Source organism: Pseudonocardia xishanensis (genome assembly GCF_039541715.1).
GTDB classification, from domain to species: domain Bacteria; phylum Actinomycetota; class Actinomycetes; order Mycobacteriales; family Pseudonocardiaceae; genus Pseudonocardia; species Pseudonocardia xishanensis.
The window spans coordinates 1-55110 of the sequence record NZ_BAABGT010000086.1 but is presented as its reverse complement, the minus strand read 5'-3'; the positions used below and the strand labels follow the sequence as shown (position 1 = coordinate 55110).

At 68.9% G+C, this 55110-nt stretch carries 61 protein-coding genes and 1 pseudogene; 40 read left to right on the top strand and 22 right to left on the bottom strand.

Going from position 1 to position 55110, the window contains the following annotated elements; genetic code table 11:
• Positions 1-14: 14 nt before the first annotated feature.
• The 4 genes and pseudogenes from ABD993_RS27105 to ABD993_RS27090 all read right to left on the bottom strand — a co-directional run.
• Positions 15-269, bottom strand: a pseudogene (locus ABD993_RS27105) (transglycosylase family protein); the annotation flags it as partial.
• Positions 270-2027: 1758 nt separating this feature from the next.
• A complete protein-coding gene (locus tag ABD993_RS27100; RefSeq protein WP_345424424.1) occupies positions 2028-2687 on the bottom strand; it encodes a glycoside hydrolase family 16 protein in 660 nt (219 codons plus the stop codon).
• 637 nt (positions 2688-3324) lie between these two features.
• Complete coding sequence (locus ABD993_RS27095; protein WP_345424421.1) at positions 3325-4515, bottom strand: MinD/ParA family ATP-binding protein; 1191 nt, start codon at positions 4513-4515, stop codon at positions 3325-3327.
• A 212-nt stretch (positions 4516-4727) separates the two neighbouring features.
• A complete protein-coding gene (locus ABD993_RS27090) occupies positions 4728-5219 on the bottom strand; it encodes a hypothetical protein (RefSeq protein ID WP_345424418.1) in 492 nt (163 codons plus the stop codon).
• A gap of 763 nt (positions 5220-5982) precedes the next feature.
• Here ABD993_RS27090 and ABD993_RS27085 point away from each other — a divergent pair.
• Complete coding sequence (locus ABD993_RS27085; RefSeq protein ID WP_345424416.1) at positions 5983-6471, top strand: hypothetical protein; 489 nt, start codon at positions 5983-5985, stop codon at positions 6469-6471.
• A 59-nt stretch (positions 6472-6530) separates the two neighbouring features.
• On the opposite strand, the gene ABD993_RS27080 is transcribed toward ABD993_RS27085, so the two are convergent.
• Genes ABD993_RS27080 through ABD993_RS27070 form a run of 3 tightly spaced genes read right to left on the bottom strand, consistent with a single transcriptional unit; the run spans position 6531 to position 8657 of the window.
• A complete protein-coding gene (locus ABD993_RS27080; RefSeq protein WP_345424413.1) occupies positions 6531-6950 on the bottom strand; it encodes a hypothetical protein in 420 nt (139 codons plus the stop codon).
• Entirely contained in the window at positions 6947-7597 is a 651-nt protein-coding gene (locus ABD993_RS27075) for a hypothetical protein (protein WP_345424411.1), read from the bottom strand. Before ABD993_RS27075 ends, ABD993_RS27080 begins: the two co-directional genes overlap by 4 nt.
• A 22-nt stretch (positions 7598-7619) precedes the next feature.
• On the bottom strand, positions 7620-8657 hold the full coding sequence (locus tag ABD993_RS27070; RefSeq protein WP_345424408.1) for a C40 family peptidase: 1038 nt from the start codon (positions 8655-8657) through the stop codon (positions 7620-7622).
• Positions 8658-8739: 82 nt separating this feature from the next.
• On the opposite strand from ABD993_RS27070, the gene ABD993_RS27065 reads away from it, so the two are divergent.
• The 4 genes from ABD993_RS27065 (at position 8740) to dnaB (ending at position 13214) form a co-directional block, all read left to right on the top strand.
• Positions 8740-9627: a bifunctional DNA primase/polymerase gene (locus ABD993_RS27065; RefSeq protein WP_345424405.1), complete on the top strand. Its 888-nt coding sequence runs from the start codon at positions 8740-8742 to the stop codon at positions 9625-9627.
• Between the two features lie 131 nt (positions 9628-9758).
• Positions 9759-10040, top strand: coding sequence for a hypothetical protein (locus ABD993_RS27060; protein WP_345424403.1), 282 nt, complete (start codon positions 9759-9761; stop codon positions 10038-10040).
• A gap of 277 nt (positions 10041-10317) precedes the next feature.
• A complete protein-coding gene (locus tag ABD993_RS27055; RefSeq protein ID WP_345424400.1) occupies positions 10318-11835 on the top strand; it encodes a helix-turn-helix domain-containing protein in 1518 nt (505 codons plus the stop codon).
• Positions 11832-13214: a replicative DNA helicase gene (gene dnaB / locus ABD993_RS27050; RefSeq protein ID WP_345424397.1), complete on the top strand. Its 1383-nt coding sequence runs from the start codon at positions 11832-11834 to the stop codon at positions 13212-13214. The genes ABD993_RS27055 and dnaB overlap by 4 nt, the downstream gene beginning before the upstream one ends.
• A 26-nt stretch (positions 13215-13240) precedes the next feature.
• Here dnaB and ABD993_RS27045 read toward each other — a convergent pair whose 3' ends face one another.
• The 3 genes from ABD993_RS27045 to ABD993_RS27035 all read right to left on the bottom strand — a co-directional run bounded on the left by ABD993_RS27045 (position 13241) and on the right by ABD993_RS27035 (position 16481).
• Positions 13241-13531 (bottom strand): hypothetical protein, encoded by a 291-nt coding sequence (locus ABD993_RS27045; RefSeq protein ID WP_345424394.1) that lies wholly within the window; start codon positions 13529-13531, stop codon positions 13241-13243.
• A 1280-nt stretch (positions 13532-14811) separates the two neighbouring features.
• On the bottom strand, positions 14812-16167 hold the full coding sequence (locus ABD993_RS27040; RefSeq protein WP_345424391.1) for a hypothetical protein: 1356 nt from the start codon (positions 16165-16167) through the stop codon (positions 14812-14814).
• A complete protein-coding gene (locus ABD993_RS27035) occupies positions 16164-16481 on the bottom strand; it encodes a hypothetical protein (protein ID WP_237189986.1) in 318 nt (105 codons plus the stop codon). The genes ABD993_RS27040 and ABD993_RS27035 overlap by 4 nt, the downstream gene beginning before the upstream one ends.
• A gap of 223 nt (positions 16482-16704) precedes the next feature.
• On the opposite strand from ABD993_RS27035, the gene ABD993_RS27030 reads away from it, so the two are divergent.
• The 4 genes from ABD993_RS27030 to ABD993_RS27015 all read left to right on the top strand — a co-directional run bounded on the left by ABD993_RS27030 (position 16705) and on the right by ABD993_RS27015 (position 19581).
• Entirely contained in the window at positions 16705-17031 is a 327-nt protein-coding gene (locus ABD993_RS27030) for a type II toxin-antitoxin system prevent-host-death family antitoxin (protein ID WP_345424387.1), read from the top strand.
• Positions 17028-17789 carry a Fic/DOC family protein gene (locus tag ABD993_RS27025; protein ID WP_345424384.1) on the top strand — a complete coding sequence of 254 codons (762 nt, stop codon included), beginning with the start codon at positions 17028-17030 and terminating at the stop codon, positions 17787-17789. Before ABD993_RS27030 ends, ABD993_RS27025 begins: the two co-directional genes overlap by 4 nt.
• A gap of 245 nt (positions 17790-18034) precedes the next feature.
• Positions 18035-18862, top strand: coding sequence for a hypothetical protein (locus tag ABD993_RS27020; RefSeq protein ID WP_345424381.1), 828 nt, complete (start codon positions 18035-18037; stop codon positions 18860-18862).
• A 113-nt stretch (positions 18863-18975) separates the two neighbouring features.
• Positions 18976-19581 carry an 8-oxoguanine DNA glycosylase OGG fold protein gene (locus ABD993_RS27015; protein ID WP_345424378.1) on the top strand — a complete coding sequence of 202 codons (606 nt, stop codon included), beginning with the start codon at positions 18976-18978 and terminating at the stop codon, positions 19579-19581.
• Positions 19582-19606: 25 nt separating this feature from the next.
• On the opposite strand, the gene ABD993_RS27010 is transcribed toward ABD993_RS27015, so the two are convergent.
• The 5 genes from ABD993_RS27010 to ABD993_RS26990 form a co-directional block, all read right to left on the bottom strand.
• Positions 19607-19825, bottom strand: coding sequence for a hypothetical protein (locus tag ABD993_RS27010; RefSeq protein WP_345424375.1), 219 nt, complete (start codon positions 19823-19825; stop codon positions 19607-19609).
• A 103-nt stretch (positions 19826-19928) separates the two neighbouring features.
• On the bottom strand, positions 19929-20147 hold the full coding sequence (locus tag ABD993_RS27005) for an FDXHR family putative zinc-binding protein (RefSeq protein ID WP_345424372.1): 219 nt from the start codon (positions 20145-20147) through the stop codon (positions 19929-19931).
• 46 nt (positions 20148-20193) lie between these two features.
• Positions 20194-21273 carry a hypothetical protein gene (locus ABD993_RS27000; protein ID WP_345424370.1) on the bottom strand — a complete coding sequence of 360 codons (1080 nt, stop codon included), beginning with the start codon at positions 21271-21273 and terminating at the stop codon, positions 20194-20196.
• Positions 21274-21443: 170 nt separating this feature from the next.
• Positions 21444-22493: a coiled-coil domain-containing protein gene (locus ABD993_RS26995; RefSeq protein WP_345424367.1), complete on the bottom strand. Its 1050-nt coding sequence runs from the start codon at positions 22491-22493 to the stop codon at positions 21444-21446.
• A gap of 47 nt (positions 22494-22540) precedes the next feature.
• A complete protein-coding gene (locus ABD993_RS26990; RefSeq protein ID WP_345424364.1) occupies positions 22541-22969 on the bottom strand; it encodes a hypothetical protein in 429 nt (142 codons plus the stop codon).
• Positions 22970-23398: 429 nt separating this feature from the next.
• Between ABD993_RS26990 and ABD993_RS26985 the strand changes: the two genes are divergently transcribed.
• Complete coding sequence (locus tag ABD993_RS26985; protein ID WP_237189997.1) at positions 23399-23578, top strand: hypothetical protein; 180 nt, start codon at positions 23399-23401, stop codon at positions 23576-23578.
• Positions 23579-23785: 207 nt separating this feature from the next.
• Here ABD993_RS26985 and ABD993_RS26980 read toward each other — a convergent pair whose 3' ends face one another.
• Together ABD993_RS26980 and ABD993_RS26975 are read right to left on the bottom strand one after the other, a co-directional pair.
• Complete coding sequence (locus ABD993_RS26980; protein WP_345424362.1) at positions 23786-24898, bottom strand: ParB/RepB/Spo0J family partition protein; 1113 nt, start codon at positions 24896-24898, stop codon at positions 23786-23788.
• 3 nt (positions 24899-24901) lie between these two features.
• Positions 24902-25834, bottom strand: a complete 933-nt coding sequence (locus ABD993_RS26975) for a ParA family protein (protein WP_345424361.1) — start codon at positions 25832-25834, stop codon at positions 24902-24904.
• Positions 25835-26375: 541 nt separating this feature from the next.
• Between ABD993_RS26975 and ABD993_RS26970 the strand changes: the two genes are divergently transcribed.
• Positions 26376-26642, top strand: coding sequence for a hypothetical protein (locus ABD993_RS26970; RefSeq protein ID WP_237190000.1), 267 nt, complete (start codon positions 26376-26378; stop codon positions 26640-26642).
• 134 nt (positions 26643-26776) lie between these two features.
• Here ABD993_RS26970 and ABD993_RS26965 read toward each other — a convergent pair whose 3' ends face one another.
• Entirely contained in the window at positions 26777-27028 is a 252-nt protein-coding gene (locus ABD993_RS26965; RefSeq protein WP_345424358.1) for a hypothetical protein, read from the bottom strand.
• A 94-nt stretch (positions 27029-27122) separates the two neighbouring features.
• Entirely contained in the window at positions 27123-27821 is a 699-nt protein-coding gene (locus ABD993_RS26960; RefSeq protein WP_345424356.1) for a hypothetical protein, read from the bottom strand.
• Between the two features lie 1127 nt (positions 27822-28948).
• On the opposite strand from ABD993_RS26960, the gene ABD993_RS26955 reads away from it, so the two are divergent.
• The 4 genes from ABD993_RS26955 (at position 28949) to ABD993_RS26940 (ending at position 31039) form a co-directional block, all read left to right on the top strand.
• A complete protein-coding gene (locus ABD993_RS26955) occupies positions 28949-29305 on the top strand; it encodes a hypothetical protein (RefSeq protein WP_345424353.1) in 357 nt (118 codons plus the stop codon).
• A complete protein-coding gene (locus ABD993_RS26950; protein WP_237190003.1) occupies positions 29302-29874 on the top strand; it encodes a DUF6879 family protein in 573 nt (190 codons plus the stop codon). The genes ABD993_RS26955 and ABD993_RS26950 overlap by 4 nt, the downstream gene beginning before the upstream one ends.
• Positions 29867-30736, top strand: coding sequence for a helix-turn-helix domain-containing protein (locus ABD993_RS26945; protein ID WP_237190004.1), 870 nt, complete (start codon positions 29867-29869; stop codon positions 30734-30736). The genes ABD993_RS26950 and ABD993_RS26945 overlap by 8 nt, the downstream gene beginning before the upstream one ends.
• Positions 30737-30802: 66 nt before the next feature.
• The gene (locus tag ABD993_RS26940) at positions 30803-31039 is read left to right on the top strand and encodes a hypothetical protein (RefSeq protein ID WP_237190005.1); all 237 of its coding nucleotides are present in this window, start codon (positions 30803-30805) and stop codon (positions 31037-31039) included.
• 9 nt (positions 31040-31048) lie between these two features.
• Here the strand turns inward: ABD993_RS26940 and ABD993_RS26935 are convergent, their stop codons facing one another.
• Positions 31049-31960 carry an ATP-dependent DNA ligase gene (locus ABD993_RS26935; protein WP_345424347.1) on the bottom strand — a complete coding sequence of 304 codons (912 nt, stop codon included), beginning with the start codon at positions 31958-31960 and terminating at the stop codon, positions 31049-31051.
• Positions 31961-32127: 167 nt separating this feature from the next.
• On the opposite strand from ABD993_RS26935, the gene ABD993_RS26930 reads away from it, so the two are divergent.
• From ABD993_RS26930 to ABD993_RS26850, 17 genes are all read left to right on the top strand, one after another.
• A complete protein-coding gene (locus ABD993_RS26930; protein WP_237190007.1) occupies positions 32128-32568 on the top strand; it encodes a hypothetical protein in 441 nt (146 codons plus the stop codon).
• Positions 32569-33067: 499 nt separating this feature from the next.
• Positions 33068-33367 (top strand): WhiB family transcriptional regulator, encoded by a 300-nt coding sequence (locus ABD993_RS26925; protein ID WP_425569156.1) that lies wholly within the window; start codon positions 33068-33070, stop codon positions 33365-33367.
• Complete coding sequence (locus ABD993_RS26920) at positions 33364-34440, top strand: hypothetical protein (protein WP_345424344.1); 1077 nt, start codon at positions 33364-33366, stop codon at positions 34438-34440. Before ABD993_RS26925 ends, ABD993_RS26920 begins: the two co-directional genes overlap by 4 nt.
• Before the next feature lie 134 nt (positions 34441-34574).
• Entirely contained in the window at positions 34575-34778 is a 204-nt protein-coding gene (locus tag ABD993_RS26915; RefSeq protein WP_237190009.1) for a hypothetical protein, read from the top strand.
• A gap of 89 nt (positions 34779-34867) precedes the next feature.
• Positions 34868-35080, top strand: a complete 213-nt coding sequence (locus ABD993_RS26910; RefSeq protein ID WP_237190010.1) for a hypothetical protein — start codon at positions 34868-34870, stop codon at positions 35078-35080.
• Entirely contained in the window at positions 35077-35535 is a 459-nt protein-coding gene (locus tag ABD993_RS26905; protein WP_345424338.1) for a hypothetical protein, read from the top strand. The genes ABD993_RS26910 and ABD993_RS26905 overlap by 4 nt, the downstream gene beginning before the upstream one ends.
• Positions 35536-35545: 10 nt before the next feature.
• Positions 35546-35995 carry a hypothetical protein gene (locus ABD993_RS26900; RefSeq protein WP_237190014.1) on the top strand — a complete coding sequence of 150 codons (450 nt, stop codon included), beginning with the start codon at positions 35546-35548 and terminating at the stop codon, positions 35993-35995.
• A gap of 7 nt (positions 35996-36002) precedes the next feature.
• On the top strand, positions 36003-37079 hold the full coding sequence (locus ABD993_RS26895; RefSeq protein WP_345424335.1) for a hypothetical protein: 1077 nt from the start codon (positions 36003-36005) through the stop codon (positions 37077-37079).
• 127 nt (positions 37080-37206) lie between these two features.
• On the top strand, positions 37207-39381 hold the full coding sequence (locus ABD993_RS26890) for a hypothetical protein (RefSeq protein ID WP_345424332.1): 2175 nt from the start codon (positions 37207-37209) through the stop codon (positions 39379-39381).
• 206 nt (positions 39382-39587) lie between these two features.
• Positions 39588-39857, top strand: a complete 270-nt coding sequence (locus ABD993_RS26885; RefSeq protein WP_345424483.1) for a WhiB family transcriptional regulator — start codon at positions 39588-39590, stop codon at positions 39855-39857.
• Entirely contained in the window at positions 39854-40312 is a 459-nt protein-coding gene (locus tag ABD993_RS26880; RefSeq protein WP_345424329.1) for an SsgA family sporulation/cell division regulator, read from the top strand. The genes ABD993_RS26885 and ABD993_RS26880 overlap by 4 nt, the downstream gene beginning before the upstream one ends.
• Positions 40309-40566: a hypothetical protein gene (locus tag ABD993_RS26875; RefSeq protein ID WP_345424326.1), complete on the top strand. Its 258-nt coding sequence runs from the start codon at positions 40309-40311 to the stop codon at positions 40564-40566. The genes ABD993_RS26880 and ABD993_RS26875 overlap by 4 nt, the downstream gene beginning before the upstream one ends.
• A 23-nt stretch (positions 40567-40589) precedes the next feature.
• Positions 40590-40826, top strand: coding sequence for a hypothetical protein (locus ABD993_RS26870; protein ID WP_345424323.1), 237 nt, complete (start codon positions 40590-40592; stop codon positions 40824-40826).
• Positions 40827-40987: 161 nt separating this feature from the next.
• Entirely contained in the window at positions 40988-41149 is a 162-nt protein-coding gene (locus ABD993_RS26865; RefSeq protein ID WP_237190020.1) for a hypothetical protein, read from the top strand.
• 183 nt (positions 41150-41332) lie between these two features.
• Positions 41333-41821: a hypothetical protein gene (locus ABD993_RS26860; protein WP_345424320.1), complete on the top strand. Its 489-nt coding sequence runs from the start codon at positions 41333-41335 to the stop codon at positions 41819-41821.
• Between the two features lie 31 nt (positions 41822-41852).
• Entirely contained in the window at positions 41853-42374 is a 522-nt protein-coding gene (locus ABD993_RS26855) for a hypothetical protein (RefSeq protein WP_345424317.1), read from the top strand.
• Positions 42375-42548: 174 nt separating this feature from the next.
• Entirely contained in the window at positions 42549-44342 is a 1794-nt protein-coding gene (locus tag ABD993_RS26850) for a DNA cytosine methyltransferase (RefSeq protein WP_345424314.1), read from the top strand.
• A gap of 407 nt (positions 44343-44749) precedes the next feature.
• Here ABD993_RS26850 and ABD993_RS26845 read toward each other — a convergent pair whose 3' ends face one another.
• A complete protein-coding gene (locus tag ABD993_RS26845; protein WP_345424311.1) occupies positions 44750-45103 on the bottom strand; it encodes a hypothetical protein in 354 nt (117 codons plus the stop codon).
• Between the two features lie 252 nt (positions 45104-45355).
• Here ABD993_RS26845 and ABD993_RS26840 point away from each other — a divergent pair, with 252 nt between their 5' ends.
• The 8 genes from ABD993_RS26840 to ABD993_RS26805 all read left to right on the top strand — a co-directional run bounded on the left by ABD993_RS26840 (position 45356) and on the right by ABD993_RS26805 (position 54211).
• Positions 45356-45793 (top strand): hypothetical protein, encoded by a 438-nt coding sequence (locus ABD993_RS26840; protein ID WP_345424308.1) that lies wholly within the window; start codon positions 45356-45358, stop codon positions 45791-45793.
• Positions 45790-47322, top strand: a complete 1533-nt coding sequence (locus tag ABD993_RS26835; protein ID WP_345424305.1) for a relaxase/mobilization nuclease domain-containing protein — start codon at positions 45790-45792, stop codon at positions 47320-47322. Before ABD993_RS26840 ends, ABD993_RS26835 begins: the two co-directional genes overlap by 4 nt.
• On the top strand, positions 47319-49322 hold the full coding sequence (locus ABD993_RS26830; protein WP_345424302.1) for a hypothetical protein: 2004 nt from the start codon (positions 47319-47321) through the stop codon (positions 49320-49322). The genes ABD993_RS26835 and ABD993_RS26830 overlap by 4 nt, the downstream gene beginning before the upstream one ends.
• A complete protein-coding gene (locus ABD993_RS26825) occupies positions 49319-49564 on the top strand; it encodes a hypothetical protein (protein WP_345424300.1) in 246 nt (81 codons plus the stop codon). The genes ABD993_RS26830 and ABD993_RS26825 overlap by 4 nt, the downstream gene beginning before the upstream one ends.
• Positions 49561-50829 carry a DnaB-like helicase N-terminal domain-containing protein gene (locus ABD993_RS26820; RefSeq protein WP_345424297.1) on the top strand — a complete coding sequence of 423 codons (1269 nt, stop codon included), beginning with the start codon at positions 49561-49563 and terminating at the stop codon, positions 50827-50829. The genes ABD993_RS26825 and ABD993_RS26820 overlap by 4 nt, the downstream gene beginning before the upstream one ends.
• Positions 50830-50848: 19 nt before the next feature.
• A complete protein-coding gene (locus tag ABD993_RS26815) occupies positions 50849-51739 on the top strand; it encodes a pentapeptide repeat-containing protein (RefSeq protein ID WP_345424294.1) in 891 nt (296 codons plus the stop codon).
• 1648 nt (positions 51740-53387) lie between these two features.
• Positions 53388-53612 (top strand): hypothetical protein, encoded by a 225-nt coding sequence (locus tag ABD993_RS26810; protein WP_237190031.1) that lies wholly within the window; start codon positions 53388-53390, stop codon positions 53610-53612.
• A gap of 74 nt (positions 53613-53686) precedes the next feature.
• On the top strand, positions 53687-54211 hold the full coding sequence (locus ABD993_RS26805) for a hypothetical protein (protein ID WP_345424285.1): 525 nt from the start codon (positions 53687-53689) through the stop codon (positions 54209-54211).
• Positions 54212-54279: 68 nt separating this feature from the next.
• Here the strand turns inward: ABD993_RS26805 and ABD993_RS26800 are convergent, their stop codons facing one another.
• Entirely contained in the window at positions 54280-55008 is a 729-nt protein-coding gene (locus ABD993_RS26800; protein ID WP_345424282.1) for a hypothetical protein, read from the bottom strand.
• Between the last annotated feature and the right edge of the window lie 102 nt (positions 55009-55110).

The window sequence follows — 55110 nt, the reverse complement described above, 5'->3', positions numbered from 1 at the left end:
CGAAGGGCCGTGACTCAGCTCAGGCCTAGCTTCCTGCTGCAGGCGGGCCAGGCTCCGTAGCCACCGCGGTCGTCGCGAAGCTTCTCGGCGACGGCGATCTGCTGCTCACGCGAGGCTTCTGCAGCGGACGGAGCGTAGGCGTCGCCTCCGTACGCTTTCCACGTCGACGAATCGAATTGCAGGCCGCCGCTGTATCCGTTTCCACTATTGATGGCCCAATTCCCGCTACTCTCGCACTCCGCCAATTGTTCCCAGACCGCGCCGTCGGTTGTCGCAGCCGGAGCCTGGTCGGTAGGGGCCGTCTCGTTATCGCGACCGGGCGTCGTCGGAGGGACACCGTCGCTCTCCCGCTCGCTGCTGTCCTGGGGGGAGGCGTCGGCGGATGGAGAGCTCTCGGGATCCGTCTCAGAGGACGTGGGCTCGGCCTCCCTACCGCCGGTGGACGCGGATGAAGGGCTCGCCGCGGCGCTCTGAGCCTCGCCAGATCCGCCCCCGCCACCTTCGCCAGTTCTCGAAGACGAGCCGCTGTCGCTTGAGGGGTCGTTCTGCGGCTTGGAGACACCCTCGCCGGGGCTCGAACTGGTGGCGGATCCTGTCGAGCCGCTGCTCCCGGAGCCCCCGTCACGGTCTGCTGCGCCTCCGGGCTCGGAACCGGCGAACCCGGCTGAACCGAGGGCTTGGGATAGCTGCTGTGCGACCGGATCGTCGGGTGCGGCCGCGAGCTCATTGGCCAGCTGGCCGATCTCGAAGTCGAGATCGCCACTTGCCCCCCCGGCGCCCGCCGAGCTAACAGGGCCTGTGGAACGGCCTGGCGAGAGCGACCTCGGAGCGGACGACGTTCCCGAGCTGGCCGCGCCCGCTCCGCTCGTAGACGACGCCGGGGCAGAGTCGGCGCTGCTCGGCTCGGCGCTGCTCGGCTCGGCGCTCTCATCGAGCCCGCGCCCGCGCAGCCGCTGAGCGAGTGCCTGCGCGTCGGGGTCGTCCACCTGGGCGCTCAGCTCGTCGGTCAACGCTTGCAGATCCTTGCTCCACGCTTCGGCCGAGTCCGAGTCTGAGGTCCTCCCGCCCCCGGACGCGGAGTCATCGCCTTCCTCCTGACTCGCAGTCCCGTCCGTCGCTTCACCCGATGCCGAGGAGGCGGAGGGCGACGTCCCCACAGAGGAACCGGCTGCGGTTGCCTCGGACGAGGACTCGCCAACTGGGGCTCTGTCGTCCGAGAGGTCTGCTGACGTGCCGCCGTTCGACGAACCACCGCGGTCCTCAGACTGCGAGGCTTCGTCATCCTCTAGCGACCCCCGAGCGCCCTGTACAGGTCCCTGGCCGCATACCTGGACGGGCCCATCTCCACTCTGAGACGCCGCGGCTTCAGTTGCGCCCGCGAGGACGGCGCTCATCGCGCTCATGGGTGTGGCCCCTGCCTGAGTGCCCGAGACGGGCGCCGTAGCCGCCATGGCGGGCAGCGAGGCGTTCGAAACTGCAGCGTGGGACGGGGAGTCTCGCTCGACTGCGGCTTGTGCGGCCGACGGGCCGCGAAGGTCAGCGGGGGTTGGGGAGAACCCGGCGCTTGCGAGGACGACCGCTGCTTCCTGCGCGACTGGAGACTGCTGCGCCAGCAGCGAGTCGGCGACGTCGTGTGCCTGCTGACGCCAGCCCGATGCGACGGCAGGCGTGACTCCCATGCCGCGGAGTTGCTCGGCGAGCGCAGCAGCCCGAGGGTCGTCCGAAGAGATCAGGGTCGTCAGCAGCGCCCGCGTCTGCGCGACGAGCTCTTGCGCCTGCTCGAGCACCTGGGGATCGAGTGACCCGTCATTGCCTGTCGGGTCAGCGGTCTGAACGCCGGATCCGCTCTTCGTGGTCTGGGTGCAGGTTGCACCGTCAGTGAGATTGGGTTCGGCCCAGGCAGCGCCAGCTGCGGGCCCGGCTGTCAGAGCAGCGGCGATGAGCAGGACCGTGCCTGCTCTCCGGGGGGTTGACATGAAGTCATCTCCTGACGACGTGAGTCCGAGGGAAGGCGAGGGGCGCGGCTGTCAGTCGCCCGAGCCGGAGCGATCACCGGACTGGTCGCCTTCGCCACCGTCCTGACCGTCGTCAGCGTTGCCGCCGGAGCGGCCACCACCGTCGGTGTCCTGTCCTGCCCTGGATCCGTTCTGGCTGCTATCAGCACCCCCGACGCCAACGCCAACGTCGACGCTGACTCCGGTTCCGCCCGTGTCGTCGAGGGCGTACTGGCGGACCCAGTCGACGTGCATCTGGGTCTCTTGACCGGGGTTGCCAAAGTTGTCGAGCTGGATGGTCAGGTGCTGCGGGCCGGGCGGGAGGATGGAGGTGTCGGTGGTGCTCCACCACTCCTCGCCATCGACGAAGTAGGTCGCGCCCTGCGGGGTCCACTCCACGGCAAAGGCGTGCCACTGGGTGGCGTCGATGTCGACCGACGCGTGTTCCTGCTGGTTGTCCGCGCCGTAGTGGAAGAAGCCCTCGACGGTCTGGCGGGTCGGGTCGGAGATCTCCATGAAGTCGGTCTCGCCGCCCTCGGGCCAGTTCTCCGCATCCGGCCAGAGCAGGAACAGCGAGTGCAGGTCGGGGTCGCCGGGTGGGGACTGCGCGCAGCCCTCCCAGCGTCCGTACATCTGGCCGGGGTTCCAGGCCATGCCGCCGCTCTGACCATCCGGGGTCCCGGTGATGGTCAAGATCCCGTCAGCGGTGGTGATCGCGGCGGGCGTGCGGGTCCCGTTGCCGGCGTGTCCGGCGCCGTCGTAGATGCCCCAGCCGTCGACGCCGCCCTCGAAGTCGTCCTCCCGGTTCGGTGTTCCCCAACCCAGGGTGTCGGCAGCTGTGGTCGGGCAGTTTCCGTTCGCACCGGCGCCGGTCGCGCCTGTCCCCCCACCCGCCCTGGCCCCACCAGAACCCGGCCGGGGCGAGCCACCGCCGCCCGCCCCGGCCGAGCCCCCCGCTCCGGTCTCCCCGGATCCGGAGCTCCCCGAGCCGCTGCCGGTGGATCCACCGCCTGAACCCACCGACGAGCCCGAAGACCCTGTTCCCTGCCGACCCGAGCTCCCGTCGCCGGATCCACCGCCGCCGGCTCCGGCAGCTGTGCCATCGGTGCAGGAAGAGGGAAGGAAGTCCGCGGCACCCACGCCAGCGTCCTCAAGGATGTTGCGTAGCTCGACCGCGCGAGCCGTCGCCTCGAGACGGACCTCTTGGTAGAGGACCCTCGCGGTCAACCTCCAGCTGCATGAGGCGTCGTCGATCGGGGCGTCCGCGGGAAGCAGAGTGCTCCCCACGGCCAGCGCCGACGCGACCGCCATCAGACCCACGCCCATTCCGTCAGCCGAGCTCTCGGCCGTGAGTCAGGTCGTTGATGTCCTTGAACTGACTCGCGACCAGGCCGGCGAGATGAAGGGCGGCGTCTCGCGTACGCGGGCGGAGCTCGTCGAGGTGGATCTGCTGGCCCTTCGCCAGGTGCGGGTCGGGCGGGATCTCGACGACGTCGCGGCAGCGACTCTTGAAGTGCTGTCGCAGCGCGCCGAGGTTGATGTCCCGAGATACGCGGTCGCACGAGAGGACCACGATCGCGCGCTCGACGAGATCGCGATGCCCGTTGCGCTCTAGCCAGTCCAAGGTCCGGCTGGCCAGGCTGGCGCCGTCCGCAGTGGGCGCACCCGTGACGATGATGCTGTGGGTCTCTGCGAGGGCACCCTGCATGGCCGAGTGGACCAGCCCGGTCCCGGTGTCGGTGATGATGACCTCGCAGAAGCGGCGCAGCACGCCGATCACCCGGTGGTACTCCGCGGCGGTGAACGCCTCGCTCAGCAGCGGATCCTGCTCCGACGCCAGCACCTGCAGCCTGCCCGCTCGCTCGGTCACACGAGCCAGATCAGTCGAGTACTCGATCCGGTCCGCGTTGGCCAACAGGTCTCGGACATTGCGGATCGGCTGGACCCCGAGCAGCCGCTCGGCGAGGGTGCCTGCATCGGGGTTGGCATCGAGGGCGATGACGTGGTCACCGCGGTACTCGGCGAGCGCGAGACCGAGCAGTGCAGCCGTGGTCGTCTTCCCGATCCCGCCCTTCATCGAGGTCACGGTCACTACATGGCGTCCGGGGAGCAGCGTCCGGATCTGGCTGACCCGCTCGAGGTACTGCTCCTCGGCCCTGGAGGGGCCGGGGTTCCATCGCCCGGCCGTCAACGCGTAGACCGCGGCTCGCCAGCCCGTTGCGGGGCGAGCGCTACGGCGGGTCACGATCGAGTCGAACGAGAGGCTCGTTGCGGGCGTCTCGACGTGGGTGTGGTCGACCTGTAGGGCCGGGGTCTGCGGCGGCGAGGCCTGGTCGAGGTCGAGGTCGTGCCGGGGCTCCTCGTGCGGCCGACCCGCAGGCGGACGCCAGGGCTCGGCGGTAGGAGGAGCCTGCTCCTGCTGCTTCGGCTCGGTCATCGTGGCCGGCTCCTCGGCGCGACGGGGGCCCGGGCTGGGGACGTGTCCTGCGGCCTGCGGGGCGATCTCCTTCATCCAGGGCATGTCTCGGGGGTCCAGGCTCGGCCAGTCCAGCGAGGTCGAGAGATCCGTGTCGTCGAACGTGGCGCTGTCGGTGCGTTTCGCGGGTGGCGAGGCAACGTCAGTCGCGGCGGGGGAAGGACGCCGAGGCGGGCTCGACGCTGGGGGGGCGCTGCTCGGCTGGTCGTCCCACCCGCGCTGAAGCGGGCGGGGTGTCGGCTTGTCCTGCGGCTCGCTCAAAGGTCCACCTCGGCTTCGTCGTAGTCGGTGTCGGAGATCGGGGCGAGGTCGACGACGAGCTCGCCTGAGTCGTGGCGGCGGATCGGGATGGCCAGGCGCATCCAGACCGAGGGGCCCGATCGCCATCCCGGGGCCTCCGGGGCCGGTGCAGACGAACAACGTGCGCCAGCAGGCAGCTCGCTCGGGACCTCGGCGCTTGCTTCCTCGTCCAGGCGTTCGTAGGGCGTCACCCGCACACGTACATCGACCGACAGCCAGTGCCCCTCGCGCACGGTCTCGCCTGCGGCGGCGAAGTCTGCACGCTGTCGGCCGGATCCCGACCAGCCCAGGGTTGAGTCGACGTGGCCGGGCAGGTAGTGGCGCAGTGCCTCTGATCTGCGGCTGGGCAGGGTCTCGTCCCAGGAGAGATAGTCCAGGGCGAAGCACTCGGCGAGCTGCGCGGCCTCATCCGGATCGATGGGGCGGAGCGCACGAAGAGGCCGATCCACGGTGGTGCGCCTGCGCCCGTTTCGAGGGCTGTCGGACGGCCGACTCGCGGTCAGGATCGGTCCTGCCGGGGTGGCATCTCGCATGACGAGCTGGGTCGACCTCTTGGACGTCGCCTGAACCGCCGCGGAGTCTGGGACCCAAAGGTCATCCCCGCTGGCCGACGAAGCTTCAAGGTCGACCCACTGCCCCCGGGGAAGCAGCGTGGGCTGCTGAACTCCGTAGCCGCTGACATCGTGGGTCAGCAGCCGCTGTTGATCGGCCTCTCTGTACAGACTCTGTGGTGCCGTATCCGTACCCTCGGGGTGAAGTCCGGGTGTCTCGATCGCTGTCGCCCGGGTCCGTACATCGGGACTGGCCGTCGGCGTCTGCGCAGCGATAGATGCGGACTGCGGAGCGTCGTGGGAATCCTGCCACCACGGAGGCGGCGCACCGTGGTTCTCCTCTGTGGTGCCGTTGGAGCCTCTACCCTCACTACGTCGCCGCATGGGAACCCCCTGTGCCTGAGGGGCCAATGCTGGTGAAGCACGTTGCGACCGGATCGCGGCGGACTCCGGGAGGGGGCGCGTGGCCACCGCGGCGATGCGAAATCGGGAGTCCAGCCCGCGGCATCCGATCCTCCTTCGGGGCGTAGTGGACGGCTGGGTCGTGATCAAGCGAGTACGACTGTACCGATAGACACCGAAAGAAGCTATACAGGAGGGCGGGCGGGACGTGCTCAGTGCCGATCGCTGAGTAGGGTGCTTCCGCGGGGAAGGGCAAACGATGACGGCGACAACCGAGACGGCAGGTGACCTGGTGGCCACGCGCGAGAGCGAGGCGAGCGCGCAGCGACGTCGGGCCGACAGGCGGGGGAACATCCCCGAGCGCCTGAACTACCTGTTCGACTCAGTCCACGCCGCGGGGGACAAGCCGTACAGCGCGGCCGAGGTCGCCCGCTGGATCAGCGAGCACGGTGGCTCGATCTCCTCGGTCTACATCCTCAAGATCCGCAACGGAGAGCGCCTCGAGCCCAACCAGCGCTTCCTCCGCGACATCGCTCGCTTCTTCTGCGTGCCCCCGACCTTCTTCATCGAAGACGACCCGGCGGAGATCGACGGGGAAGCACTCAACGCCCAGATCCTGCTCCGCGACGACCTCGTGCAGTCGATGATGCGACGTGCCGCCCGGCTGTCCCGAGGTCAGCAGGAAGCGCTCAGCGGCATCATCGACAGCCTGCTACGGGCAGAGGGCAAGGAACCCGGCGACAGCTGATCGCTGGTTGAAGGCCGGTAGAACTGGCCCCTCCCAGCGGTCACGGGCCGGAAGCAGCGTCAGCGGGAACAAGCTGGCGTGGGCTCCTGGCCGTGGCGGAGGCGCCACCACCAAGTCGGCGTGGGCCGGCGCATCGGCGCGACGACCGTGACGTCCGCCCACCAGTCGTCGCTGAAGGCCTTTCTGCGCCGAGACCTCCACTCGGTGGCGATCAGGCGAAGCTCTACCAGGTCGTGGGCGATGGCGAGCTCCCCCAAGGCATCGTCGAGCCAGTGCAGTAGGTCCTCACGCTCGTCGGTCTCGTCGAGCCCGAGCGCATGCTCCTGATGAAGAACCGCGGCATCAGAGCGCAGACGCCACCGCAGTTCGGTCTGGTCAGCGAGCGGAGCATCCGGCCGCCCTCTTGCTGCCCGGTTTCGCCGACAACGTGCACGGATGGCGACCGACGTCGGTGGTTCATCCCTCCACATCCGGGTCATCGGTACTCCTCTCCTACGTCGCCTCCGCAGATCTGCTGGTGAGGTGAGCGAGCTCCCCACATTCCCGAGAGCCTGCGCGACAAGCGGCGGTAGCACTCCTCGGTGTCCGGCCTGAGTTCGACTACGGCGCAGCCGGCTACCGCCGCCTGCAGCTCCTCGAAGAGCGCGGCGGTGTCGTCGGTCCACGCGAGGTCGAGCAGACCGTGCAACCTGGCGAAGGCGGCGATGAGATCAGCAGTAGTCGACGGCCGGGCCCAGGACACGGAGGCGATCTCCGCAAGCAGGCTCTCGACCCGTGGCGCCCCGCGGAGGTGGGCCAGCCCGAGAGCCTGCACGAGGTGCCCGAGGAGCTGAAGGTCGGATGTCAGCACCTTGACGAAGACGACGGGCGGGAGTGCTCTACCGCGGTAGTCGAGGAGCCGCGGCCCTGGAGTCGTCGTCTGAGTCGGGACCAGCACGCCGGCGATGCGATTGAGTGCTCCAAGCCCCGAGCCGTCTACGAGAAATGGAGACAGAGGTACCTGGGCATCCGTCGGATCCGTCCCCTCGAGGGCGAGGAGGACCTCGACGAGGTCGCTGAGCGCTGCGATGAATCCGTCGCCGATCAAGGGAACAGCGACTACGCGGTTCTCCACGCTGCCGATCACAGGTGATCCTTTCGTCGTGACGTCAGGGGGTCGGAACCCCGGCGCGCACAGCACCGATGAACTCGCGCTTCCAGAAGGGGGCGTTCCAGATGTCATCGGCGACCTTCACGACGTCGCCGGTCTCGGGGGCGTGCACCATCCGGCCTTCCCCCAGGTAGAGCCCGACGTGGTGGATCCCGTTGGGACGGCCGTTGGAGCTGAACAGCACCATGTCGCCGGGCTGGATCTGCGCGGGATCGGTGATGGCGGGCTGGAACGCAGCCCAGATGGCCTGGGTCTGATGCGGAACGCCAACACCGATCCCTGCGAATGCGTAGACCATCAACCCGGAGCAGTCGAAGCCACCCATCGTCGGGCCGTCAGCATTGCCGCCGGCCCAGACATACGGCTGTCCCTGCTGGCCCATCGCGCGGTCGATCACGATCTGGGCCTGAGGGTTGGGTGCCAGCACGCCGCTTCCGGGCGTTCCGGTGCAGACCACTCCCGAGGCGGCCCCGACGACGGCGTTAGCCGGCTCTTCCCACTGCGCGTACGCATCAGGAAGCGCGCTGACCTGCACGGACTGCGCAGCCTCGGTGAGCGGCATCGATTCCCATCCCGGGGTGGTCAGCAGTCGCTCGTAGAAGAGGCGAGCCGAGGTCCGCGGGTCCATACGCTCCTGAACCGTCCCCCAGGAAGCCCGCTGCTGGAACAGCCCCACAGAGTCGTGATCATTGCCGACCCGCTCATGAGGAACGGTCATCGACTCCGGAACGGTGGAGTTGGCGTAGATGGACAGGCTGGCCTCCTGCATCGAGGTGGCCACGGCGATCACTTGCGCTCGCGGTGGGGCTCCCATCTCGGCTCCGGTAGCGACGATCGCCGCGGCGTTCGCGAGCTGTGGCGCGGCGAAGCCGGCGATACCCGTGGCGGGATCCCCACCGCGAGGCGCGCAGATGATGCCGGGCATACCGGGCGCGGCGTTCGCCTCCTCGGCGCTTCCGACAAGCACAAGCAGCATCACGAGTGCAGCGCCGAACGCAACGAAGCCACCCCCGACTGCCAGCCCTGCTCTCTGCACGGCCGCAGTATAGATTGATGTTAGGTCAATCCGTACACTGCTGTAGCGGTAACCGTTGGCACGAGCGTACTGAGGAGGTCAGGTGGCAGGTCTCCGTAGTGAGCTGCGCCTGCTGCGGCACGCCCTGGCCGCGAGCGCTCGCTACCCCGTCTTCCCGATCAGGCCACGAGGGAAGACGCCCGCATTCGAGGGATGGCAGGAGAGGGCAACCCAGGATGAGCGTCTGATCAGATCCTGGTTCGAGGCTCGTCCGTACAACATCGGCGTCGTCACGGGCAGGCCGGATCTGTTCGTCGTCGATCTGGACTCGGTCCGAGGCGACGCCGCACCTCCTGGGGATGAGTCAGTGTCCGGGGGGTGGGAAGTCTTAGCGCGGCTGGCGCGCCGCTCTGGACACAGGTTCCCTGGCGAGACACATACTGTTGGTACACCTACGGGGGGGCTGCATCTGTACTTCACGCTTCCCCAAGGGCTGGTTCTGCCGAACAGCAGCGGCCGGTTGGGCTTCAAGATCGACACTCGCGGTCGAGGCGGCTACATCGTCGGGGCGGGCTCGGCACGTCCGGAAGGGCTCTACCGCGTCATCCGACGAGGCCCCGCGGCCGTGCTACCGGACTGGATGGTCGATGCCCTGACGCCACGTCCACTCCCGGAGCCTGCGCCTATACCGACGGGCTTGAGCCCCACTCGGATCGCAGGCTACGTCGCGACGCCGCTGCGGGAGGAATGTGAAGCCGTCGCCGCGGCGGCGCCCGGACAGCGCCACCACGCCCTGCTTCGCGCCGCCCGCATCCTCGGGGAGTTCGTCGGCGCGCAGATGCTCGACCGTGAGACAGCCAGAGTCGCGCTGCTCGCCGCCTGTCGCGCTCACATCGGAGTCGACGGCTTCACCGCACACGAAGCCGAGCGGGCGATCAGCGACGGAATCGCCTATGGCTCAAGACGTCCCCGCACACCAGGAGGTCGATGATGGACACCCCGAGCACGCCCTGCGGAACCGCGGACGCCGCCCGCCGCAGCGACCAGCCTGTAGAAGAAACACCTTCGCGACCACGGCGCGTCGCCCCCGTTGTAGCTGTAACAGGTGCCAAGATCCCGCCCATGTCCGCGAGACGGCCGTACAAGAGCAGGCCCGGGAGGTACAAGGGCGAGCGCAAGCTCGTCGGCGCCCGGGTGTGGACGGAGATCGTCGAGCAGGTGGACGAGCAGCTAGGGGTCGTGGAACGCACCCAGAACGACTGGCTGGCTGCCGCCATCCTCGTTGCGCTCGACAACCCCGACGAGGTGAGACGCGCGCTCGCGCGCATCGATGAGCGCGACCCACGTCCGCGGGCAGCCAAGCAGCTCAGCCTCGCCGAGGAGGTCCTCGACCGCACCGCTTAACGCCCACACGCAGCACAACTGCAAATCTGGGCTGAGTGCAGCAAGACCCCTAGAAACGTTAGGGCCCGTCCCTCCGGCCAAGAGGAACGGGCCCACGTAACGGGGGCGCGGAGTTAGCCGCTCCGGCACCCAGCCCCTCCCCGAAGGGAGGCGCACACGCTTGCCTGCGCGCTCCGATAGTAGCGCGCGCCCGGAAAATCGCACAGCTCTCATCGCCGGTGCGTCACGTCGCATCGCCGATTGCTTCCGCCCCCAACACGCCTCGGCCTCGCCGAGCGTGCTGGCACACACCTCTGACTGCCTCTGGGCCGTCGACGTGCTGGTGCCACGAGCACCACAGATGTGTGTGAGCTGCGGGCGACGTTCCGGTATCGCGCGCAACACCCCCTTGCGTTCCATCGTGTGTGGCCCCTGCTGGTTCGCCAGCGGTGCCGCGGCAGAGCCGAGCGAGCTCGTCGGTCAGGCTCATCCGCCACTGACCGTCCTGCCGCGGACCGCCTACGAGTGGGCCAAGGCTGTGATGGCGTCCGAGTGGTTCACGAAGCGCCGCAGCGACTGCGCCCAGCGTCTGCGGTTGCTTCTGCGCGCCCTCGCCCTGCATGCGGACTGGGAGGACCACAGCAGCTGGCCGACCTGGGAACGGCTCATGCAGGCCACCGGCTGGAGTCGGAGCACGATGAGCAGCTGGCTCGCGGAGCTGCTGCGCCTCGGGTGGATGGTGCGCCTCGAGCGGGGCACCACACCGCAGTTCCGCCCCATGGCCCTGCAGCACCTCGAAGGCAACCGAGCGGCGGTCTACCAGCTCCGGGTCCCCGTCAGCGACGCTGATGACGCGACCGGTGACGATGCTTCAGATGGCCTAACCCGGACCCCAACCACCTCCAGAAACTCTTCTATCTCTAGAGAACATGTACTTCCTACGCGCGCGAGCGGAATTTTCCACAGCTCGTCGACAAATCCGCAGCTCAAGAGCACAGATGTCGGCCCTAACGGGCCGCGCCACGAGAAGAAAAAGCCGGGCCACTTCGATCTTCGGGTGCCGGGAAGCCCTGCTCAGATGCTGGCCGCGGCAGCTGAGCTCAAGCGTGCCGACCGCGCACTGTGGAGGCTGAGTCCGCGCGCCGTTCGGGCCCTGTTCCGGCCCTGGTGGCGAGCAGGGTGGGCCAACAGCGACGTTCTGCACGCCTTGAACCATTCCCCGGCCATCGGCGGGAGCCGACGAGCCGATCGCTGCCCTGCGGCGCAGCTACGTCGCCCTGAGGGCTGGGTCAAGCACCGGATGTCGCACTGGCTCGACTCCGGCACCCCGTTGACCGCTCCGCGCCTGGTCGGGGCCCTCACCGAGGCAGTCACCGCCCGCCACGGCAATGCCGCGGCCGCGCGACTGCCCTACGGCGCTACCACCCTGCGGCCCCAAGACCTCCAGGTCAGCAAGCAGGAACACGCCGCCGCCGCCGAGTCGATCGCCCGCCGCTGGGCGCGGGAGTTCCACGAGCGCCGCAACGAGCGCTGCCCCGACTCCGAGCTCGCCAGCCCGCAGACACGTCGAGCCGCGGTCACGGGCTGGAAGACCCTCGCGGCCGACCAGGCCGCCACCCCTGCCCCAGAGCCGACGCAGACCACTCACCCCGAGCAGCCAAACGCCCCCCGGCCCGCCCAGCCCTCACCGACGACCGAGCCGAGCACGACGTCGACGGTGGACTCGGGTTCGGCTCATGACCGCGCCATCGAGCGGGCCCGCCTCGAGGGCCGGGCCGCCCGCCCCCGCCGCAACCGCAGGAGGAACCGCTGGTGACCGCCGAACCCATCCGCCGGCACGAGGCCGCGCCGACTGCCGCCGTCGACTCGCCGTTCGACCGCCAGCCCCCGCAGAACCTCACGGCGGAGCAGTCGGTGCTCGGCGGCATGCTGCTCAGCAAGGACGCGATCGCGGACGTGGTGGAGGTGCTGCGGCCGGACGACTTCTACCGTCCCGCGCACCAGACCGTCTACGACTGCATCCTGGACCTCTACGGGCGCGGGGAGCCCGCGGACGCGGTCACCGTGTCCGCGGAGCTGCAGCGACGCGGTGAGCTGATCCGGCTCGGCGGTGCCCCGTACCTGCACACGCTGATCGCCACGGTGCCCACGGCGGCGAACGCGGCGTACTACGCGGAGATCGTGGCGGAGAAGGCCACGCTGCGGCGGCTGGTGGAGGCGGGCACCCGCATCGTCCAGCTCGGCTACCACGGTGCCGAGGGCGCGGAGGTCGAGGAGGTCGTCGACCGGGCGCAGGCGGCGATCTACGAGGTCACCGAGCGCTCCACCAGCGAGGACTACATCGTCCTCGAGGAGCTGCTGCAGCCCACGATGGACGAGATCGACGCGATCCAGTCCCGCGGCGGCGTCTCGCACGGCGTGCCCACCGGCTTCGTCGACCTCGACGCGGCGACGAACGGGCTGCACCCGGGCCAGATGGTCGTCGTCGCGGCCCGACCCGGTCTGGGCAAGTCCACGCTCGGGCTGGACTTCGCGCGCTCCTGCTCGATCAAGCACGGCATGACCAGCGCGGTGTTCTCGCTGGAGATGAGTAAGACCGAGATCGTGATGCGCCTGCTCTCGGCGGAGGCCCAGATCAAGCTCGCGGACATGCGCGCGGGCCGGATGAGCGACCAGGACTGGACGCGGATGGCGCGGCGGATGTCGGAGATCTCCGAGGCGCCGCTGTTCATCGACGACTCGCCGAACCTCACGCTGATGGAGATCCGGGCCAAGGCGCGCCGGCTCAAGCAGCGCAACAGCCTGAACCTGATCATCCTGGACTACCTGCAGCTGATGACGTCCGGCCGCAAGGTCGAGTCCCGCCAGCAGGAGGTCTCGGAGTTCTCCCGGCAGATCAAGCTGCTGGCCAAGGAGCTCGAGGTGCCCGTGGTGGCGATCTCGCAGCTGAACCGTGGTCCCGAGCAGCGCACGGACAAGCGGCCGATGATCTCCGACCTGCGTGAGTCCGGCTCCATCGAGCAGGACGCGGACATGGTGATCCTGCTCCACCGGCCGGACGCGTTCGAGCGGGACGACCCGCGCGCGGGCGAGGCGGACCTGATCCTGGCCAAGAACCGTAACGGCCCCACCGCGAACATCGTGCTCGCCCACCAGTTGCACTACAGCCGCTTCGCCGACCTCGCCCACGGCTAGGAGTAGATGGTGTGCGCCCGTCTTTGTCAGCAGGTCGGCAGACCGAGACCACCGCGGCTCGCCCCTGATGTCCACACCTCCGAGACGTAGCCCTCCGACCCGCTTGAGTCGTAGGCGAAGTACCATCTCAAGCTCTCGAACAGACCGGGATTCTGGTCATCGACGGGATCGGCGTCGTTGCCGTTCGTCGTGCGCTCTCCTGTCACCTGACACGTCGCTGTGAGCATGCCCCCGCTGCCGATTTCCGTGCCGTCGATCTTGCAACAGAAATTACGTGGTTCTGACGACAGATAGGCGGGCTTCGGGTCTTCTCGCATCTCCGCTCCATTAGTGACCAGGTTTGAAATCCTGATCGGTGCGGTAAGCGGCGGGTTTGTAGTCCTGGGCGGCAGTGTAGTGGGCGGCGGAGTCTCACGGGTTGTCGGCGGAACCGGCGGTGGCGTCGCATCCGTGGGGGGCGTGCCCGTGTCGCGCGGAACTATAGTCGGAAAGCGACTGATGATCTCGCTCGAACACCTGTCCGTTTGAATCTGCTCCGAAGGCGGGAGGAATGCTGAATACAAGTAGCCTGACCCCCCTGGGTAGTTCCCTCCTTCTACCTCGGTCACGTAGAACCATCGAGGTGAGGAGCCGTACGGCTGTGTCCCGTCTACTTCCGGAGCTTTCGTGTCTTCCCAGCACCGCATGGTGACTCTGCTCCCGGGAGGAAGCCGGTCAAGCTCCGAACACGACATGGTGGTTGTGCCTTGCGGTGGATACCCCGCGCAGTAGCGCAGCGCCACCGGTTCATCGGCGCTGACGCGACTGAGCGAGGTGCTAGCTGCCACCTCACCGACTGAGCCTGTGGCCGGTGGCGTCGTCGTGCAGGCAGAGAGCACAAGGAGGGACAGTCCCGCGAGTAGGGGTAGCGCTCGGCTCCATGGAGGGGTCAGCACGACGGGACCCGCGGGTCGACCGTTGTGCTGCCAGGAGGATCTAGAGGATCACCATTAGTGAAGGTGTCCGAGACCGCATAGAGGCCACTCCAAGGGGCTGAGTCTCCAATCAGATACAGGGCTGAGACCGAAGTCATGCCTGTTCCATTGGGTACCTGGCAGACCACCTTGACAGTGGTTCCGTACGGAATCCGCGGGATGGGTGTATCTGCGGGGCGCCCCTGCGGATCCTTGAAGACGACGGTTCCGCTTCTGTTGGCCGACGTCTGATCGATCCAAGAGTTGCTTCTGACTGAAGTCGTAGTCGGAGGCACGGGCTGCGCTGTGGCAGTCGTCGTTACAGGGGGAACAGGTGTGTCGCCGCCCTTACCTATCAGTGCTACGGCGATTCCTGCCACCGCTGTCACTACAACACCAAGGAAGACCAGAATTGGGCCGAGCCGTCCTCCGCCTGAGCCAGCGCCCCCCGACAAGTGCAACCTCCACGCTTGCTAATCGCCGGTAAGGGCGTTCGTCGACCTGGGAGACCGACGATACTTCACGTGAAGGGCGCTCAAGGTAACAGTTTTGTCGCGCAATGGGCCATTCGGCCTAGTTGTCGGGGAGATTTATTCGTCTTGTCGACATGAAATGTGCTGTGTCCGGGGACAGACGGCCTTTGGTTACCGGCGCAGCGTATGCCGATGTGCTGAGAGGGAGACCGAGGAGATCGGCGGGTCTCGATGGAGTACTTGGCCAGCTGCGTTCTTGGGTGCAGGGCTCGCCTTCGCGACCGCCTGATCGAGAATCGCATCGCTCGTGCCGCGCAGCGCGTTGCCTGCGCGTCGCCAGAGATGTGGTGCGTGCGAGTCGTCCCCAGCGTGAAGTCGAGCGAGCTCTCGCTCGGCAGCGATGTGCGCCAGCTCTGCCACCTTCTCAGCGACCCAGGCTCTGAGCGGTGCAATGAGCGTCTCGGAACTGGGGCGCCAGTCCTTGATGGCGTTGCCTGCCAACGACATCGTTGTCATCAGCACGCCAACCGTGGTCGTGAGTTGAGCGCGAGTGCCGGACGAGATGCCGGCGATGGTCAAGCCCACGCCCGCCGCGGCCCCGGTGACGAACAGCGCTGTGCTCGAGCTGGCCAGACGTCGACCACGCACCTCGGCTGCCCGTGCACGAGCGCGCTCAGCGGCGGCATGGGCTCGCCGCTCTCGCACGATCGCTGAACCTGCGCGCATGGCCCGCGCGATGTCGGAGTCGAAGGGGCGCTGGCCGGTGGCTCCGGCCGTACCCGAACGCAGCAGGTCGAGGCCGGCGCTGGCCGCCATCCGTCTCGACGTGGCCTCCTGCAGGTTCTGGGCAAGATCCCGCATGGTCTTCTCGTCGATCGAGCGGGCGGCCGCGCTCGGGCCTGGGCGGATCCCGACGGTGAACCCACCAGGCTTGGCGAGCTGGCGGCTGGCGTCGACCCGCAGCAGCATCGCGGCCACCTCCTCAGGGCGGCCAGGACGGAAGTCGTTCCCGCAACGTGCTCGGGCATCGCGCAGGTACCGATGCAGAGACCATGTCTCGCCCATGCCGCCGGAGAGATCCATCTCGGCCTCGATCGCCTCAAGGGTGATGTCCGCGCGCCGGCCCCGCCGGGCGGCGAGCTTGCTCAGGCCGTGGAAGATCTCCCACTCGGGCACCGGGCGCCCGCGATCGCGGCCGACCTGCCGCAGCCTCTCCCACTCGGGCGGGCCACCGGTCAGTGCGCGCCGCACCGACGCGCTCCAGCGCCCGGGCGCGACATCGGGAGTGCCACGGCCGATCAGCTCGCGTAGCCCTCGGCTGGCTCGTCCGGTGATCCCGGGGCGTTCCCCGGCGACGGCTGCCTCGGCCATCTCGAACTCGGCCAGGACCGAGCGGCCGCTACGGCGACCGTCGGCCAGGTCCTCCAGCAGGCCGAGCATCAGCTCGGCGCGCAGCTTGCGGGCCAACACGCTCAGCGCGACCTCGACGACGTCGAGGTCGGCCCCGGCGCCCAGGTCGGCGGTCATCGCCTGCGGCTCCACCAGCGGCGACGGCTCATCCGGGTCTGGTCGTATGGCCAGGCCGGATCGTCGGCGTGGGAGGCCTGCGCCGTGGCCTCCCGTCGGCGTGCACCCTCCTCGACCGCCTCCGCGGAACGGGCCAGGGTGAAGAAGAGAGCCGTGAGCTCGACCTGATCCGCATCGCCGGCGACCAGATAGCCGCGCTCCACCTCGCCCTCGCCCTGCGGGATCACCCACCACATGCGGTCCCACCAGACAGGGCCGATGTCGAACTCTGCCAGCAGCGGCTGAGCATCGCCGGCGGCGATGAGCTCGTCCATGTCCGCCACCGCGACACGAACCTGCTCGGCACCGCCGGACGGGCCCGGCTCGGCGACTCGTCGGCTAAGGATGAGAGCCATGATCAGTCGTTCTCTCCCCCGCTAAAGGATCAAGACCAGTATGCGCGTCGAGCGCACGCTCCACGGTGACAAGCAGATGAAGGACAGGCCTGTTAACCACGGGAAAAGCCGAATGTGTACACGTTCGTGATAGCATGGGTGGGTGCTGACACCGGAGATCCTGAGCGTGCGTGAGCTGCGTGCCGGGCTCGCCGGTGTACTCAAGCAGGTCCAGCAGCCGGGTGCCGAACCCGTGTTCGTGGGTCCCCATCGCAAGGCGGAGGCGGTCGTGATGTCGGTATCGCAGTACGAGCAGCTCCAGCAGGCCGCGGCGGTGCGCCGCGAGGCCGTCGCAGAGGCGCTGGCATCGGTCCGCGCGGAGGGTCTCGAGCCCAGCGACGAGGGTCTGAAGATGTTCGAGGCGATCGCCGAGGGCCGCATGACCCCCGAAGAGGCCCGCGAGCAGACCCTGGCGCGCTACCGCAGGTGAGCTCGCTCGACCCCTACACCGACCCCGCCAGCGGGGTCCTGCGCAACAAGCTCGGGCTCACCGACCCCGACGAGCTCGACCGGGCGGAGGCCGACCTGACCGGTTTCCGGCTCATCGAGCTGCGCCAGCATGACCTGCCCGGCGACTACGACCTCTCCCACCTGCAGGCCTTCCACCGTTTCATCTTCTCCGACGTCTACCCCTGGGCCGGTCAGCTGCGCACCGTGGCGATCGCCAAGGACGACCTGTTCTGCCTGCCCCAGCACATCGAGGGCTTCGCCGCCGACGTCTTCGGCAAGCTCGCCCGCCGCGACGACTACCTGCGCGGGCTCGAACGGCCTGAGTTCCTCGACAAGCTCACCGAGCTCCTGGGCCACATTAACGCTCTCCACGGTTTCAGAGACGGTAACGGCCGAACCCAGCGATCTTTCCTTGCTCAGCTAGCCCGCGACGCTGGCTACGCGCTGCGCTGGGAGTCGATGGACCCCGAACAGAACATCCTCGCCTCCCAGGCTGCACACCGCGGCGACGACCGGCCACTGCGACACATGCTCGAGGACCTCGTGGTGGTCTCACCGCCCGCGGAGGCAGGTTCGGCCGATCCGGCGCGTGAGCACCCAGCTCAGACCGCTGGCGCGTCCTTCAACCCACCGAAGGGCCGCCGACCAGCGGGGACGGCGGAACAACGGCCTGGCGGAGGCGTCGCCTTCCCCCCACCGCGACGCTCACCGGAACAGGGCAGAGGACCCCGCCGGTAGCGATACCGTGAGGGGTGTCGTCTGCGCCCGCAGCGTCCGAGCAGGTGCTTGATCGCGTCCCACGATCTGGCGCTGGGCCCGCACGAACCGCGAGCGTCAGCCGGTTCGGCGGTCCGAGCTCCGGAGCGACCCCGGGAGCAGGGTGTCGTCGTCAGGACTGAGGAGAACGAGATCGATTGCGCTGTTCGGCGTAACCATGCCCTCGTCACCGGCGATGACCAGGCGTCGGACCAGGAACTGGGGGCGTGGTGGGCGAGGAAATCGGCGAGAACGGGGAGGCGAAGCCGGGGGATGCGCCCGAGGACCTCGCCGCCTACGCGGCGGCGCTCGACCTGCTGGGCGAGGCACTCGAAGAGATCCTCGACGCTATCCCCCTCGAGGAGGCGGAGGAGGACGAATCCTCCGCGCTGGGTCGGCTGTTCGACGATCTCGGCGCGACCGTCGACGGCATCCGGATCTTCACCGAGCGGATCGCACCACGCTTCGTGAAGCCTCCGGAGCCGTTGTTCGGCACCGCACCCGATGCCGAGGTCGCGCAACGGTTGGCCGCTCTGCAGCGCCTGGGGGATCTGCTTCCCGCTCGGTCGCGGGCCTCCTGTGGTGCTGAGCGCCGCGAGTGGGACCGCCACGCTCAGCTGAGGCCGGTGCCTGTGTGGTGGCGCACCGTGTGGGCCGATCTGCTTCCACCACCGCTCCCCCGGACCTGGGAGGACAAGGCGGACCGCGCGCACCGGCTCTACCTCGTGGCGTGGGGTGACGGGTGGGTGAAGTACGGCCATGGGACCGACGCCCGGATCCGCGAGCATCTGGTCGACGAACGTTCCCGAGTGCTGCAGGTCGTCCAGGCCCGCCACGCCGACGTCGTGGCGGCCGAGCGCGCCCTGCGGTCCCGGCTGGTCACCGAGCCTCGACCCAGCCCGGAGCAGCTCGACTTGATGCCTCGCTCGTTCGTACGCGGCACCGAGGTCGTCTCCGCGGCGGCCGTCCGCGGTGTGGACCTGATGGACATGCTCGCCGACGCCGTCGACGTCACCGAGGACTACCCGCCGCGGGTCCGGCCGGTGGCGTCGTGAACGCCGCGGCGCACTCGTCGAGCTCGCAGGCCCCGCTATGCCGCGTCGATGAGACTCTTCCCCGACGGCAGGGTGTGGGGCTGCCCGGGGAACCGGGGCCGATCACGGTGCCGGTGGAGCGTTACCTTCGACGTCTTCCCGCCGGTTCGTGGCCCGCCGGGCTGCCCGGCAGCGGCCCGCTGTGGCGTGCTGATGTGTTCGCGGTGGCGGCGAGTTGGCGTCGAGGAAGCGCGAGTGCCCGCGACCTCACTGTCGCGGCGCTGCTGTGGGGGTTCGGGCCCACCGCCTACGGGCCCCATCGCACAGAGCGGATCCTGGCCGCCGATCCGGACGGCACGCGGCTGGCCCGCGGCCTGGAGCCGCTGCGGGCCGACGAACTCACCAAAGAGACGCTGCAAGCGGCGTACGTGTCGTTTCGGCGCGGACAGAGCGCCTACGTCCGTGGCCTGGGCCCGGCGTTCTTCACGAAGCTGATCTACTTCGCCGGCTACCGCCGCGGCCGCGGCGGGGTCCAGCCGCTCATCCTGGACAAGGTCGTCGCCGGTCGGCTCCCGGTCTCAGCGGGCCCGGCCCGGCGCTCCTCGTGGGGATGGCGCTCCGCCGACTGGATCGCCTATCTCCAGTGGGCCGCGTCGACGGCGCAGGATCCGCGGTTCGACGGCGAGCCCGAGCGCGTCGAGATGGCGCTCTTCGCAGGCACCGCGCGGCTCGGACAGTGACCTGCAGCCTGGGATGCGGACAGGCTCAGCCCTCGTCGATGAACCATTTGTCGCGTTCGCTTGCCGATGGTGCCGGGTAGGTCTTCGCGAGTGTGGCGATGTGGTCGCGGCCATTGCTGTTCAGCTCGTTACGGAAGACGCCCATGGCCAAGCGGATGACCTCGCCTGGCTCGATATCGAACGCCTTCGAGGCGGCGGCGATGAAGGCGGCCTCGTCCTCAGGGATCTGCGCGGTGAAGTCCACGAACGAACGCTAGCGAAAGTGCCCGATTCTGGGGACCCGGCCGACTTCGAGCTTGCCGAGCCCGCGCAGCGGAGGGTTCTGTCCGCTCACCGCCCGGGGCTGTTCAGGCGGACTCGAGTAGCCGGACCCAGATGCCGTTCTTCGTCTGCACGAGATCGAGGTCGTGTCCGTTGAGGCAGGTTCCGGAGCGGCGGTGTGTGTCGAACAGGGCTGCGTCGTCGAAGGTGTGACAGCAGGTCCGGCAGTGGGCGCGGTCCATGCCCGCCCAGCGTGCGCCGCAGCGCACGCAGTGCTGCTGCAGCATCTCGGGCCGGTCGCGCATGGAGCGAAGCCTACGGCGACCAGGAACACCACGACGCATCAGCGAACTACGCGGCTTCGTTGATCTCGTCTGGACTCTCGTGCAGCTGCCTGAGAAGCGACGTGGCCAATGCGCATGCGATGACGGCGTTGGCGGGGCTGTACTGCCGAAGACTCACAGCGTGGGCCGATGCGTGACGGTTGAAGTTCTCCGGGATCGCATCACCGTCATGGAACTTGCCCAAAGCGATGATCACCGGGACGTGCGAGAGCGCCCAGCGCATCTCGGCGATGGAGGCATTGTCGTGGCGTTGCCGGATCTCGTCCTTGACCTTGGCGTAGTACTGGTACTTGGTCGGGGGTACGACCTTGCGCAACGTCGTGTCGACGATGCTGGCCGCCAGTGACTGCGCAGGCTCGAGATGGCCGTCGACGGCTGCGTCGAGCGCTTTGCCGAGCAGCGTGGCGAGCTCAGCGAGTTCTGGGGACGTCACCTCTCGGAGCACGGCGACACAGTCTTGCAACACCTCGTCACGGTTGCGCTCGAATACCGCCGCTCGGTCGGCCTCGGGAGCATCCAGCAGTTCCTGCAGCACGCTGGAGCGCGGTACCCACGCTGTGGGGTACCCCGCCTCGGCCAGGTCCGAGAGAGGATCCACGTAGTCGTTCTTCTGATCATCCGACCAGTTGGGTGGGCAGCAGCGCATGTAGGCGTCGATGAAGGACTGAGCGTCGACGCTCCTGACCGCGGCCAGGATCTCCTGGCCGAGCTCCAGCCTCGGGAGAAAGCTCGAGTAGTCGGGTAGCGACGCCTGCACAGCCTGGATCGAGTCTCGGACCCGGTTCATCGTCTCGTTGCTCGGGCCCACCAGACTTTCGATGTCGACGTTGAGGCGGTAGACATCGCTGAGCTGGTCCATCATCGGGCTGATGTGGGACTGCAGGATCTTGGCCGCCTCATCGGCCGCCCTGCGGATCGCAGGGTTGTCGGCGGCTCGGGCCAACCGGCCCTGCAGATCGAGGAAGTCCTCGACCGGGCGACGGACCTCGTCGTCGAAGCGCTCGGCTTCCCCCACGGTCTCGCTCGACTCGTCGACGGCCTCGTCGTCGTGCCTCTGGTCGTCCGGCTCGTCGGTCTCGTTCGTCACCGCGTCCCCTCGCTCCTCAAGTCTTGAGGGAGGAGCCTACGGAGGGGTACTGACACTTCGAGTGCGAACGCGTTCAGCGCCAGATCTGCTCCCAGACGGCGAGCCTTCCCATGCGCGGTCGCCGCGACGGGGCCCTTGTTTAGCCGTCGGCCGTGGCCGCCGTGGGGCGGTCAGCTTCCCGTTTGCTCGTCGGCGGAAGCAGCGGCTTCGGAAAGCTGACGTCTGAGCAGCTCGAGTTCGTGGTCGGTGGCGCCGAGGCGGCGGTGCAGATCGGCGAGCTGGGCGGCGTGGTCGGCGATGAGTTGCTCGCGTGTCGCGGCGTGTTCGGTCCGTAGCGCTTCGAGGTCCGCCTCGCGGCGCTGCGCGGCCGCCTCTGCGGCGACTGCGGCTTCGTCCTGCAGACGTCGGAGAGCCGCCTCGTGCTCCGCGCGCTGCGCGGCTGCGGCTGTGTCGCGGTCGGCGAGCTCGGTGCGATGGGCGTCGAGCAGGTCCCGAGTGCGTGTGCGTTCGTCGGCGAGGGTGTTCTCGGTGAGGCGCAGGGTGGCCCCCACCGTGGCGTGCTGGTCGCGTAGCTCGGCGAGCTGGGCAGCGGTGGCCTCGACGAGCTCGTCGGAGCGCTGGAGCCGTTCGGTGAGCGCGGTGAGCCGTCCCTCGGCGCGCAGCTGCTCGCGCGACGCGGCCGCGGCGTCCTGTTCGGCGCGGGCGCGGGCCCGTTCCGCGGCGTGGGCCAGGTCGACGGCTTCGGCGGCGCGGGCGCCCGCGGCGTCGACCTCGTCGCGGTACTGCGCGGTCAGTGCCTCGGCGGCCTCGCGGGCCCCGCGATCGGCGGCCGCGGTCTCCAGGGCCCGGTCCCGCGCGGCCAGCGCCGCGCCGGTCTCCTCGCCGACCTGGCGACCGACGGTGGTGACGGCCTCGAGAAGCCGGTCGAGGGGGCCCTGGGCCTCGTCGAAGCGCTGCCCGAGCTGGTCGAGCACCGCGGGGGTCAGTGCGCTGTCGGCGGTGAGCAGGGAGTCGACGGCGACGAACGCGGCCTCGGCGGTCTTGCAGGTCAGGTCGTTGGGGCCCCAGGTCTTGCCGTCCTGGCAGTAGCGGGGTCGGTTGCCGCGCCCGGTCGACACCGGCAGCGGGGCCCGGCATTGCCGGAACGCGCACAGCCGCCCGCCCTCCCCCACGGCCGCCGCGGTGTCGACGGGCTCCGCCCGGGCGGACGAGGCCTCCACGGCACCTCCAGCGGCATCGTCAGGGCCAGCGGGGATCTCGGGCGTACTCATCGGGGCGCATCCTCTCCCCCGCGCCGCGCCCCTGTGGCCGCGCCCCCGCGGGATCCGTCGTCCGCTGTGGTCGGCCCGGTCGGCCTGGGCAGCGGTGCGCTGAGGTGCTCGGCGATGGCCTGGGCGATCGGGTCGGAGGGGTGCAGGTCCAGGAACGCGGCCAACGCGCGCAGACCGTCGAGGGCCTCGCGTTCGCGGGCGGCCCACTCCCCCGCCGGGTAGAGGGCCTCGCCGGCGGCCACCGCGGCCCGACACGACCGGCCGCGGGCGCGCACCGCGGCGATCCGGACCCGCCGCGCGGCCGCGCTGGCAGGCGTGTCGCCGACGGCCGGATCGTCGACGGCCGGGACCGGGCGCCGGGCGACCGGCCCCGCCGCGGATGACCGAGCAACGCCCTGACCTGGGACTTTCCGTGCGTCCGACACGATCCACCGTCCAGAACTCGGAACTCTGTATTTATAGTATGACTCAAATCGTGCGAATACAGAACGACGAGCGCGGGTCAACTCGGGAGAAGTCCCCTTATCCGGGGTCAGATGGAGGGCGCGGGAACGCGGCCCTTAGTGGCCCCGAGGCGGGTTGGGGCGGGGCAACCCCGCGCCCCCTCCGAGGGTGGGGCGGTCTAACTGGCGCCCACCGTTTGGATGCGTTGGCGGATCCCCCTCCGCCGCGGGCGTGAACAGCCAGCCCCTGTTGCTGCTCTTGTCATAACGCAACCATGGAGACGGGCGAGCGCCAACCAGGAGATCTCCTTGAACATCGGGAGGTTTGCCCTCGCGGCCCCCTTGCGCCGCGCGAGAGCGGCGGCGACCTATTGCGCTCTGCGACCGGAGGGCGAACTACTCTGCCTGGCTGTGGCCACCCTGATCGACCGCATGACGTCTGCCGGGATCTCTGACGAGCGCGCCCGTGCGTACATCCAGGATGGCTGGGTCCGGTCCGGCGAAACCGTCCTAACTGATCCGGAAGCCGAGCAGGAGGCCTACTTCGTCATCGCCCCGGGCGTGACTCAGCATCAGACAGAGAGCGCGTGATCGCTCTCGGGTCGACCAGCTGACGAAGGGCCTCGGCGTAGTGGATCCGCGCCCCATCGACCGGCTCATCGAGCTCAACGCGGACGCCCAGGGGCTCGTCCGGGACGTCCACGCCTGTGACGGTCCCCATCGTCGAGTGGACCTTGGAGTTCGGTCCGGCTCGGTGTATCCAGAGCACTCGGTCTCCGGGTTTCGGCCAGCTCAACGTCAGCTCGCCGCGAAGTCTCGCTGACCCTCGATCGCGCGTTTCGCCGCTTGAAGGTGCCGACGACCCTCGGCGAGACGGTGACCGAGGTCCCCATCGCCACCGTCCGGGATCGCGCCGTCAAGACTGCTGAGGGCAGCCTCAACCATGCTCATGACCGTGAGCATGGTGCTCTCGAGCGTGTCACCGGGAGGGGAAGAGGACTGCGGGGCCGGTTGCTCGGCGGGGTCGCTCAGGCCCTCATCTGAGGCCGCACAGCCCGTAGTCGCGTGATCGTTGTTGGAAACCGGGTTTCCAACGCCACTCCCCCGTGTCTCGCCCGCCTCCTGGACGGCCTCAGATCCGGCACCCTGTTCCGTCGCGGCCTCAGACTCGGAGGCCTGGCCTTGAGCCTGAGGTTCGGCTCGTGGCGTGGCAGCCATTTTGGCGAAGGGCGGCCCACCAGCCAGTCGCATACGCTGCTCGTTCTCGGGCAGACCACCGAGTTCGCGCGCCTGCTTCGTGTTGAGCCCCCCGTCCCGCAGGAGCGCCTGAAACTCCGGAAGGAGTTGGAGCAACACGACGCGCTGCTTGACGTAGGTGTGGGACTTGCCGATGGCCGCCCCCACCGACCGGAGGGTCTCGCCCTCCCGCTCAAGGCGGCGCTGAAGCTGGGAAGCTTCGAGAAGGGGCGGCAGATCCTTCCGATGGATGTTCTCGATCAAGATGCGGTCGTCGAGATCCTCGGCGGATTTGATGTCCTCGATGACCCTGACGTCGAAGTGGGGCTGTTCGGCAAGCACGGCCGCGGCGCGCCGTCGGTTGCCGATGATCACGACCCAGGGGGCATCGTTGAGGAGCCCCTCGCGGTCCGGATAGACACGCAGGTACTCGTCCAGGGAAGCGATCAGCGCGGGCTGGAGCTGGCCCACCCGTCGCATGGACTCGGCGAGCTCCATCAGCTCGGGATCGTCGTCGTCATACCGCGGATTGCGTGGGTTCGCCTGGACGTCGGACAGCGGGACCCGAGTCGGGGTCGCCATGCGGCTGCGAAGCGCGTCGTGTGCAGCCGCGCTCCTTGAGCTTGCGCTCGGCCGGCGGCTCTCCATCGCGGCGAAGTCCTTCTTCCTGGACATTCGTCAGTCACTCCCCTGCGAGTTCTGGGCATCCGCTGACAGCGACTCCAGCGGCGGCAGACCGGTCCACTCGTGCTCAGAACTCAGCCCCGCCGCGACGTCCAGGCGAGTGGCGATGCGGCGATAGGCGTCTGAGATCGAATGAGAGGGCTTGTAGTCGACGACTGTGGCTCCCGACAGCCAGGCTTCCTCAACCACCGCGGCGAGCGGCAGATGCGCGAGGATGGGAAGCGCCGGGATGCCGGGAGCAGGGTTGCCGTAGCCCTCCAGCTCCTCCATCTTGAACTTCGCGATGCCAGAGAGCGGGCGGCGATAGATGCCCGGGACCAGGCCGTACAGCTCGCGGCGCGGCAGCCGCATCTCCTCCTCGATCACAGCGATTTGCTCGATGAGCAAGCGGAGTGCCCTAAGGCTGGTGTTGTTCGGCTGGACGGGGATGACCAGTCCGTCGGCCGCCACGAGTGCGTTGTCGGTGAGGATGTCGAGTGAGGGCGGGCAGTCGATCAGCACGTGGTCGTACGTGCCCTCCGGCAGCCCCTCAAGCAACCGGGCCAGGCGGGACTCGGGCATCCGGGTCCGACCGTAGAGCTCCCTGACCACCAAGAACATGGCGACGCTGGTGGGGATGAGGTCGAGTTGGCCTCCGCTCGCGTGAGGCTTCCGTCGAAGGATGAGGTCCTCGACTGGACCTTCGTACTTGCCGACCAGGGCGTGCGCCAGGTTCGGCAGGTCGGGATCGACCTCGTCCTCTCCAAGGGCCTCTGTCGTGAGGTGCCCCTGAGCGTCCAGGTCGATGAGGAGGACTCGCCGACCACGTTCTGCGAGTGCACCGCCAGTGCCGACGGTGAGACCCGTCTTCCCGACCCCGCCCTTCTGGTTGAGGATCGCGGTGATGCGGGGGAGTGGCGAAGCGGCGTGCGAGGGGCGAGATTCCACAGGTCTACCTCTGTGAGTCGTCGTCGGAGAAGACGCGCTGGTCAAGAAGCCAACGCCGCCAGTAGGCCACTCGGTCTGCGTCGGGTTTGAACTCGGTGGGCCAGCCGTCAGTCGCAATCTGGCGAAGAACGTCACGAACTCGACTGCGGCCCACACGCGTGCGGGAGTTGATCCGAGCCAGGTGTGGATCGACGACGGCGTGCATCGCCCGAGCAGTCTGGTCAAGAGTAAACGGGATGGGTCTGTAGACCACGAGGACCTCGTCCCCGTGCTCGTCGCGCCTCGCGACCAGCGCACTTTCCCTCATGGACACCTCGAACAGCGCTAGTCAGGTCAGTACCGGGAACTGTACCGGCTAGCTCGGCGAGTCCGTCGGGGACACGCCGGCTCATTGCTGAGTGCCGAGGCGCACCTATGGAGCAAGTCTGTGCCTGGAAACCGGGTTTCCAAGCCCATCAGTCCATGAAGGCTGAGCGAGGACGCTGCCTGAAGTGGGTTGACCAGCTAGAGGTCGAACATATGTTCGTATACTGTGCCTCTCGTGTCCGAGTACTTGAGTCCTGCCGCCGCTGAGAAGCACCTCCTGGTCGCCGCTGCTGCGGAGCTGCGACACCTTGCCCAGCAGGGCGCATACGCGGGACTCCGCGGACGGGATGTGGGCTTCTCGTTCGCCGCGGCGCTCGACTGCCTTGTGCAGGGCAGAGACCCCCGGCGAGACCTGGTGAAGGGTGCCGAGCGTCTGGTCTATGGACCTGATGGCCCGAACGATCCGCGTGCCAGCCGCTCGAAGGGACTCGGCAACTACTAGGAAGCGTCCCGAGGCCTCGGCGGTAGTAACTGCGGCGACCGCACGGCGTCTTGGAAACCGGGTTTCCAAGACACCGCATGGAGGAATGGCCCCTGCGGGGTGCGCGACCAGCGGTTTTCGTCCCCCGGGAGCCGTCAGTCGACGGTCAACGCCGGAACTGTGTCGCGAAAGTGGCGGCAGCTAGGCCAGCCGCACACAGGGCAGGTCGGGATGTCGCGCGGCAGGGGAGTGTCCTCGGCGGGAGACCAGGCCACGCCTGGCACCTCAGAGAGGGGCCGATCCTCGACAGCCTCATCGACCTGCGAGGCGTCGACGAAGTAGCCGAGCTCACGAAGCTCCATCGCCATTCGGGGCGACACCATCCCCGACACCTCGCCAGCGGTCACCGACGGACCGTAGCAGCGCGTCAACCGCGGCACGGGAAGTATGAGCGCAAGCCAGTGGAGGGCCTGTGGGCGGAGTCCTGAGCCGCCGACAAGATCATCGTGCACCGCCGGGATAGGTCGAGAACAGCTCGGACCAGCGCGCGAGGGCCTCCTGGAGCGGATGGCTGTCCTGGAGCGTGCGAACCTCAGGCGAGGAAGAGAGGGCCGCCAGCGCAAACCGGACAAGCTGAAGAGCCCCGGGCGTGCTGGCGCCTTCGCGCAGGTCACGACCCACTTCCGCCAGCCAGTCTGCGGCCTCCTCATCGGCCAAGTGGATATGGGCGACGCCGACCGCGGCCGCCGACCGGATCTGAGCCTGATGCCGGGCGATCCACTCCAGCTCGACGCCTCGTTGTCGCTGGTCCGGTCCACTCGCGCCCGTCGAGACGACGGCAGGCTGACCTCGTAGCCGAGCGACCTTCTCCTGGCTCGCTCTGCGACGGTCGTGCACTCCCTGGCGGCTTCGGATGCCGAGCCGTTGGCCGACCAGGCGAGGGGGGACTCCAAGTCGCTCTGCCTGCTCCAAGAGCCAGAGCTCGATCGTCTCTCCCGACCACCACAGGAAGAGCCGAAGTTCGAGACCATCGAGCACGTCAGCTTCCCGGACCCAGGCCGGGACGCCCTGGCTGTACTTCCGCAGGTAGTCGAGTACTTCCATGGGGGCGTCCGACAAGCGCCACGCGTTCGGGTCGTCGATACGGCGGCGCCGCTCCACTATCCGTTCGATCGCAGCATCGGCCTGCTCGGCGCTCACGGAAGGCGGTATGGCCACCGTCAGATTTTCTCTGACGCACCCGGGGAAGAGCCACATGGATCGCCGCTGGTCCGGACAGGTGGCCCACGCGTTACGCGCGGCGCTGTCTGTCAGAAGCGACCGAGAGGAGCGCCTCAAACGGACATAGCGGACCGCGGTCTCTCCGGGAGTCGCCGTCCTGTATCCAAGCCGCTGGTCACGGCACGGTCTGGCCAAGGAGGGACGGGTGTGCACGCTGAGGTGGAGTGGGCCAGTTCCTCGGCTTGGACCTGAACCCGTCCAGCTCGCAGCGGCACGAACTCTCGCAGGGCCGCTGATCCGGTCTCGCATGAAGGTGACCCCTCAGTGTGGCGAGGTCAGGGACCTGGCCGGCGACGATGTAGATGACGCTCCGGGCGACGGCCCCCGCACGGTCGATGTAGCGCTGATGGAACCGCCTTAGGCGAGGGTCACGTCCACGCCCGATTCGACGCTGTGGCCCCCGGTTGCGATCCATCAGCTCACGGAACAGGTGCTGATGCATGCCTGCCTCGAGGCGAGCCCGGTCCCCGAAGCCCCTCGTGCACGCGTGCGCGCACGTCGCGTGTGGCCCCGGGGGAAGGGCTTCCAGAGTACGAGAAATTTCCCGCTGCCGACGTCAGTAGGCCGCAGGCAAGAGACGCTGACACGAGAGAGGCCGCGTCACGGTTCAAGGGCTTGTCGGTGATCGTCTCCGCGGTCCGCGCCGTCATCGCGTGAATGGGTCTCGATCGGCCGTGTCGCTCCGGAGAACCGGGGGAGTTGCGCCTGGGTCGCCTACGTGGGCAGCCCCTCAGACCGAGAGCGCGAGTCGCGGTGCGGGAGCCGCTCGGCCCCGGGACGGCGGGGTGGTCGAGGGCTGCAGTGGAAGCCACCAGGCCGCGTGAAGGGGGAGGGCCCGCAAGGGGCGCAGTGGAAATTTCCACCTGCCTGTTGAGAGGCTGGGAGAGCAGCTACACGCGACGCGCGCGCACGCACGTGAGGACCGGGAAATTTCCGGTCCTGCGGGCGAGGTTGCGCTTCGATTCTCGGGCCCGTTGCCCAGCCCCCTAGTCGCGCTTAGTCTTGAAGCGACTAACCTGTGGGCGACTACGAGACGGGGACGCAGGATGATCACTCGCGCGCTGGCCACCACGCCGGACTGCCGCAATGGGAACTGCCCGACGGTCTGGGGACCGTTCGGTGGGTCCGTCATCGTCCAGGGCTACGCCGTCAGGCCGGGCACGGTCGCCGTTCCCGCGGAGATCCTCGAACGTGCTGCCCAAGCTCTCCGCGCCGAAGGGCACGGGATCCCGGCACAGCGAGGCGCCGGCGCGGTGACGCGCGTCGGTCTCAACTTCGAGGTGACCGGTGACCCCACGACTCCCGGCGTTCTCGCCCTGACATTTCCGCCCGGCGAAGCAGGCGTTGAGCTCCCCGGAGCCGTCATCGTCCGAGACGCGCTAGCGACCGAGGAGGCAGCATGACCCCCGAGGACCTCGACGAGCTCTACAGGACCTACGAGCACACCGCCTTCCGGCTGGAATGTCGCGACACCTACGCCATCCCGGGCGAAGACCCGGACTTCGACGACTTCCTCGCCGGGCGGCCCTTCGCTCCGCGGACACCGGACGACGACGACTGGCTGGCCAACGTGCGCCACCAGGTCCAGGCGGGAAAGTACTTCGGGCGGGTTCGGATGCTCGGGCACCCGGTCAGCGACTACACCCGCTTCGAGATGAGCACCTACCCGCAGGAGAACATCCCGGCAGGGGAGGAGGTGCGAATCCTGGATCGTCGCTGGCTGCACGCCGACAACGACGCATGGACGCACCAGGACTTCTGGCTGTTCGACGACACGATCGCGGTCCTGCAGCACTACGACGATGCAGGTCGGTTCCTCGGCGTCAGCCAGGCTGCCGATCCTGCGCCCTATGTCGCCATCCGCCGGCGCGCTCTGAGGCTCTCCGTGCCGTACGACCAGTACCGCCTGGTCCCGGCCCAGCGCGGCGGCGAGCACGACACCCCGACGCGCGCTGCGAGTGCCGTTGAGTAGTGACGACCTTGACCCCAGGCACCGGCGTTTCGGCGAGCGGCTGAAGAAGCTGCGCCAGGACGCCGGCCTCTCCGCGGCCGCACTCGGGCAGGGGCTCGGTTGGTCACAGAGCAAGGTCTCCAAGATCGAAAATGCTCGGACCGGCTTCACCAGCACCGATATCGAGAGCTGGCTGGACCAGTGCCGTGCTGACGACGAGGTCCGCGAGGCCGTTCTCGGAGAGGCGGCGGAGCTCGGCACCCGCGTGCGCCCGTGGCGCAACGCCGACCGCCCCGACCACGCCACCCAGCAGCGAGTCCGAGCCGTCCGTGACGTCGACGCCACTGAGATCCTGATCTTCCAGTCCGAAGTGGTACCTGGGCTGCTCCAGACCCCGGAGTACACGCGGAGACTCCTCGAGGTGCACAGCCTCGTACCCCCCGAGGCGATCCCGGCGGCCGTCATCGCCCGCATGGACCGGCAGACCGTGCTGTTCGACGAGGCCAAGCGCATCGAGGTCGTCATCACGGAGACAGCGCTGCGCTGGAGGCCGGGGACCATCGCCCTGAGCCGCGCCCAGCTCGACCGCATCGGGACTCTGGCGGCTTTGCCCAACGTCGAGATCGGTGTGATCAGCCGCGAGCAGCAGGAGCTTGCGCGTCCACTGCATTCGTTCGTACTGCTTGAGTTCTCCGACGAGCCTGCCGCCGTCCAGGTCGAGACCCTGACCGCCGAGCAGGAGGTCACCGATCCCGCCGATGTCGCCCTCTACCGCGACTTCTTCACCGAGCAGCGCGAGCAGGCCGTCCGAGGAACCGACCTGACGGCGCTGCTGGCCGCCATCAGCGACGAGCTGCAGGCGTCAGCACAGACGCTGTCGTAGACGATTCGACTGTTCCGGGTCGCCGCGCGCATTGACCCTCTCTTCGGGAGGGCGAATGCTGCTGGCGTGAGCGGAGCCGAGGGCGACTACTACACCGGCGAGTACCTCCAGGACATAGCCGAGACGAGGCTTCTGGAGATCGGTGGTGAGCGGCTGCGCCGGCTGGCCCACGATGAAGCCGGCCGCTACGTCGACGAGCGCTACCCCTGGGACGGACAGGGGGCCGAGCCCGCAGAGCGCGTCAGCGCCTACATCGCGGTCCTCTGGCAATGCGGCGACGCCGAAGAGCCCATCCCGCGATAGCGCGCCCGGCTACGCCTCCGGGAGGACGGCGAGATCTTCCCTACGCAGGTCGAGGCGGACCCGTCGATAGCCCGTGGGATGACGCCATCGCCCCTGGTCGCGGGCGGTGTCGACGTCGAGCTCCACGACGACCTCAGGCCGAACCCGGGTGTAGTGCAGAGGAGACGAGCTCCCGAATCTCGGGTGCAGGGTCTCTGGCCAGGGGTGATCGTCGGTCGGCCGCAGGAGCACGCTCAGCTCGTCCCGCGCAGCTCGCGGGAGGGGAAGGGTCTGGCCGACTACCCGAAGTCGTCCGCGCTGGTCGGGAAGCCCGAGGACGAGTGCCTTCGGGGCACGCACGGGGCCGATCACCCCACCCACGACGGCCTCACCGCTGAGTCTAGTGCGGACCTTCCGCCACCGCTGCCGCGTGGAGTACGTGTGCTCGGCGTGCTTGGACACCACGCCCTCGATCCCAGCCGCGGAATGCTCGGTGAGCCAGGTGAGCGCCACCTCGGGATCATTCGTCATCGGGACCAGCGCCAACGGGAGCCGGGCCCCGGCGAGTAGCCGGGTGAGGCGCTCTCGGCGCGCGGCATACGACTTCCGTCTCAGGTCGAGGGGCCCGACGGCCAGGACGTCGAACACCACATATCCCACCGGGGACGCCGTGCCACCGCCGAGTCGACGCTGCAGACCAGGAAAGTCCAGGCGGCCGTTGCGCCAGCAGACCAGCTCGCCATCGAGGACTGCGCCCGGACATTGCCGTGCGACCGCGGCGGCGATCTCCGGGAACGCGGTGGTGAGGCTGCGAACCTGACGGCTCTGCAGATGGACGGTCCCGTCGGCTGCCGGGAACGCCAACGCACGAAAGCCGTCGAACTTCGGCTCATGACACCAGCTGGGACCAGTAGGTATCCGCTCGGCGGTGCGCGCGATCATGGGCGCGATCGGATACCTCACGGGGTACCGGATCGACGAGCTCACCAGACGACGGTAAGCCGGTCACGGGGCGTTGAGAGCCGCAGGACGGAGGGAGATTGTCCGCGTGGGCCCATGGGCCCAGCGGAGCCGCCAGATTCGTCGGTTCCCACCGGTACGGTCCGGGCATGCCCGACGAGCTGCTCGACGACGAAGGCCACCCCGACGCCTCGGCGATCATCGGCAAGTTCTGGCACCGCGACGGCCCGCACACCCCTGAGAGCGTGCGCAGTGCGGCGCTCGCGATTGACGAGTTGACCCACTATCTCGCGCGGGCGACGTGGCGACGTCACGTCCTGCCGTCCGGTCCTGCGCTCTACGAGTTCGTCGGGGAGCTGCGCTCGGCGATCGGACGGCTCGACCAGGTGCTCGACCAGGCGGCGCGTCACGCCGGCGCCCTCGTCGACGACCCGACTCTCTATGACGATCGACGGGACGGGCGAGACCCGGCACAGACCGCCCGCGAGGTGCAGGGCGGCCTCGACGCCGCTCGGGTCGTGTTGGGGCCCGTGGCCGAGGCGCTCGGCCAGACTCACTCCGCCTCCGGCCATCTCGGGCACGACACCTGAAGGGCGGTACCTGAGAGGGCTCCGTCCCTGGTCAGGCTCGATCCCCGGACCGTAGTGTCGTTGGTGCTGGGCCACGTCACACCCCCCGTGGCGTGGCCCAGCGCCAACGGCCGAACCATCGGTTGGCGAGAACTCGCAATCGGCCCTCTGCTCCTCGCCTCCCGTTCCGCGCCCACCAGCCAGATGCAGCGACGACCTCCCGCCCGAGTGCGCGTCGGGCCCTCGTAGCGCAGGGAGCTCTGCGCCATTGCTGATCGCGGCGCACCGGAGGGATGTGTGGGGGTGCAGTCCTGGACTGCGTCGGCCGAGGTGGCTGCGATGCAGCGGAACGTCGCCGCCGGCCCAGGGGCGGAGCAGATGACACCCCGGGAGTAGTCGGATCGAGACTAGACATTAGTCGGATCTCGACTAGACTGATGCGAAGAGGGCCCCAGCGGCGGCAACCGCTGAGGCCCGGCGGACACCTGACTCACCCCATCCACGAGGAAGCCAGACGCCCATGACGACCGTAGCCCCCGTATCGGTGGTGCTCGCGATAGCCGATCGGCCGCGAGCGGAGACGCCGTGCACGGACGACCCCGAGCTGTTCTTCCCTGTCGGGACGAGCGGCCCGGCCCTACTGCAGATCGCTGAAGCCAAGGCCCGCTGCCAGCGTTGCCCGGCACTGGACCGCTGCCTCGCCCTGGCGTTGGAGACGGGCCAGGACCACGGGATCTGGGGGGCGACCACGGAGCAGGAGCGCCGTGCCCTTCGGCGCCGTGGAGCCTCGCACGGTCGTCGGCGGGGGAGCCGGCGATGAGCGCGCCGACCAACGGGCACCGTTTCACCCCCGACGAGCTCGCTTCGGAGACGATCGCGATCGCTCTTTCCCCGGACACATCCGAGCCCACGACCCTCGAGTCGCCCTACGAGGAGCAGGACGAGCGAGCGGCGACGCGACGCAGGCCGTTGCGAGCCGATCGCGGCAACGACGATGTCCGGCACCTCGAGCAGGAGGTGCGCCGAGCAAGAGGGCTCGTCGCACTACAGGACGACCAGGCGCTTCAGCAGGCGTTGTCCTCCCGAGAGCGGGCAGCGGACCGGAAGGTCACCGAGAAGCTGCGAGCGCTGGAGCGCGGCGAGAAGCTGAAGGCCGGGAAGAACGTCGCGCGGCTGGCGCAGCGCAACCGGTCCGACGAGGAATGGGCGGGGCGGGCTCGGCGCAGCCGAGAACGGCTCCTGAACCCCAACAGGCGCCTTGCCGCGGTCTATCGCCGCTACGTCGCGCTGCGGCTCGGCCCCGCCTTTGTTCTGTTCGCCGGTGTCGTCTGGAACTCCGACCGGGTCCACGACGGCCTCGTCGGACCGGATGGCACCGCCCTGGCCTACCTGGTCGAGCCCCTGGCATCCGTCCTCCTCATCGTCAGCCTGTTCGCCCAGGCCACCGCGGTCGAGCACGGGCAGAAGGTCCGACGGTCGTTCGTCCTGTTCGACGTCGGCTTCCTCATCGCCTCGCTGCTGCTCATGGTCGTTCCCTGGGGCCTGCGCTTCGGCTGGAGCGCCGGTGACCTGCTCGCCAACACCATCCCCTCGGTGCTCATCGCAGGGGCAGTCGTCGGCTGGCACGTCCTGAACCGCCTCTTCTCCGACGTCTTCGCCGACCTGCACGACGAGCTTTCTCCCACCCGGCTCGATGAGGTCACCACCGATGTGGTGGTGCTCTACGAACGCAGCAAGCGAGAGATCGCCGCCGGGCGGATCCCGGTCAACGACATCGGACGGCCCAGCACCGAAGCAATCCGCAAAGCCTTCGGAATCGGAAAGGGACGAGCGCAGCTCACGGGCGACGCCTTCGACGCCGTCTCCCGCTCCTTGCCTCCGACGACTTCCTGACCAGCGTGTCTCCGCTCCGCTTGCCTGTGCGGGCCCCACGGCCCGCGGGGCGGGACACGCGCCCTGCTCGCCTCCGGCCTAAGGACCCCTCCCAACGGCCGGAGGCGAGCACCCCGCACCACCAGGAGCAGCAGATGACCGAGAAGCTCGCACTCACTCTGATCACCGACGACGGCCAACGACTGGAGCCGATCCGCGAGATCGACGCACAGGCTGACGAGCCGCGCACGATCTGGCCTCACGCGGTCGACATGGCCGTAGACCACGCCATCGAGGACGGCTACCGCGTCGAGGTCGCCTGCGACCAGGCGGTGCTCTACGAGCTGCGGTGCGTGTGATGGCCGGCCGTCGGCGCACCAACAACGCAGGAGCGGAGCTGCCCACGACGCTGCGGAAGGCGCGGCCCACGACACGACGGGCGCGACTGATGACCCGCTTCGCCGCGGCGACCAGCGACGTCGAGCGCCTGACTGCGGCCAGCGATTACCTGCGAGGGGCCGCTGCCCGCCGCCACCCCGAGCCCGACCAGGCCGAGGAGATCCTGCAGACCGTCACCAGACAGATGATCGACGCCGGTGACGCGCTGCTGACTCTGCAGGCCCGCGAACGGCTCCACCCGACGACGAGGAGCCGACGATGAGCGTCGACAGCCAGGCACCCGCCGCGGGCGAGTCGCGTGAACTCGCCCCGGCGCCGCCGAAGACCCCGGGCGCGGCGCCTCGTTCCCCGTGGCCCACCAACCGACCCCCGTGGCGCGCCCGCATCACCCGCGCGCTCGACGAGCTGCGCTTCGTCAACGAGCAGCCTCCCTCGCTCGCCGACCTGATCGCCATCGCCCGACGAGGCAACTGGTCCAACACCACGCACGGCGGGCTCCGCAACCTCGCAGCCGCGCACGCATGGATCGTTCAGGCGCCCCTGCTGGTGCTTGGCAGCCTGCTGGCCTGGTCGGCCCGAACGGCCGGTCGCGTCTGGACCGTCATACCCGTCGCCCTGACCGTCGGAAGCGCTCTCGACCTCATCCCCGTCGTGAACATGTTCGTCCCCACCTGGGCCACCTGGTCCGCGTGGCCGCCCCTCTGCTGGATCCTCTGAGGAGATCATCATGACCGCAGGAGCACTCGCCGGCATCGGCTCGATCGCAGGACTCGCCCTGATCATCGGCCTCTGGCTCTATCTTCACAAGAACGCCCCGAAGTTCACCACGCTGCTGTTCCTGCTCGCTGGGACCGGCATCGGAGGCCTGGCCGGTGCCGCGATCGCAGGCGGCGTCGGCACCGTGACCAGCACCGCGGCGAGCGCCACCTCACGGCTGGTCGGGTTCTCGGCGGCCGCCCTGGTCTCCGCGATCTGCATCGTCGCGACGCTCGAGGTCGTGGTGAAGGGGCTCTGGAAGCGCACCGCAACGCCCAAGCGCTACCACCCGTGGCTGGCGCTCGCGTTGCCGACGATCGCAGTGGCCGGAGGAGTCCCGATCATCTCCTCCCTCATCAGCTTCCTCTCTGGCGCAATGGGCGAGGCCGGAGCCGCGCTGACCCAGCTGAGCGTGGGGTGAGCTGCCCATGGAACCGGTCATCCTCACAGCGCTGCTGATCTGGGGCCTCACCCGCTACGCCGGTACCGAACTGATGGCGACCGCTCGCGGGACCGAACCGCCCCGGATCAAGGAGCGCCGGGAGCGCGCCTCCCGAGCACACGAACGCTCGATGGCCAAGGCCGCCCGACGCTCCGGCCCGACCGTGGGAGAAGCGCTGGGCCGACGAATCGCCGACCGCATCGCCCGGCCCCGATCCCCGAAGCCCCCCGGGCCCGCTCGGCAGGCCTTGGGGGAGTGGTGGTCGGACTCCTGGGGCTACGCCACGGACCGGCGACGCCGACGACACGACCGCTACGCCGACGGCGACCTCGGCCGCCAACGAGCCGCACGGTGGCTGCGACAGCGCTGGTCCGGACGACAACAGGACCCTCAGTCGGGCCCACAGTGGGCCGACACGCGAGTCACCGACGATCCCGGCCCGCCGGACCCCGACGACATCGTCGATGCCGAGGTCGTCGAGGACCCGCCCCCGAGCACCCCTCCCACCGCCACTCCACCGACCAACACCCACGAGACGACGAGCCCCGACGCCCGGCCGGACAGCCCCGACCCCGTCGAGCCCGAACAACACCAGCCCGAACCAGACCCCGCCGACAAGAAGGCACCAGAGCCCCCCGACCCCGAGCACGAGACCGATCCCGACGACACGCAAGAACCCCGCGCCACCCCCGACACCGGAATGGCGTCGGTCCACCCGATTCGAAAGGCACTCCCGATGACCACCCCCACCGGCACCATGACCTCCGGCGAGACCCTCGACCCCACCGCAGCCCACCGCTTCGCGCAGGAGATGGCCACCTTCGGGCAGAACGCGCAGACCCAGATCGAACTGTCGCTGACCAACCTGAGCAGCCGAGGAGTCAGCGGCGCGCCGATCGAGCACTTCCAGCGCATGTTCGAGGCCATGGGCCAGTTCGTCGCCTCCGCCCAGGAGGCCTCGGCTCATTTCGCCCGCCACATCGGGACCCAGGACCAGGTCCTCAGCGACGACACCCTGTCCGGAACCGTGCAGGCCGACACCTACCTCGGCGCACGCGGCTGATCCATACCCCGGCCGGCTAAACGGGCCACGACAGCCCTCGCCCCCAGATCAGCTGGGCGCCCGCGTCACGGCGGAGCGAGGGCACCACTGAACGACTCGACTATGGCCATGCACGGAAGGACGCACGATGACCCGCACTGACCGCACCGGCACCTCCGCCGAGGTGGACAGCAACGCGCTCGTCGTCGAGCTGGCGAAGCAGATCACCCGAGCGTCCGAACGGGCTCCCTCGACCGAACTGGCCGTGCGGCCCGCCGCACCGTTGATGCGTAAGCTCAGCCCCCGCGCCGCGGCCCTCGAACGCCAGCGCGACCAGGCCGACCGAGCCCGCCGCGCACGCCGCACCCCCTACCTCGCCGCCGCGGCCACCGCGGCCACCGGCTATGCGGGATGGGGACTCGCCGAGCTCGCGCACCTCGCAGCCGGATCCGGGGGTGAAGGCCTCACCGTCGCCGGAATCGGCCTGCTCAGCGCCACCACGGCCACAGCCCTGCGAGCGGCGTTCCGTGCGCGAATCCCCGACAGCTGGCGCGGACGTTCCTGGTGTGTGGTCGGAGGTACCACCGCCTGGGTCACCGCCGCCTCCGCGATCGGCCCCGCAAACTGGCCCATGACCGCCCTTCTCGCCGGAGGCGCCGCGCTCGGCTGGGCCGGATGGATGCGCCAGCACGAGATCCCGACCCCCGGAGCGGAGACCCTCCCGACACCGCAGGACGACGAGGAGGAGCAGGACCTCGGCGACCGTCTCGCCCGCCGCTGGGCCGAGAACGTCTCGGGCAAGGGCCAGCTGCTGCCTGGGGCGATGCTCACCGAGCGCCTCGACCTTCCCCGCGCCATCCGCTGGACCATCCAGACCCGACCCGGCACTGCGGACTTCAACGAGGTCTTCGCGCGCCGCTCCAAGATCGCGGGAGGCCTGGGCGTGGCCGCCAACAACCTGCTCCTCGAGCCCTCGGACCAGAACGAGAGCTGGTGCACCATGACGGTGATCGTCAAGGACCTGCTCTCCGGAGGAATCGCCTACACCGGCCCCCGCTACGAGGACGGCCGAATCCCCCTCGGGCCCTTCGCCGACGGAGAGGGCGAGATGCAGTACGTCGCCTACGACGAGGTGGGGTGCCGCAACGGCCTGGTCACCGGTGAGCCGGGATCGGGCAAGTCCGCCTGTCTGGAAGCCGTCGGCCTCGGACTCAAGCACAGCGGCGTCTGGAACGTGTGGTTCGGCGACGGAGACCCCGAGGGTGGCTCCAGCCCCGTCCTCAACGACATCTCCGACTGGACCGAGGCCGGGCCACAGGGAGTGCTGCGGCAGCTGGAGGCTGTCGAAGAGGCACTCGAGATCCGCAGCCTGCTCAAGTCCACCCTCACCGATGGCCCGGACGGCACACCCGTCCCGATCACGGATCCCCAGACCCAGCAGCCCATTCGCAAGCTCAAGCCAAGCGGAGCGGTGCCAGGGCTGCAGTGGATCCTGGACGAGCTGCACCGCCTCACGAGCGACCCCTGGCTGATCGAACGGCAGTTCGTCCCCCGCCTTGAGCGGGTCGTGCGCATCGGGCGCAAGTACGGCGTCGTCGTCCTGGTCGGCACCCAGTCCCTGCTCGCCCCCGACTACGGAAACTCCACCGCGCTGCGGGGCTACCTGGCCGCGATCAACCTCCTCGCCTTCCGCAACCAGAACCGCAGCGAGGCCGCAGTGGTCGGGGGACTCTCGGTCGCACCCAGCACCCTGCCCACCGGCGGCGGCTACTGCTTCGCCACCGCAGGGGGACGCCTCTCCATGGGCAGGGTCGCCTGGGCGCCCGATCTCGGTCGTTGGGCCAACGACCTGCCCGACCTGCCGCTCGATCGGGACACCGACCTCGCCACAGCACGCTTCCGGCCCGAGATCCCGCGCGACCCCGCCGCCGTCTTCGCCGAACAGCAGCGACGCCTCCAGACCTGGCGATCCACCCTGGGCAGCGCTCCACAGCAGCTCACCCCCGCCGAACCGCAGGCCCCGATGAGTCGACCCGGACTCGTGATCCCGGCCGCGCTGACCGCCGACAACGTGATCGCGCTGCACCCTCCGAGTCCTGAACCCGTAGCCGTCGTGACAGCCGACCTCGAAGCCCTGCCTCGCAGGCAGCAGCTCGTCTACGCCGCGCTCATCGACGGCCATCGCCGCACCGGAGACATCGCCGCGGTGATCGAGCAGAAGCCCCCCAACGTCGTGAAGGCACTCAACGCCCTCGCCGAGGTAGGGCTCGTCCGCAAGGTCGCCCACGGTCAGTGGCAGCCCGCCGACGAACAGACCGGGTGAAGCCATGGCTAATGGAATTAGTACCTGGTACAGTACCAGTTAAGCGACACGGTTCAGACATCACGCGGCCCGGGCGCTCACCTCTCACAGATCCCGCCCGGGCCGCTCCGACCCTCAGATCGGAGACACGAGTGTTCCACGCAATCGACCACCGCGAGCGCAGCCGCATCCCGGCGCAGCGCATTGTCGACGAGACCGCGACCGAGCTGGACCTTCAGGACATCGACCTCGCAGATGGGGAGGGCGGTGAGGAGGACTGGCGCGATCGCGGCCTGTGCGCGCAGACCGACCCCGAGGCCTTCTTCCCGGAGAAGGGCGGCTCGACCCGCGAGGCCAAGCGCATCTGCACCGGCTGCGAGGTCCGGGCGGAGTGCCTGGAGTACGCAATGACCAGAGACGAGCGGTTCGGGATCTGGGGTGGCCTGTCCGAGCGAGAGCGTCGCCGCCTGCGCAAGAGCCGGCGGGAGGGGCGATGAACGGCCGCCACGAGGAAACCCTGCTCGCCAGCCATCACCAGCTCCACGCGGCGAACAGCAGGGCCAAGAACGGGGGAGTGGACAGCACGCCGATGACCATCGGGCTGAGTTACTGCACGGCTGCCCCCTACGCTGTCGAGCTGCACTTCCTCGCTGCCGGCATCAGCTGGACCGTCGCCCGAGACCTGCTCATCGCAGGAGCGCACGACGACAGCGGCGACGGTGACGTCCACGTCTCGACGCACGCGGTCTCCGGCGGGGACGTCACGATCCTGACCCTGAGCCCCCGCACCGCGACGACCGCGCAGGTCGCCGAGTTCAGCATCAGCACCCACGAGCTGATCTCGTTCCTCGCCGCCACGGAGGAGCTGGTTCCGCTCGGCAGCGAATCCGAGCTCGTCCAGGCCGACCTCGACGCGCTGATCCACGACAGCCTCGCCGGGACCGACTCGTGAACCCCGCGGAGATCCTCAGCTTCCTCGCCGGACTCGCTGTCGGCGCCGGACTGTGCACCCTCGCAGACCAGTCGGCAACCGGGATCCGTGCCGGCGCGCTCGTCCTGCTCTCTGCGATAGGTCTGTGCGCGATCACCCTGCCAGCCGTCGACAGCCTGTCGCTCTGCGCCGCAGTGCTCGGCGGCACCGTCACGACCGCCTCGCTCATCGCTCGCCACGCCCGCCACCGGCGGCGCGCCGAGCGCCTCAGCTGACCGACGAAGTCGAGGAGACGCGCATGACCACTGAGACCGTGCCCGCCGCAATCCGCACGCAGGCCGCCGCCAGCATGACCCAGGGAGTCCCAGGGCGATCCGTCACCAGCGACGACCAGGCGACGACCGTCACCGCCCCAGCCGAGCAGCGAGACCGACTCGCCGCCACGCTCTGGGCCTTCCGCATGAGCAACGAGATCGTCGAGGCGGCCCCGGGACACATCGCAGCCGTCATACCCGCCAACGCCTTCGTCCCCTGAACCGCGAGATCCACAACGAAGCCGGACGACGGAGGTGGGAAGAGATGGACGACGACCTGGAACTCGAGCTCGACGACGAACTGTGCCCGAACTGCGGCGAGGTCCTGGGCGCCTGCGACCACAGCTAACGGCACTGCCCTCGATCGACAGGAGCACCAGACATGCGGTCCGACCGCGAACTGTCCAACATCAGCCACTGGGAAATGACCGACGAGGAGCTGGCTCGCGTAGCCGAGCAGGAGGCCGCTCAACAAGCCGCCTACACGGAGAAACGGGCCGCCGAGCGCGCTGCGTTCCGTGCCAGCAAGGACGAGAAGGCCTGACCGGGGTGGCCGGTGGTCGAGCCCCGCAAGGCCCACCTCAGAAAAGCTGAGACGTCGGCAAACAACCACCGGCCCGCCGGCCCGACCGCGGCCGGGCGCCCACCTGGAGCCCCTGAGGTCGAACCGACTGCAGCACCATAGCCGTCCGCTCACGACCGAAAGGGCGTGTCTACGGTGTCAACCGTGTCGGCAGCGCGACGCGAGATCATCGACGGCGAGCCCTACGTCAACCGGGCCGAGGTCCGCCGCCTCACCGGCATGTCCGAGCAGGCACAGGCCAACCTCTACGCGCAACGCGCCAGCAACGGCCATCCCGAGGGGACCCGTGTCGGCCGCTCGCTGCTCTTCCGCGAATACGCTGTCATCGAATGGCACGAACAGTGGGCAGCGCGAAAGCAGCTCGGACTCAGCACCGTCGACCGCAGCGGGGACCCTGACGAGCTGCTCGACATCCCCGCGGCCACGAAGCTGCTCGGCTACGCCAACGACTCGACGATCCGTGGATATCTCGCACGCAACGACGGCTACTTCCCGGCGGCCGACGACACCGAGTCGCTCCCCTCTGGACGGCTGCGACGACGCTGGCGACGCAGCACGCTCTGGGAGTTCGCCGACCTCCGAACCCGGCCTGGCCGAGGTGGCCGACGTCGACCGACCACGCTCACCGAGTGAGCCTTAGATGGACAATCCTGGAGGGACGAGCGTGAGCGCCGTCAACGAGATCATCCAAGACCTCAGAGAACGCGGCGTACTCAGCCCTCGCCACCAATGGACACCGACCGGCTGGGAAGCGCACTTCGTGTATCCCTACGGCGGCTCACCAGCTGACTGGCGTGAGGTCTACAGCACAGACCTGGAGCACCCCGGTGAGCGGTCGACCATCTACTCCCTGCCGGTCGAGGACTGGACACCAGACGGCGAACCGCTCGTCGTCGACGCCCGTGAGGGACGTCGGAAACGCGCCTCGGAGATCGACGGATTCGTCAAGCTGGTCCGTACCGACAAGCTGCACTCCGCCCTGCAGGCAGAGCACGGCTGGCAGGCCGAGCTCGACCTTCCCGATGGGGCCGACACCGTGCCTGTCGTCGCCTGGCTCGTAGGCGAGTCCGGAGTCGTGCGCCCGGTCATCGACAAGGTGAGGACGTTCGGGGGCCAGCTCGCCGACAACGAGGGCGAACTCGTTCCGATCCCTGCCCTGACGGTGCTGCGCCTCATCGCTCCGTAGACCGTCCAGTATCGCCGTCCGCGTGGCGGCATATACGTCTATAACCCCAGGTCAAGAACCCTAAGGGAGCTTGATCCGCGTGGCCAAACGCTGTAAAATAGTAAGTGTCAGGGCGAGGGCGGCAAACCTCGCTCGGGCGCCGCAGCCGAACCACCTGGGAAGGGGGCTGGCCTGATGCCCAAGGTCGTCCGCCGGTCCGATCTGTTCACCTGGACCGACCTGTTCTGTGGAGCAGGAGGCTCCTCGTCCGGCATCGAGAGCGTGCCGGGCAACACCGTCCGCATGGCCTGCAATCACTGGGACCTGGCCATCGAGACGCACAACCACAACATGCCTCACGTCGACCACGACGTCGCCGACATCGCCGAGATCGACCCTCGCCGCTACCCGACCACCGACGGACTCTGGGCCTCACCCTCATGCACGTTCTGGAGTCAGGCGCGCGGTGAGAAGCAGGACTTCGCAGTCCAGGAGACGGACCCGACCCTGTTCGACCTCGCGCTCGACGACGACGCCGACGACGAGGCGCCGCTGGCCGACGAGGCGCGTGAGCGTTCCCGAGCGCTGATGCACGACGTTCCCCGATTTGCCGAGTATCACCGCTACAAGACAGTCATCGTGGAGAACGTCCCCCCACTGCTGAAGTGGGTCCACTTCGGGAAGTGGGTCTCGCGGATGCGGGCACTCGGCTACCTGCACCAGGTCCTGACGCTCAACAGTGCCTTCGCGCATCAGCTGGGCGCGCCCGCCCCTCAGCTCCGCGACCGTGTCTACGTAGCGTTCTGGCAGGAGCGGTACCGGCGGCCGGACTTCGAACGATGGACCCGCCCCAAGGCGTGGTGTCCGACCTGCGGTGAGACCGTCACCGCGATGCGGGCCGCGCCGAATCCGAACAAGCCGAGCAACCTGCAGGGCAGCTATGGGCGCCAGTACATCTACCGCTGCCCTCGCATCAGCTGCCGCAACGCCACCGTGCAGCCCTACGTCCTACCCGCCCTCGCCGCGATCGACATGCAGAACCCCGGCAAGCGGATCGGCGACCGCGACCGTCCCCTGAAGCCCAAGACCCTCGCCCGGATCGAGGCCGGGCTGCGCCGCTACGTCCCCCGCAGCATCGTGCTCGAGGCGGCGGGAAACACGTTCGAACGACGGCCGGGAGTCCGGACCTGGCCGGTCGACGAGCCGCTCCGAACCGTCCACGCGACGGCGTCCAAGGCCATCGCGCAGCCGCCCATGATGGCCGCCACCTCGCTCGGACTCAGCGAACTCGCCGAGCACGAGCAGCACGCCGCACTGCGGGCGATGCTCTCCTCCCGCAGGCACTACGCCGGGACCGGAGAGGGGGGAACCCCACGCGAGCGTGGGTTGCTCGTTCCCTCCGGCGGCACCTGGAACACCGACGCACGCCCGACGAGCGAGCCGATGCGCACGCGCACCACGCGCGAGACCGAGGGCCTCGTGCTGCTCCCGCTCCGAAGCAACGAGCGGGCCACGGGGAAAGCGGTGACGCCGCGTGAGAGCGCCATGGGGGAGCGGCACGACGGCCTGCTCATGCGCAACAACACCGGCGGAGCCGAGATGTGCACACCTCTCGACGAGCCCGCCAGGACGCTCACCACCGCCGGGCACCAGTCGCTGCTGAGCTGGAGCCCGGATGTCCTCTACGCCTACGACACCGGCGGGATGCGCAGCAGCAGCGCCCCCATGCCGACTCAGACCGCCGTCGAGGGGGACGCCGTCCTCGAAAGCCAGGTCGACGTCGAGGACTGCCGGTTCCGCATGCTCACCCCGGACGAGGTGAAGCTCGGCATGGCCTTCGCTGCGGGCTTCGTCCTGCTCGGCACGAACAACGGGAACAAGGTTCGGATGTGCGGCAACGCCGTCACCCCGCCCGTCTCACGAGATCTCGCAGCTTGCGTGGTCGAGGCGGTCACCGAGGACCTCATCGACCGACCCACAGCTCCCTGACGCCGCCGGGGGACCGGCGTCGCTGGTCTCCCATCCCAGCCTCCATCGGATCTGAACGAGGGACCGCGCTATGCACAGCCGCGCCTTGACGACCCGCCAGGCAACCGCCCGCCGACGGATCTCCGCGCTTGCCCGCAACGCCCGCGAGGGCGCACTACCCGAGGCGAACGGGCACGAGCCAGCCGACGATCACCCCGAACGCCTGCCAGCCTCCGCCCGAGAAGACAGGGCCGACGAGGCGAACTGAAACCGCGACGACCACGGCCCGGGCACCTTCACCAAGGTGCCCGGGCCGTCTACGTTGCGCCACAACGGCGCCCCGCTCATGCAGCCGATGTCCAAGGAGACCACCGCGCCAGGCCCTCGCTGTCACCGCCACAGCGAGCACCTCGGCGGTGCGCTGGGAGCTAGCCCGCCGCAGGTAGTTCCTGAATCTCCGAGTCCGCCACAGGGGTCCCGGCAGGCTCCGGCTGACGACGTCTACTGCGCGCGCGCTTCGTCGGCGCTCCACCCCGATCAGCCGAACAGCCCGCCTCAGCGAGGTGGTCGTCGGTCCATCCGGCCGCAATCGCCGCCCGATACTGGACCGCATAGTCCTGGCGAGCCAGCGCAAGTGCTGTGGTGGCCGCCTCTACAGCGGCCTCCGCGTCGTCGACCTTCGTCCCCAGTTCGGCGAGCTGTGCGACCTGATCGACCTTGTCCTGTAGCAGGCGCCGAGCCACATCGGCGGCTTCTTTTCGGCGCGTTCCCGATCTCGTCATGACCGGCACGGTAGCGCGCTGATCATGAAGCAGAACAGGGTGAGAAGCGCGCTGGCGAGTCAGACGATGAGCCCCGCGGACGCATTTCAGGCCCGACCAGCCACGGAGCCGCATCCGCGGGCGGCTACCGGGAGCGACTGAGCAAGATATGCGTTTTCCCGGGGAAAACGCGACAGGCCCGCCTGCGGCGTGCGACGCTGACGATCACCGGCCGCCGAGGGCGGCCGGTGACCATCAGCTGGGAGGGACACGATGACCGGGCCGAGTCGCCGTGCACGCGCCGAGGGCGGCCGCCCGCACAAGGTCTCCGTCCAGTTCAGTGATCTGGAGATGGCTCTGGTCACGACCGCCGCCGTCCGGTCGGACATGGCTCCCGGTGCTTGGCTGGGCGAGGTGGGAGTTCGCGCGGCCGAGACGGTCCCGGGCCCTGCGTCGCAGTGGGGACCGACCATGCAGTCGCTGATGCAGCTGCGGGCCGAGCTCATGGAGCACCGCCGGGTACTTCGCAACGTCGGCGGGAACCTCAACGACGTCGCTCGACATGCGAACGCTGACGGAGAGCTGCACGAGGCGACCGGGCGTGTGCAGGACCTCGTCGGGCGGGTCGTCGAGCGGATCGAGCGGACAGTCGGCGAAGTCGACGAGCTGGCGAAGGACGCCCGGCGCGAGCGGTTGCGGCCGCGCTCGTGATCGCCAAGATCTCACGCGGTTGGCGCGTCGGCGGCCTCGTCCGCTACCTGATGGGCCCCGGTCGGTTCAACGAGCACACCAACCAGCACGTGATCGCCTCCTGGGACGGCGCCCCGGCGATGCATCAACCGTCGCTGCTCCCGTCCGGGGAGTTCGATGTCTCCGACCTCTCCGACGAGCTCGCGGATCCCGCTCTCGCCGCAGGCATTCCGCAGACCGAGCCCGTGCGCGAGGAAGGACGTCGGGTCCCGCGCGGGCCCGTCTGGCACTGCTCCCTGCGCAACAGCGCCGACGACCGTCCGCTCACCGACGAGGAGTGGGCCGAGGTCGTCGAAGAACTGATGGAACGCACCGGTATCGCCACCGCCGGTGATCTTGGCGCCTGTCGATGGGTGGCGATTCGACACGCGGACGATCACGTCCATATCGCCGCGATGCTGGTGCGCCAAGACAACGGACGGAAGGTCCATCCGCGCAACGACTTCCTGCGAGCCCGCGAGGTGTGCCGGGACGCCGAGGAGCGCCTGGGACTCACCCGAACCGCGGCGATCGACCGCACGACCGCGGAGCCGGCTACGCGGGCGGAGATGGAGAAGGCCGCCCGCCGTGGCGATTCGGAGACGAGTCGGGAGTGGCTCCGCCGCGCGGCGCGTGTGGCCGCGGTGCAGGCACAGGACCCGGAGGACTTCTTTCGGCGGCTCGCCGATCTGGGCGCCGTGGTCCGTCCGAAGGAACTACCGCCGGGACAGCTGGTCGGTTACGCCGTTGCGGCCCCGGGTGACGAGACACTCGAGGGACTGCCCGTGTGGTACTCGGGGCGCCGCCTGGCGCGGGATCTCGCGCTTCCCCAGCTGCTGAGGCGATGGGCGTCCGCGACGCCGCAGGCCACGATCGCGCCGGCAGCGGGCGAACGCTCCCAGGTCGGTCGAGCGGAGCGCGATGCCGCCGTCACCGAGGCGATCAGCGCCGTCGAGCACGCCACGGCAACCATCGCTGCCGGAGGCAGGGATGCGGTCCCGTCGGTCGCCCACGCAGCAGGAGACATGCTCTCCGCGGTCTGCGCGGTCACCGAACGCGGCCGCGGAGTGGCTCCGGTCCCGTGGTCGGCAGCCGACGTCTTCGACCGTGCTGCGCGCACACCGGGTCAGGGACAGCCCAACCGGTGGGCCCCGGTGGCATCGCAACTGCGCTCGGCCGCGTGGCGTCTGGTCGCAGTCCGCGCGGTGACAGGCAAGAACGGTGACAGCGGAGTCGGACAGCTGGTTCTCGCTCTCGCCTCGCTCGCCGCAGAGATTGCCGCCTTCCGCGAACAGGAGCGATGCGTCGCCCAGGCGGGGGCGGCCCGGCGCAGCGCGCATCTACTGCGCCAGCCGCGGGCAGCACGGCCAGCCGGCGCGGCCGGGACCCATCCTCAGCAGGGCTCACGAGGCACCGGACGCCGGTCGATGACCGCCGAGCCGGTCGCCCCCCGCACGCAGGACAAGACATCGGTCGAGGACGTCAACGGCTCCAGGGGGAGAAGACGATGACGGAACTGGCACACGAGGCTCCGACCCTCACCTGGGGGCGAGAGCAGACCCAGGCCTGGACACAGGCCGTCCTGTCGCTGGGATCGCTCCTACGCCAGCGTCGAGAAGCAACCGGTCGCATGGCGTGGTCCGACGCCGAGGACTCCGCTCGACAGCACGAACAGGTGCTCCGCGCCGCCGAACCCCCTGTGCGTTCGATGACCCCTCAGGAGCGCGAGCTCTTCGACACCCGCCGCAGCGACGAAGCGGCGGACGACGTGATCACCAGGGTCGTCGACGCCGACGACTGGTCGGTGACCGTAACCCTCGGCCGGCTCCCCGACGAAAACGGATGGGGCCTGGCCGCGCACGGTCGCTCGAAGGACGGATCCGACACCTGCAGCACGCAGGTGCGATGCGTTGACGAGGCGACCGCGATCAAGCTCGGCGAGCAGCTGCTGCAGGAGGGCCCGCAGGAGATCGAGCGACTGAACGGGTTCGCCGAACACGCCGCAGCACGAGCCCACGCCGCGAGCACCGAGGTCCGGGAGACCGAACCTCAACGACTCGCCCGCACCGCGGCGACGGTGCGACAGCTGTGGCCCCGCGAGCTGGCCGAGCGCGTCATCGGACCGACGACTGCCCAGCGGAACCGGGGCGAGCGCTGGAATCCCGCGTTCGGGGCACTGGCGTGGCGACTGCACGAGATGGAAGAACGCGGTTTCGCCATGGCCGACGTACTTCGCAGGGTCGACCACACGCGTCTGATGGAGAGCGAGGTGCGCAACCCTGCGGCGCTCGCAGAGTTCTTCATCGAGGAGATGATGCCGGGGCTCCAGGTGATCAACCTGGACAGCGAACAGTTCGCCGCTCGACCACGCTCCGCCGGTGTCCCCCGGAACAGCGCATCCCCCTCGGCGGACATCGTCGAGCAAGAGCAGACTGTCGGCCCGTTCCTCGCCGAGGCCTTGCCAGGCGAGCTACTCGAGCGGCTGCGCCGTGGCCAGGGCTATGACGGACTCCGGCAACGCCTGTTCGAACAGCACGAGAAGGGACGACCGGTAGCGGAGCTGCTCGCGGGGCTTCCGATCGATCGCATCAGCGCTGCGGACAAACCGGCTCAGTACCTCAAGGCCGTCCTGGATCGACGGATCGAGGATGGCAAGCCACCGCGCACTGGGTCGGATCGCAACGCACAGGCCGAGTTCCTGCGCGCACATCTCGGGCGCGCCGCTGCGGACCGGATCATCTGTGGGTCCGCCTGGCCTGGCCTGGCGAAGCGGCTCGAGGCGTGGCGAGGCGACCAGATCCCCGTCGGCTCCTTGATCGAGCAGCTCCCGGAGGGACGGGTGGCCGCGGCGCGCAATCCCGCGGCGTACGCCACGACGCTGCTCACTACGAAGGTCCGATCGCATCGGGCATCCGCAGCGCGAGAGGAGGACACGAGTACGGCTCGCACGGACGGATCCAGGGGAGAGCAGCGGACCGGGGCCCCGGCGACCGCGTCGCCGACTGATGTCGTCGAGCAAGCAACGACCCAGCAGAGCAGCGAGCTTCCGCTGGCCGAGGAGCTCGACCCGCGCAGCCCCGTCGACCGGGTGGGCCTGGACGTCGTCGCAGTAGGAAGGCATCCGTCACCCGAGCAACGCGCGACGAGCACCGAGGCGGCTGGACACCGGGCCGCGGCCGAGGCAGCGACAGGGCGCGCCGAGGAACATGAGCGTCTAGCCGCCGCTCACCGGGAACCGTCCGCCGGACAACCCGGCCAACCCGAGGAGCGGGAGCACGACGGCGCCGCGCTCATCGAGGACAACCTCGCAGCCGGAGAACGAGCCATGGCGGCTTCCGAACGTGGTGCAGAAGCCGCAGCCGCAACCCGAGCCGAGGTCATCTACACCCCGCCGGCAAGCGATCTGTCCCAAGCCGGGCAGCCCGCAGTTAAGCGCCCGGCATCGGCCGCCCACCGTCCCGTGCGTCAGCAACAGCCGGGCAAGGCTCCGGAGCGGGGGCGGACGCGATGAGCGAGCACGAGATCGCACAACCGACGATGCGGCAGCTGATCGACGACGGTGCCGCCGCGGCTCTGCTCAACGACCACTTCCCCGTCCCGGCCCGCTACCGCGACAACTGGTGGCATGTGCCTTCGGAAGCAGACCCCGATGCCCCGTTCAGACCTGCGGTCGAGGAGGTGGCGAGCGAGTTCGAGGCGATGCACCGACGTCGTCGAGCCGCCGACCTGGCAGCCGACTCACATGGCCGATGAGCGTCACGCACGCGGAGGACCCGGACGCACCGAGCGCTAGCGACCTCGCCGCGGTCGCGCTCATCGGTGCTCTGCTTTGGGACCCCAATCGCATCGACGACGTGTCGGCCTGGCTGCAACCCGACGACTTCGCGCATTGGGCCCACCAAGCGATCTACGAGACTCTCACCGGCCTCCGGCGCGATGGCCGTCCCACCGACGTACTCGCCGTGCACGCTGAGCTCGCACTTGGGACCTATCACGACGTCCCGGTCGGCGAGGCGAGGAACGGGGCTCTCGCTGCCCCAGCCCTGCACACCCTGCTCTCCTCGACGCCGGCAACACCGGAGGCCTCGGTGATGAGCGAGCACGGAACGCCGCGAGAACGTAGCGAGCATGTCCGCTACGGGCGCGCGGTCCTCGAGGCTTCGGTTCGCCGCCGCGTCATCGCCGCCGGGAGCAGGATCGAGCAGCAGACCCGGCATGCGGTCGAGCGGGACGCGGATGCCGCGGCGGACACGGTCGCCCCCCTACTTCGCGCCTCCTTGGCCAGGCTCGACGAGCTGGCCACCAGGATCAGCTCAGCAAGCGGATCACGCATCCTCGAACATCTCAGCCCGACTTCGGCAACCGGGAAGGGAAGCGATCAAGGGGCCGATGCCGGCATCGCCCGGGAGCGCCTCACCCCACGCGTGATCGCGCAGGCCGAGCAGAACCTGATCGGTTCCTGTCTGGTCTCGGCGGAGCTGCGCGACCATGTCGCCGGCAGGCTTCTCCCCGAGGACTTCACCTCCAAGGAGGCAGCTGGGACCTGGCAGGTCGTGGCCGACCTCGCACAGCGGGGCGAGCCGGTGGACTACGTCCTCGTCGCGTTGGAGAGCGAGCGTCTAGGACCGGAGGGACGGGCCACCTACCAGCCTTCTGAGCTGGCCCGCATCACACGCCGAACGGATGTGGCCTCCGGCTATCGAGCTGCTGACGTCGTCCTACGCGCTGCGTTGGCCGCGGTCTCGAAACGTGCTGGGCGCGAACTCGTCGACCTCGCCGGGGACCGCCGCAGGACGGGGCCGGAGCTGCTCCGAGGCGCTCGCGCAGCGGTCGCCGGTGCCGAGGTCGCTGCCCGACGACTCGGTGGACACTCAGCCACCATCGCCGCCTCAGCGTTCCACCCTCCGGCGCCCCGCGCGGCCACAGGAACGGAGCACCAGGCGGCCGGGCGTGAGCAAGACCCGCCCCGGGGCAAGCAGCAACAGACATCCCGTTCCGAGCATCAACGCCGGCGCTGATAGAAGGGAGCTTGCTGCCATGACCGTCGTAGTCATCTGCCTGGCCGTCGCTCTCGTGGTGATCGGGCTGGCATGGGCAGCCGGTCGCCAGCACGGCCGCCGCGGGATGGCGGCGGGCCAATCGGCCATCACCGCTGATGACGTCCTCATCATGCAGGCCCGGCAACTGCATGCAGCCGAGATCTCCTCGCGCCTTCCTGCGCTAACCGCGCTGGAGCAGCACGCGCAGGCGACTCCCTGGCACCGGGCCGCCGTCGTCGAGACCCTCACCGGCTACCTGCGCTGCGCACCCTCCGGCGACGAGACTGTCCGACGAGCTGTGCAGAGAACCCTCTCCGCACACGCCTCCCCGGCACACGGCGATGCGTACTGGGGAGAGCTCGACCTCGATCTCGACGGCGCCGAGCTCACCGACCTGGACCTCAGCGGCGCCGTGGTTCGCCGGATCTCCGCCCGCCGCGCCCAACTCCGGGGAGACACCCGGATGACCGCACTCCGGGCGCGAGACTCCGTCCTGCTCAGCGGCGCGACTCTCTACGGCGACATGCACTGTGACGACATGATCGTCGAGCACCGGACGGACATGGCCCTCACGACCTTCAAGGGAGCCTTCTCCGCGGATGGCTGTGCTCTGCACGGTGGGACGGTGCTCTCTGGTGCAACCTTCTGCGGCCCAGCCAGCTTCGCTGACACGATCTTTTTCGACTCCGTCGCACTGAGCGACCCAAGATCGGGTCCTGCTGCCTTCCGGGGAAAGACCAGCTTCGCCCGCGCCAGGTTCACGGCCGCGCGGCTGGACCACGTGGGGTTTCCTGCAGGGGTCGACCTTGAGGACACACGGTTCATCCGCACACCAGCGACCCCCACCACAGCAGTTGCAGTCCTTCACGCCCTTGGCCGTCAACGATGACGATCCGGTCGTGATGTTGGAAGCTCGAGGTCAGATGGTCCCTCAAGGCGGGGGCATCTGGCCCTCATCTTCTTGCCTCTGGTCACGGCCCAGCTCCAAACTGGCTGCCGGTGCAAGTTGCAGAGCGGCATTGCGGCCAGCCGTCCTAGAGCCGTATCTTTGCTACCAGCGATGAGCGAAGTGGCGGAGACTGTGAGGAGGTGAGCATGAGTCGGTTTCGATGGTCAGGAAGGCGATCGAGGCGGCAGGCCCGTCTGCCAATCATGGTCACTGATTCGGCCCCACCTGCTCTGGCTCGGCACCTCAGTTTTCTCTACCTCCGTTACCTGGGCCGTTGCACGCTGGCTGGCCTTATCGGTCTGGCTCTTTCGGATTGCGTCGTAGTGTCGGTGTTCGCAGGTCGTGTCGTTAGAGCATTGTCTATGGACCCCTGCGAGGCGCCGCGCCTAGAGAGAGTGGAGGTGGCATGTGTGGACTGCACTTGCTCGATCCCCACAGCTCGATGCCCGGAGCTCACTCGCGCGACCTCGATCGTGGCTTCTGGTCTCGCGGCTACCCGTCCGTTCGACTTCAGCCACCTCGGGGCTCTGTTGGAGCCTTCTCCCGGGGCCATCATCGAGCTAGCCCAGAGCGGGGAGCTACCGGACTTGACCGGTCGGGCCGTGATGGTCGCCGGGCTCGGGCGCACGGCCGGGCCGCAGCCACGACTTCCTGCTTCGAACCACCGATCGCTACTAGCGTTCTGGAAGATGGTCCTGCTAGAGCCAGTAGCCGCAGAGGTGAAGGCGCCTGATGAACCAGCGGCAGTGCGTCGCGGCGTCGTTGGTGGATGGTCCATGCCAAGTCATGCTGGCAGGCAACCAGGGCAAAGACGTGCTCGCGAGACGAGGGCCGGCCGCCGTGGCCAGGATTTGACGACTTCTCCGTCCCAGAGCGACCGTGCAGCCTCTTGCAAGCTGGTGTCTAGGAACGTGGTGGCAGCCAGCTCTGAGAAGTTGACCGCGGTAGGCGACTCTGGTGAGGCCGCCAGAGCATCGGCGAACTCACTCCACAGGGCGAGGGGTCGAAGACGAGGCTTGGCGGCAATCAGCCGTTCCGGGGTGGCGCCGAGGGGGTCTCGACCTGTAGCTGGACGTCCACCAACCGCGAGAGGTGCTGGACGGGCTGGGTCGACCCGGTCCTTGCTGACTCGTCACCAACACGAACGCATTGACATGTGTCCATCTAGCTGAGCTTCCCCAAGTTTGTTGTCCGACGCTTCCGGCCAATCGACAGGGGAGATGCCTTCGCTGGCACGAAGGCATCGTGGGGGAGGGCGTGGTCGCAAATTGACCACCCCTCCCTCTCGCAATCATCTTGCAGTAAGCGTCACCGCAGGGGCAGTGGTCCGAATACGGAGCACTGCCCTAAATTGTGTGCGGTGATCCTCTATCGGCCCGGACATTTCTAACGTCCAGTGCAGGCGAAAAGTTCCCGCGCAGACGCTGCACTTTCGCCTCGTTTTCCTTCAGCATCTCCTTCTTGTTCCGGTGTGAGTTCCTGGTGTACTTCTTTGCTGCGGCGAGTGGGCTGCCAGGCCCGCGACAACTCGTCGAAGGCGCGTTTCGCGCGCCTAGTCGGAAGCGTCGACAGCAAAGGAGAAAGAGCCATGACGAACCCGTGGAAGACCGCCGTCTTCGGCGGCATCCTGGTCGAGGAGACGGTCATCGCGACCGTGCTCCCGCAGGTGGGGATCGACACCCACTCGACGATCGCCATCGCGACCGCCGTCGCGGTCGTGACCTGCGAGGTCGCCCTGCGGCTCTTCGGCCGCGGTGGCCGCGGCGGCGGGACGTCGCCCCAGTTCCTGTCCCCGTCGCCGGTCACGGCCTGACCGACACCCTTCCCCGGTCCAGGGGCTCCGCATCACCTGGGAGCCCCTGGACCGGGCAGACCTGGGGAGGCAGGATGTCCGAGTTCACCCGGCTGTTGAGCGAGGCGAAGGTCCTCGTCGAGGCGGTGCACCGAGGAGACGTCACCCGTCGCGACGCGGAGAAGCAGTTCCGGCTCCTCCTGCGCGACTTCCGGGTCGCCGCGGGCGCCCCGACGGTCAAGAGCATCGCGCTCAAGATCAAGCAGTACCGCGTGGGGCGCGCGCCGGAGTCCTTCGGCGACTCGGAGGCGACCGTGGAGCGCGCCTTCGATGTGAACAGGGCGGGGCTCCCACGCTGGAAGCTGGTGGAGGCCGTGCTCATCGGTGCCTTCGAGGTGCCCGGCAACGGGGTAGTCGGACCGGTGAAGGAGGCGTGGTCGGCGGTGGCAAGATGCCCCACTTCATCCACGACGTCCGCCTCGCCGCCGGTGCGTCGGGAGAAGGCAGCGGTACCGCGTGCGTGCGGTGTCTGCGGCGCGCTCGTGCTGGACTGGAGTCTGCACCGGCGCTGGCACGGCCCCCGCGGTGAGCTGCACCCGCTCGAGACGGAGGCGGTGTAGGAACCGATCGCCAGGTGGCCACCGTGCAGTCCTCCCGGGCTGTGCGGTGGCCACATGGCGTTCTCGCCTCACCGACCTGAGCGTGGAGGCTCCGTGGTGACCGGCCGCGTACCCCTGCGCAGGGTCGGTTCTCCACGGGGACTCGGAGGAGCGCTTCCAGTGCCGTGGTCACCGCCATCCTGACGGGGGCGCGGGCACGGCGGGGTCAGGGCGGCCGCCGCGGTCGCCGCGGGATGGACAACGAGCTCCCCGTCGGAGCTCGCGGGCGCCCCGACCTCCACGGGTTCCGGGGAGGGAGCCGCCCCGGAACCCGGGGCGGCCGGATCGGGTTCAACCGGGGCGGGGGCTGCCAAGGCGTTGAGCTGGGCCTCGATCTCGGTGACCCTCCGGCGGGCCGCGGCGAGGTCCTCGGCCTGCGGGAACGGCTGCTCCAGCTGCGCGGTGGCCCGCTCGATCTCGTGCCGGGCGTCGGTCAGGCCGCTCTTCTCGTCGTCCAGCACGCGGTCGAGGTCGTGAAGTCGGTTCTCCATCCGCACCGCGAGGGAGGCGGGCTTGGCGTCCTGCAGCTCCCGGAGCGAGCCCTCGGTGCGCGCGCGGATCACCCCGGCGATGCTCAGCTCGTAGCCCTTCTTCAGCTCCGAGCGCAGGATCGTCGCGTCGAAGGTCAGGCCTCCGAGTTCCGCGACGCCGTTGATGGTGGTGTTCCCGCCCGGCCGGTTCAGGCTGAGGAGCAGCCGGTTCATCACGGCCTGACCTGCGTCGGAGCGGGAGCCGTACGTGCGGCCGTCCACCGTCATGACGAACCTGTCGCCGCGGGTCTCGCGCCGACGAGCGACGGCTTGTCCGGGGACGGCCTTTGGTGTCGGTCGGTGGACGACCTGACGTGTCGTTGGCCCGGG

Bases quoted from the DNA above. Each gene is read 5' to 3' on its own strand.
- ABD993_RS26930 (WP_237190007.1), top strand. From the start codon at position 32,128: ATGCCCGACGAGCTGCTCGACGACGAAGGCCACCCCGACGCCTCGGCG.
- ABD993_RS27045 (WP_345424394.1), bottom strand. From the start codon at position 13,531: ATGCGAGAAGACCCGAAGCCCGCCTATCTGTCGTCAGAACCACGTAAT.
- ABD993_RS26905 (WP_345424338.1), top strand. From the start codon at position 35,077: ATGAGCGTCGACAGCCAGGCACCCGCCGCGGGCGAGTCGCGTGAACTC.
- ABD993_RS26895 (WP_345424335.1), top strand. From the start codon at position 36,003: ATGGAACCGGTCATCCTCACAGCGCTGCTGATCTGGGGCCTCACCCGC.
- ABD993_RS26910 (WP_237190010.1), top strand. From the start codon at position 34,868: ATGACCCGCTTCGCCGCGGCGACCAGCGACGTCGAGCGCCTGACTGCG.
- ABD993_RS26845 (WP_345424311.1), bottom strand. From the start codon at position 45,103: ATGACGAGATCGGGAACGCGCCGAAAAGAAGCCGCCGATGTGGCTCGG.
- ABD993_RS26955 (WP_345424353.1), top strand. From the start codon at position 28,949: ATGATCACTCGCGCGCTGGCCACCACGCCGGACTGCCGCAATGGGAAC.
- ABD993_RS26840 (WP_345424308.1), top strand. From the start codon at position 45,356: ATGACCGGGCCGAGTCGCCGTGCACGCGCCGAGGGCGGCCGCCCGCAC.
- ABD993_RS26805 (WP_345424285.1), top strand. From the start codon at position 53,687: ATGTCCGAGTTCACCCGGCTGTTGAGCGAGGCGAAGGTCCTCGTCGAG.
- ABD993_RS27035 (WP_237189986.1), bottom strand. From the start codon at position 16,481: ATGGACGAGCTCATCGCCGCCGGCGATGCTCAGCCGCTGCTGGCAGAG.
- ABD993_RS27060 (WP_345424403.1), top strand. From the start codon at position 9,759: ATGTCCGCGAGACGGCCGTACAAGAGCAGGCCCGGGAGGTACAAGGGC.
- ABD993_RS26850 (WP_345424314.1), top strand. From the start codon at position 42,549: ATGCCCAAGGTCGTCCGCCGGTCCGATCTGTTCACCTGGACCGACCTG.
- ABD993_RS27080 (WP_345424413.1), bottom strand. From the start codon at position 6,950: ATGACCCGGATGTGGAGGGATGAACCACCGACGTCGGTCGCCATCCGT.
- ABD993_RS26980 (WP_345424362.1), bottom strand. From the start codon at position 24,898: ATGTCCAGGAAGAAGGACTTCGCCGCGATGGAGAGCCGCCGGCCGAGC.
- ABD993_RS26815 (WP_345424294.1), top strand. From the start codon at position 50,849: ATGACCGTCGTAGTCATCTGCCTGGCCGTCGCTCTCGTGGTGATCGGG.
- ABD993_RS26900 (WP_237190014.1), top strand. From the start codon at position 35,546: ATGACCGCAGGAGCACTCGCCGGCATCGGCTCGATCGCAGGACTCGCC.
- ABD993_RS27095 (WP_345424421.1), bottom strand. From the start codon at position 4,515: ATGCCCTGGATGAAGGAGATCGCCCCGCAGGCCGCAGGACACGTCCCC.
- ABD993_RS26925 (WP_425569156.1), top strand. From the start codon at position 33,068: ATGACGACCGTAGCCCCCGTATCGGTGGTGCTCGCGATAGCCGATCGG.
- ABD993_RS26870 (WP_345424323.1), top strand. From the start codon at position 40,590: ATGACCACTGAGACCGTGCCCGCCGCAATCCGCACGCAGGCCGCCGCC.
- ABD993_RS27005 (WP_345424372.1), bottom strand. From the start codon at position 20,147: ATGCGCGACCGGCCCGAGATGCTGCAGCAGCACTGCGTGCGCTGCGGC.
- ABD993_RS26950 (WP_237190003.1), top strand. From the start codon at position 29,302: ATGACCCCCGAGGACCTCGACGAGCTCTACAGGACCTACGAGCACACC.
- ABD993_RS26915 (WP_237190009.1), top strand. From the start codon at position 34,575: ATGACCGAGAAGCTCGCACTCACTCTGATCACCGACGACGGCCAACGA.
- ABD993_RS26820 (WP_345424297.1), top strand. From the start codon at position 49,561: ATGAGCGTCACGCACGCGGAGGACCCGGACGCACCGAGCGCTAGCGAC.
- ABD993_RS26920 (WP_345424344.1), top strand. From the start codon at position 33,364: ATGAGCGCGCCGACCAACGGGCACCGTTTCACCCCCGACGAGCTCGCT.
- ABD993_RS26880 (WP_345424329.1), top strand. From the start codon at position 39,854: ATGAACGGCCGCCACGAGGAAACCCTGCTCGCCAGCCATCACCAGCTC.
- ABD993_RS27040 (WP_345424391.1), bottom strand. From the start codon at position 16,167: ATGACCGCCGACCTGGGCGCCGGGGCCGACCTCGACGTCGTCGAGGTC.
- ABD993_RS26810 (WP_237190031.1), top strand. From the start codon at position 53,388: ATGACGAACCCGTGGAAGACCGCCGTCTTCGGCGGCATCCTGGTCGAG.
- ABD993_RS26935 (WP_345424347.1), bottom strand. From the start codon at position 31,960: ATGATCGCGCGCACCGCCGAGCGGATACCTACTGGTCCCAGCTGGTGT.
- ABD993_RS26890 (WP_345424332.1), top strand. From the start codon at position 37,207: ATGACCCGCACTGACCGCACCGGCACCTCCGCCGAGGTGGACAGCAAC.
- ABD993_RS26800 (WP_345424282.1), bottom strand. From the start codon at position 55,008: ATGACGGTGGACGGCCGCACGTACGGCTCCCGCTCCGACGCAGGTCAG.
- ABD993_RS26865 (WP_237190020.1), top strand. From the start codon at position 40,988: ATGCGGTCCGACCGCGAACTGTCCAACATCAGCCACTGGGAAATGACC.
- ABD993_RS26830 (WP_345424302.1), top strand. From the start codon at position 47,319: ATGACGGAACTGGCACACGAGGCTCCGACCCTCACCTGGGGGCGAGAG.
- ABD993_RS27085 (WP_345424416.1), top strand. From the start codon at position 5,983: ATGACGGCGACAACCGAGACGGCAGGTGACCTGGTGGCCACGCGCGAG.
- ABD993_RS26825 (WP_345424300.1), top strand. From the start codon at position 49,319: ATGAGCGAGCACGAGATCGCACAACCGACGATGCGGCAGCTGATCGAC.